Raw genomic sequence first — 53,697 nt, 5'->3', positions numbered from 1 at the left:
GGGACCCTGTGGGAGAGTAGGACGCCGCCGAACAATCATTGACGGGAATGCCCCGCACCTCTGGTGCGGGGCATTTCTGCGTTCCAGACCCGTTTAGGCCCCCTTGCATGCGCCCCCCGTTCATTCCGGGCTCACCAGGCGGCTGTCGTACGCCAGGATCACCGCCTGGACGCGGTCCCGTGCACCCGTCTTGGCGAGGATGCGGGAGATATGCGTCTTCACCGTCGATTCCGCGAGGTGGAAGCGCTCCGCGATTTCCTGGTTCGTCCAGCCCCGGCCGATGGCGGTGAGGATCTCCTGCTCGCGGTCGGTGAGCCGGGCGAGCCTGGGATGGGTGTCGGCCGGCTCCTGGTGGGCCGGGGGAGTGCGCGCCGTCGGCAGGCGGTGGGCGTACGCGTCCAGGAGGCGGCGCGTCAGGCTCGGGGCCACCACCGCGTCGCCGCTCGCGACGGCACGTATCCCGGAGAGCAGTTCCTCCGGGAGCGCGTCCTTGACCAGGAAGCCGCTGGCGCCCGCCCGCAGCCCGGCGTACGCGTACTCGTCCAGGTCGAACGTCGTCATGATGAGGATCCTGCTCCGGCTGCCGGACGCCACGATTCTGCGGGTGGCCTCGATGCCGTCCAGGCCCGGCATGCGGATGTCCATCAGGACGACGTCCGGGTGGAGTTCGGCCGCGAGCCGTACCGCCTCCGTGCCGTTGCCCGCCTCGCCCAGGAGCGTCATGTCGTCCTGGCTCTCCAGAAGCATGCGGAAGCCGAAGCGCTGCATCGGCTGGTCGTCGACGACGAGCACGGTGGTCACTGGTCTGCGGTGTCCTTCTGGATGCTGGGCAGGTGGAGGCGGACGCGCCAGCCGTGCGCCGGGTGCGGCAGCGGGCCGGCCTCCAGTGTGCCGTCGTACAGGGCCGCCCGCTCACGCATTCCGGGGATGCCCCGGCCCGTGGCGGGCTCGCCCCGGTCGCGGGAGGCCGTTGCCCCGGAGTCGGTGATCGTCACCGTCACACCGTCCGCTGCGTATGACAGGTTCATGTCTGTTTCTGGCGGCTTCCCGTCCTCCCGGCGCGCGTGCTTGAGCGTGTTGGTGAGAGCCTCCTGCACCACCCGGTAGACCGTGAGCTGCTGCCCGGCCGGCAGCGAGTACGCCGGTCCGGCCACGGTCAGGTGGACGGGCAGCCCGGCGGCCCGTACACCGTCGAGCAGATGGTCCAGGTCGGCCAGCGCGGGCTGCGGTGCCAGTTCGGCGGTCGGGGTCTCGCGCAGGACGTCGAGCAGGCGGCGCAGTTCGGCGAGGGCCTGGCGGCTGGTCGTGCCGATGGCCTCCAGCGCCTCCGAAGCGCGCTGCGGGTTCTTCTTCGCCGCGTAGGAGCCGCCGTCCGCGAGGCCCGTGATGACGGAGAGGTTGTGGCCGATGATGTCGTGCATCTCGCGGGCGATACGGGCGCGTTCGGCGGCGGCGGCGAGCTGGGTCTGCTGGTCGCGCTCGACCTCCAGCCGCCGCGCGCGCTCCACCAGCGAGGCCGTGTACTCCTGGCGGCTGCGTACGGCCAGCCCCAGCAGCGCGCCGATCATGAGGATGTTCGCCCCCGGCACGATGTAGTAGTTCCAACTGTCGGCCGTGTAGCGGGCGAGGGCCAGGGCGAAGGGCGCCAGGCCCACGGCGACGGAGGCGGTGAGCGTACGGAGCGGGAGCCGCAGCGCGATGTTGTAAAGGGCGACGGTTGGGAGGAAGTACGCCTGAAGGTGGGCGCCGCTCCATGTGTTGACCAGGGCGAACGGCAGCATCACCAGCATCGCGGTGACCGGGTGACTGCGGCGCCACAGCAGCGGTACGCAGAAGCCGAGGCTCATCACCACCACCAGCCACGTCGGCGCATCCGGGGTGAGCGCGGTGCTCCGCCAGCCGCCCGAGGCGTCGATGAGCGCCGCCACCAGGAAGAAGGCGGTGACGTGGATGTCCCAGGTCAGGGGGTGCCGGCGGTCGAAGCGCCGGACCCGGCCCGCGAGCCGGTTCAGCCGGCCCGTGAGCGGCTGGGCACCGGCCGACCAGCCCTCGCCGGGCGCCGTCCCGGCGTCCGTGACGCGCTCCTCGGCTGTCGTGCGCACCCCCGTATTCTCGTCGTCCCCGTGGTGTCGCGGGGAGGGGGCGTACGCCGCAGTGCTTGAGCAGGGTGCTCCCAGAACCATGGTGTCGACGGTAGGCAGCGGGCGGGCGCGGATCGTCGTACCGGGGGCGGGTGACGGGGCGCCGCGTAGTACCGGGGGAGTACGGAGGCCGGGGGCGGGGAAAAACGGCGTTGCGGGCGGGGTTGTGCGCGCGGAGGATCGGCGCATGAACCACGTGATACGGCCGGTACGCCCCGACGAATGGCCCAGGACCAGGGAGCTCCGGCTCGACGCGCTCCGGGACCCGGCGGCCGGCTGGGCGTGGGCGCCGGAGCTGGCGGTCGAGCGCCCGTGAGCCGGGCCGTGGAAGAGACCAACCGCCGGATGCTCCGTGCGCGGGACGCGATGGACCGGGCCTACGCGCAGCCGCTGGACGTCCCGGCCCTGGCCCGGATCGCCCATGTGTCGCCGGCGCACTTCACCCGCACGTTCCGGGCGACGTTCGGTGAGACGCCGCACCGTTACTTGCAGCGTCGCCGTGTCGAGCGGGCGATGTTCCTGCTGCGGGAGAGCGATCACAGCGTGACGGACATCTGCTTCGAGGTCGGCTTCGGCAGCCCGGGAACCTTCAGCCGTACGTTCCACGACATCGTCGGCCGGTCGCCGAGGACGTACCGGAAGGAAGCCGTGGCCGAGCAGGCCGCGGCCAAGGAGGTGGCTACGGAGACGGCGGTCACGGGCGTACCGAACTGCTTCACCATGGCGTGGAAGCGGCCGAGCAGTTTTGGATAAGTTTTCGCCCGGCCCGCCCAGTAGCGTGATGAACATGTTCAACGCCATCACGCACTCGCAGATATACGTCCTCGATCAGGACGAGGCCCTCGACTTCTACGTCGGCAAGCTCGGCCTGGAGGTCAACACCGATGTCGACCTGGGCTTCATGCGCTGGCTGACCGTCAACGTTCCCGGTCACCCGGAGCGCCAGGTCCTGCTGGAGAAGCCGGGCCCTCCCGCGATGTCCGAGGAGACGGCGCAGCAGGTCCGCGAGCTGGTCACCAAGGGCGCCACGGGCGGCTCGCTCTTCTTCAGCACGGACGACTGCCGCAAGACGTACGAGACGCTGCTGGCCCGGGGCGTCGAGTTCACCGACGAGCCCACCGAACGTCCGTACGGAACCGACTGCGGTCTCCGCGACCCCTTCGGCAACAGCATCCGCTTCACCCAGCCCGCCGGCTGAGGGACGTCCGGCCTCTGCGGAGCGTCCGGCAGTTCCCTACGGAGCGTCCGGCAGTTCCTCGTGGGGCCAGCGGTCCTTGCCCTGCTGCCGGGAGCGGAGCAGGGCGAGCGTCGGCATGCCTCGGTCCTGGCCGGTGGTCAGCAGCTCCGGGACGCGGGGGAACGGCGCCACCGCCGCCACGTCGTCCAGGACGAGGGACATTGGTGGGTCGAGCCGACCGTCAGATGACCGTGCGGCCATGCGGCGGCCGTGCTCGACCACGCTTGAGGTGAGTGCGGTGAGCAGCGGCATCGCACCCGGGCGGGCGCGGGGATCTTCGATCGACTCGCCCACCACATAAAGCGTGCCCCCCTCGCTCACAAAAGAATCCAGCGCGAGGGCATCGGTTCTGTTCGGCGTGCAGGCGTTCCGGATATGGACCGACGAGAGGGCGGAGAGCGCGCGCGCCGTCAACTGCTGGGCGACCTCCCGGCGTTCGGGGTGTCCGGTGAGGGCGGACTCCAGCAGCCCGGCGAGGCCGGAGGCCGCCTTGGGGTGCGTACGGAGTATCCGTACGGCCTCCTGCGCGCCCCCGCCCTGCGCCCAGCGCAGCACCTGCTTCACCGGCCGCGCGTCCACCGCCGCGGCATGCAGCCAGCAGCGCAGGAGCGTCTCCGCCGTGTCGGCCATGGCGGCGTCGAGCAGGGCGTGCGGGCGTACGGGGGAGAGCAGCGCGGTCGCGCGGGCGGCGGCGGTGACGGGGTCCTCGCACCCCGCGGTGGGGGACCAGTGGAGCCGGTCGGGGGTGTCGCAGAGGTGGCCCGGGTCGTACACGAGGACGGGGCCGAGCTTGGCCCGCGCGTCCTTGGTCTCGGCCCAGACGGCGGGGGCGGAGGTGACGACGAGGGCGGGGCCCACGGCGTCCAGGACGGCCTGGACGGCGACGGGGCGTCGGGTGGCCGGGTCGCCGTACCGTACGCGCGGGGCGGGGACGGGCAGAGGGGCGGGGGCCGGTACGGGGGTTGGTACCGCCGTTGGTACCGCCGTTGGTACAGGGATCGGGTCCGGGGCAGAGGCCGGGGCAGGGACCGGGCTCGGTCTCTGGGGTGGGTTCTTGCCGAGGGTGTCGTGCGCCGGCGGCGCGTGCTCCAGCGTGTGTTCCAGCGCGGGCTCGTGGACCGGTGCGGGGGCCTGCCGGGGTACGGCGTCCCGGGCGTCCCGGGTGTCTCGCGCGTCCCCCTCGTACCCCTCGTACCGCTCCTGCTCCTTGCGTCTCGCCCGTACCACCCGGTAGCGCGCCACCACCCCGAGCACGAAAACCGTCAGGACGGTCAGCACCATGAGCTGGCTGATCAGCAGGCCCCAGAACAGCCCGTACCCCGACAGCTCCCCCGGCGGGGTCTCCGGCCAGGCGCCCGGCAGGTCGTGCGGTGCCGAGGCGAGTTCGCGCATGGCCATCGGCGTACGGACGAAGGTCACGCCCCGCGGCCAGCCGCCGTGGGCGAAGAGTCCCGCCAGCCCGGTGGCCGTCCAGACCAGCAGCGTCAGCCCGAGCAGGAAGCCCAGCAGGCCCAGCAGCAGCCCGTCCGGGATGCCGCCCTGGCCGCCGTGTCCGGGGCGCCGCTCCTCCTGGTGGTGGCGCGGCATGTCACGCCACCGTCGACTCGGAGGACTCGTCGAACTCCCGTTGCCGTTCCAGCAGGGCCGCCCGCTGCTCCGCCTCCCACTCCGCGGCCCGCATGTCCTCGTGCGGCTCGTGCGGTTCCGGTGGCAGCAGTCCGGCGCGCCGGGCCTCGGCCGCGTCGGCGGCGTCCGATGCCTCGGAGTTCTCGGTCATCGCCCGGTCGGTGAAGACCAGTGGCCGTTCCGCCTCCGTGACCAGGTGTTTGACGACCTGGACATTGCCGTTGACGTCCCAGACGGCGATCCCGGGGGTGAGCGTCGGAATGATCTCCACCGCCCAGCGGGGCAGGCCGAGGACCCGGCCCGTCGCTCTGGCCTCGTCGGCCTTCTGGGCGTAGATCGTGCGGGTCGAGGCCATCTTGAGGATGGCCGCGGCCTCCCGGGCCGCCGCCCCGTCGACCACGTCGGAGAGGTGGTGGACCACCGCCACGAAGGAGAGGCCGAGCCGCCGGCCGAACTTCAGCAGCCGCTGGAAGAGCTGGGCGACGAAGGGCGAGTTGATGATGTGCCAGGCTTCCTCGACCAGGAAGATGCGCTTCTTGCGGTCGGGGCGGATCCAGGTGTGCTCCAGCCAGACGCCCACGATCGCCATCAGGATCGGCATCGCGATCGAGTTGCGGTCGATGTGCGAGAGGTCGAAGACGATCAGCGGGGCGTCCAGGTCGATCCCGACCGTGGTCGGCCCGTCGAACATGCCCCGCAGGTCACCGTCGACCAGCCGGTCCAGGACCAGGGCGACGTCCAGGCCCCAGGCGCGTACGTCGTCCAGGTCGACGTTCATGGCCTCGGCCGACTCGGGTTCGGGATGGCGCAGTTGCTCGACGATGTCCATCAGCACGGGCTGCCGGTCGCTGCTCGTCGCGTTGACGTAGGCGTGCGCCACCTTGAGCGCGAAACCGGAGCGCTCGTCGAGGCCGTGGCCCATCGCGACTTCGATGATCGTACGGAGCAGGGCGAGCTGCCCGGTCGTGGTGATCGCCGGATCGAGCGGGTTGAGCCGGATCCCGTGGTCGAGCGCCGCCATCGCGTCCAGCCGGATGGGGGTTATGCCCAGCTCCTGGGCGATGAGGTTCCACTCGCCGGCGCCGTCCTCGCCCTGCGCGTCCAGGACGACGACCTGGCGGTCGCGGAAGCGGAGCTGGCGCAGGACGTACGTCTTCTCCAGCGCCGACTTGCCGTTGCCGGACTCGCCGAGGACCAGCCAGTGCGGGGCGGGGAGCTGCTGTCCGTACAACTGGAAGGGGTCGTAGATGTAGCCCTTGCCGCTGTAGACCTCACGGCCGATGATCACGCCCGAGTCGCCGAGGCCGGGGGCCGCGGTGGGCAGGTAGACGGCCTGGGCCTGGCCCGTCGACGTACGGACGGGCAGCCGGGTCGTCTCCACCTTCCCGAAGAGGAAGCTGGTGAAGGCTTCCGTGAGGACGGACAGCGGATCTCGCACCACAAGCCCCTTTCGGCTCTTCGGCTACGGCGGGTCGGGCAGCTACGGCGGGTCGGGCGGCAGCGGACCGCGTGGGTGGGGGCCGCCGGGTCAGCGGCGGATACCGGTCGCGAACGGCAGGGTGTTCACGAAGGCCCGGTGGTGCTCGCGGTCGCACCACTCCAGCTTCAGGTACGACTTGCCGGCCGACGCCCTGATCGTCCGCTTGTCCCTGGCCAGGGCCTCGGGGGACCGGGACGACACGGTGATGTACCCGACGAGGTTCACCCCCGCGGCCCCGCTGGCGAGATCCTCACCCCGCTGGTCCAGCCGGCCGTGCGCGGCGATGTCGCGCGGGTCGACCGTGCGGTTCATCTTGGCGGCGCGGCTGGCTTCCGCGTCGTCGTTGGTCTTCTCCGTCAGCATCCGCTCGATGGCGATCTCGGTCGGTTCGAGATCCATCGTGACCGAGACCGTACGGATCACATCGGGGGTGTGGACGAGCAGCGGCGCCAGGAAGTTGACGCCCACGGGCGTCATGGGCCACTCCTTGACCCAGGCGGTGGAGTGGCACCAGGGCGCGCGCGTCGAGGACTCGCGCGTCTTGGCCTGGAGATACGTCGGCTCCATGGCGTCCAGCTCGGCCGGCCAGGCGTTTCGTTTCGTCATGGCCTGGATGTGGTCGATCGGGTGGTCCGGGTCGTACATCGAGTGCACGAGCGAGGCCAGCCGCCCCTGGCCGAGGGGCTGCCGTACACGGATGTCCGCCTCGGCGAGCCGGGCGCAGATGTCGGTCAGCTCACGGGCCATGACGACGGCGAGGCCCGCGTCCCGGTCGAGCTTCTTCGTACCGGCGGCCTGCCGGGCCGCGCGGGCCATGGCCTGGCCCTCGGCGGCCAGTTCGCGCGTGTAGTGCATGCAGGCGACGAGGTAGGCGCGGTGCTGCTCGCTGGAGGTGGAGACCATCGACTGGAGCTGGTCGTACGAGTCCTGGAGCCAGCCGGGCGAGGAGGCGTCGCCGCGCTGGGCCACGTCCTTCTCGTGCGCGTCCGGGTCGGCGGGCAGCGTACGGGCGAGCATCTGGAGCCGGGTGACGAAGCCGTCGCCGTTGGCGACATGCTTGAGGAGCGTGCCGAAGCGGTCGACCAGGGCCTCCTGGTCCTCGCTGTCGCGCAGGCCGACGCCGGGGCCCTCGATCTCGATGGCGGCGGTGACGGTACGGCGGTCGGCGTGGAGCAGTACGGCGATCTCGTCCGGGCCGAACGGCGCGGCCAGCCAGTTGATCCGGCCGATGCCGGGGGGCGGGCCGACCTCGACCTCGCGCCCGTCGGTCCGGGTGCCGGCCTCCATGGCGCCGGAGCGGTAGACGGTGCCGTTGCGCAGGGTGCGCTTGAAGCTGCGGTTGATCTCGAACCACTTGTAGAGCGTGCGCTGCTTGTACGGCACGTACACGGCGCCGAGCGCGAGCAGCGGGAAGCCGGTCAGCGTCACGATCCGCAGGGACAGGACGGGCACCAGCAGGCCGCACATCATGCCGACGAACGCGCCGGCGATGATCAGGGCGATCTCGCCGGTCTCGCGGTTCTTGCCGACGATCGCGTTGGGCCTGGCGCGGCCGATGAGATACGTACGGCGGGGCGCCATCGGTTGGATCTGAGTCGTCAACGCCCTCCACCTCCAGTGCTGTTGTTGCCGTTACCGGTGCCGCGTGAGCCGCGTGCGCTGTGCGGGGTGGAGCTGGTGGGGCTGCTGCTGCGGGGCGGGGGCGTGGCGGAGGGGATGTGTCCGCCGCCTCCGCCTCCGCCGCCTCCGCCCGTGCCGCCGGAGGCGCTGCGCGCGCTGTGCGCGGCGACGCCGCCGGAGATCGGGTTGGCGGGCCGCGCGCCCCCGCCTCCGCCGCCTCCGCCGTCGCCCTGGCCGCCGCGTCCGCTGTGGGTCTTGATGCCCTGCGAGACGAGGGCGGCGGGCGAGCTGATGAGGGCGGCGGCCTGGGAACCGTCCGTGGCCTGCTTGCGGTTGGTACGGGCGGAGGCGATCTCGTCGCCGAAGCCGGGCACGAAGCGGTAGATCATCGCCGAGGCGAAGATCGCGAGGATGATGATGGCGAGGCCCGAGACGACGGCGGAGAGCGCGTCGGGGCCGCTGTCGGCGGAGAGCGCGCCGGCCAGGGCGAGGACGACCACGATCACCGGTTTCACCATGATGACGGCGATCATGATCCCGGCCCAGCGGCGGACGTGCCCCCACATGTTCTTGTCGACCAGCCCGGCGTAGACGACGGTGCCGAGCAGCGCGCCCACGTAGAGGAGGGCCGCCCGGATGACCAGTTCCAGCCAGAGGACACCGGCGGCGAGGATCGACACGAGCGAGACGACGATCAGCATGATCGGTCCGCCGCCGATGCTGTCGCCCTTCTTGAGGGCTTCGGAGAAGCCGCCGAAGAAGACGTCGGTCTGGCCGCCGCTGGAGGTGGAGATGACCTCGGTGACGCCGTCGGTGGCGGAGACGACGGTGTAGAGGATCAGCGGGGTGAAGGCGGAGGCCAGGACGGTCAGCCAGAGGAAGCCGATGGCCTCGGAGAGCGCGGTGGTGAGGGGAACGCCCCGGATGGCGCGCTTGGCGACGGCGAGGAGCCAGAGGACGAGCGTGAGGATCGTGGAGGCCGCGAAGACGACGGCGTACTGGCGGAGGAAGGCGGCGTTGGTGAAGTCGACGTTGGCGGTCTCCTTCACGGCGGCGCTGAGCTTCCCGACGATCCAGGCGGCGGCGTCGGCGCAGCCGCGGGCCAGGGAGGCGAGGGGGTCGAGGGCGTCGGTGGTGGTGGGCGGGCCGGACCTGCCGGTGCCGCTCTCGCCCCGCTCGCAGTACTCCTTGACCTGGCCGGACAGCAGATCGCAGTCGCCGCTCGACGAGGGGGACGGGGTGGGCGAGGGCGTCGGCGCCGCCGCGGCGCGCGTGGCGAGCAGGAGGAGCGTGGCCTGGAGGCCCGCCAGTACGGCGACGACGGAGCGGGCCCGGGGGCGGACGGAGGTCCCTGCGAGGGACCGGACGCGGACGCGGGTCCCTACGAGGGAGCGGGTCCCTGCGAGGGGGCGGACGAGGGACCGGACGCGGACGCGGGACCGGACGGGGCGCCGGGAGCTACCTGGCATAGGTGAAGCCTCCGTACTGCTCGACAGCCTTGCTGATCTCGTCCGCGGTGGAGGCCGCGACGTCCCCGGGCACCGGCGCCGGGCCGTTCTTCTGCGCGTCGGTGACGATCTTCCAGTCGTCACCGGTCCAGCTCAGCTCGAAGGTCCAGGTCTTCCACGTGGTGCTCACCGGGTCGGTGGAGTCGGGCCCTGACATCCCGAGCAGGCCCGTGTACCAGACCGACACCTTCGCGGTGTCCCCCGCCAGGCTCTCCACCTTCGTCCCGACCGGGATCGTCCGGGAGATGAAGTCGCTGCCCTGCGGGGGGTTGCCGTCGGCGTCCAGGCCCAGTTTCCGCAGGAACTCGGGGGAGTACGCCTGGTCCTGCGGCCCCTTCAGCCGGGCCGCCGCCTCGGGGGTGTAGACGCTGTCGACGACGGTGTGGCGGCTGTCCTGGTGGAACATGCCGTCCGAGCCCAGGACCACCGCGTAGTTCGCCGCCGCGCTGGCCGCGCCCTGTTCGTTCCTGGCGAAGCCCGACGGGATCGTTCCGTTCTTGCCCGTCACCGGTTTCACGCCCGTCGCCGCCGTCGGGTCGGCGCCCGCGCCCGATGCGCCCTTGGTGGTGTCGCCGGCCGTGTCGCCGCCGCCTCCGCGGTTCACGAACGCGATGGCGGCGATGAGCAGGACCACCACGCCCACCACGGTGACGAGGGAGCGCGAGCTGCGGCCCGGACGGCGCGGACCGTCGCCGTAGGGGTCGGTGCCTCTGGCGTCGGGCAGGCGGGTACGGGTCTGGCCCGAGCCGCCGAAGCCGTCGTCCTTACGGCCCGAGTCGCCGCCGTAGCCGTGCTCGTCGCCGAAGCTCATGCCGCGTACGCTCCCTCAGCCGTGTGCGATTCCGCGTAGTACGACGGTAGCCGTGCTGGTTCCCGCGCGGGCGCGGTGTGGTGACTCGACATCAGGGTGACGCAACCTCAGCGGGTGGATGCGAGGGACAGGTGGGGTCGAGGGGTGGGCGGGGGATAGGAGGGGACGGAGGGAGAGGAGGGAGGAGGCGGGCCGGCGGGGCCGGTCCGCGTCAGACGGCCATGCCGTACACGATGGTGAACAGCGTGCCCAGCGAGCCGATGATGAAGACGCCGGTCAGCCCGGCGACGATCAGCCCCTTGCCCTGCTCCGCGCTGAAGGTGTCCCGGAGCGCCGTCGCCCCGATCCGTTGCTTCGCCGCGCCCCAGATCGCGATACCGAGGCAGAGGAGGATGGCCACCGCCATCACGACCTCGATCATGACTCGGGCCTCGTTCCCCAGTGTCCCGAAGGGCCCCCAGTTGGGCGCGATGCCACCGATGATGGTGGTGATGTCGCCCTTTTCGGCCGCCAGGTACATGTAACTCACCGCCCCTGTTGGGTCATTCACGCCCGTGCCCCATGACACGGGTCACGCTCTATCTTCGCTGATGGAACTGGCCTCGTGGGCCGCTTGGCGGCTCTCTTTACCCGATCCCCGCACAGATGACCGACCCGGGGCTCTGACCAGCCACGGATCGGGTGGTGCGCGTTCACGTATGGTTACTCTGTGTATCACGAGGCGTGACTCCGGGCAATGACTGTCGTTGTTACACCTTTATGGTCCCGCTCGCCCGGTCTGCGGGTTCCGTGCGCCCCCTGTGTCCTCATGTCCTCGAAGTGCACCCCCTGATCCGGGGGCCTCCCGCCTACACTGGCCAATCGACAGAGGCCCTGAGGCGGAGGGTGGGTGACGGTGCGTAAGGCATGGCTGGCCGTGGCCGGCGCGGGGGGACTGTCGATGTCCTTCGTCGCCCTGCTCGTCGTGGGTACGTACTCCGCCGCCGCCGGACTCGTCGGCGGTACGGCGGGGGGCGGCAGGGCCGTGGGGCTGGCCAAGGGGGCCGTTCCCGCCGCCTACCAGAATCTCGTGTCGACCTGGGGCAATCTCTGCCCCGCCATCAACCCCGCCCTGCTCGCCGCGCAGTTGTACCAGGAGAGCGGGTGGAACCCGAGCGCGCAGAGCCCGGCCGACGCCAAGGGCATCGGGCAGTTCATCCCCGGTACGTGGGAGGCCCACGGGATCGACGGGAACAAGGACGGCGTCCGGGACATCTGGGACCCGGCCGACGCGATCCCCTCCGCGGCCTCGTACGACTGTGAACTCGCCGGATATGTGAAGGACGTGCCCGGCGACCCGACCAGCAACATGCTCGCGGCGTACAACGCCGGGGCGTACGCGGTCATCAAGTACGGGGGCGTCCCGCCGTACCGGGAGACCCAGAACTACGTCAAGATCATCCGGACGCTGGAGGAGAGCTTCGCCCGGCCCGTCGGACGGGTCGACCCGTCGCGGCAGGCCGCGGCGGCCCTCTACTTCGCGCAGCAGAAGCTCGGCACGCCCTACCTCTGGGGCGGGAACGGGACCGCCGACCAGGGAGGGCGGTTCGACTGCTCCGGGCTGACCCAGGCCGCGTACCGGACCGTGGGGATCGAGCTGCCCCGGGTGGCCAACGACCAGTACAACGCGGGCAAGCACCCCTCGCGGGAGGAACTGCTCCCCGGGGACCTCGTCTTCTTCTCGGACGATCTCACCGATTCGCGGGCCATCCGGCACGTCGGGCTCTACGTGGGGGGCGGGTACATGATCAACGCGCCGTACACCGGTGCCGTGATCCGGTTCGACAAGATCGACACCCCGGACTACTTCGGGGCGACCAGAGTCACCGAGGACGGCGCGAAATCGCTGCCGACCGGGCTGCCGGGGAGCCGTCCCGAAGCCTGAACCGGGCGGACGAGTGGCCGGCCCGTGGTGGTCGGGTGGCCGGAAGTCTCCGTCCTTCGGCCCTCCTGAGCTGCGACTTTGTGTCACTCTTCGATAACGTCATGGTGATCGTTCGGTAGAGACTGGAACGGGGGCGGCGTGTAGGCCGTTCCCTGGACGGGAGCTGCGGTACTGATCACTGATCACGCGGCATGTCGCGCGGATGTTCCGTACCGACCACGGGGGTTGGTGGAAGCGGCGCACACGGAGGTGTGCCGCGGCGGGCTTACAAGGCAAGGGGCCGCAGCAGATGGCTGGACTCGTACTGGACGGTTCGAACCCCGACGTCGGCCTGCTCTACGACATCAACGGACTGGCCAAGGACGCCCCGTCCTGGTCCGACCGCGTCATGGCGTTCACCGGCGAGTACGGGATCCTGCTCGCCCTGGTCCTCGTCGCGCTCTGGTGCTGGTGGAGCGTGCGCCGCCGCGGCTCGGCCGAGGACTCGGTCACGGCCGTCGCCGGGCTGGTCTGGGCGCCGCTCGCCGCCGGGATCGCGCTGCTGGTCAACATTCCGATCCGCGGGTTCGTGGAACGGCCGCGGCCGTTCGTCGACCACAAGGACCTCGAAGTCCTCGTCACGGGCAAGACGGACTTCTCGTTCGTCAGCGACCACGCCACGATGGCGATGGCCGTGGGCGTCGGGATCTTCATCGCCCACCGGAAGTTCGGGCTGGCCGCCATCGGTCTGGCCCTCCTCGAAGGCTTCTGCCGCGTCTACATGGGCGTCCACTACCCGACCGACGTGATCGGCGGCTTCGCCCTCGGCACGGCCGTCGCCCTGCTCCTCACGCCCCTGGCGCTCGCCCTGCTGACGCCGCTGGTCTCGGCGGTCTCCCGCTCGGCGCGGCTCGGCCCGCTCGTCCGGTCGCGGCGGGCGCGGGAGGCGGACGGTACGGCGGGTGCCGAAGCGGTCGGCGGTACGCGGCCCCTGGGCATCCCCGAGCCGCGCCCGGACGACAACAACCTGGCCGCCTGAGCCGACCTGGGCGACGGGGGTACGTGGCCGACGGGGGTACGTGACCGACGGGGTTACGCGGCTACGGCGCCGCCGCTGCCGCGCTGACGACCACGTTCGCGTCCCAGTGGCCCTCCGCGTCGATGACCCCGCCGCAGGTGATCAGCCGTAGCTGCGGGTCGGGCACCGGACCGTAGACCAGCTCGGTGGGGAAGCGCTTCGTCGGGTACGTGTCGACCGCCGTCACCCGGAACGGCCGCCGCGTGCCGTCGCCCGACTCCGTCTCGATCACCTCGCCCACCCGCAGCCGGCCCAGCCTGGCGAAGACCGCGTTCTTGATGTTGTCCCGGCCGTTGCGGACCGGGACGGTGCCCGGGTTGGCCGGGGCGTCCCGGTGGCCGACCAGCACGGCGGGGCCGGGCTCGCCGGGGCGCGGGCCCGCCGCGTACCAGCCGACCTTCATCGCGTGCCGGAAGCTCGGCGCGTCCAGCGTGCCGGCCGGGTCGAGCGCCAGCGGCTGGATCGCGGCGTCGACGCCGAGCGCCGGGATCCGCAGCCGTACGGGGGCGGAGGGCGGGTCCGTGACACGGACGAGGCGGGGCTCGCGGGCGGCGGCGGTCGCGGCGGGTGCGGCGGGCGGCGCGGCCGTCAGATGCAGCGTCACGGCGGTGGCCCCGCCCAGGACCGCGACGGCGAGCAGCACCCGTATCGCCCAGACCGAGGCCGAAGCCGAGGCCGAAGTCGAAGCCGAGGCCGGCGCCCGGTCAGGGGCGGGCGCGCCGTCCGTCCGCCCCGCGTGTCCGGTCAGGGCTCGCCGCCCGTCGCGCGGCGCTGGAGGCGGCGTACCACCAGGATCGTGCCCGCGGAGGCCGCGGCGGTGGTGCCGATGGCGAGGGCGAGCCGGGCCACGCGGTCGCGGTCGGCGGGGCCCGTCGCTTCGGCGGCGGCGACCGGGTGGTCGGCGCCGCCCCGCGCCGCGCCGGACGGGGTGACCCGCAGCGCCCCGACGGACGGACTGCTCACGGCGGAGGACCTCCGGGGGGTGACCGAGGCCCTGGGCGTGACGGCCGGCTTCGGGACGGCCGAGGTCTTCGGGACGGACGGGGCCTTCGGGAGGGACGGGGCCTTCCGCGTGGCGGTGGCGGTGGCCGGGGGCCTGGCTCTCGACGTGGCCGAGATCGTTCCGGAGGCGGAGGGCCTCGGTGACGCCGCCGGCCCCGGCGACCTGGACGCGCCCGCCCCCGCGCCCGCGCCCGTCGTCAGCGCCGTGCCGTTCGGGGCCACCAGGCTGAAGCCCGGCACATGCTGGCCCTGGGGGCGGTTCGGCCGGTCGTTCTTGTAGTAGTACAGCGGGTGCCCGTTGTAGACGACCTGCGGCCGGCCGCTGTTCGCCGCGCGCAGCACGGTCCGTGAGGTCAGGGCCGTCACGCCCCGCCCCTTGGCCGGAAAGCCCGTCGCCGCGGGCCAGGTCCTGGCGCACTCGCCGGTGCACCGGAGGCCCGCCGACCGGTCCGCCGTCCGCAGATAGAGCGGGTTGCCCGCCCGGTCGGCCAGCGCCGGGCCCGCCGCGGTGTCGATGAGCGTCAGCTCACCCGGATCGGTCGGCCGGTCGACGGCCGAGGCGGCGCCGGCGCCCGGCGCGAGGAGGAGCAGGGTGGCGGCGGTGACGGGTACGGCTATCCGGAGTCCGGTTCCGGGGCGGTTTCCGGGTCGGTGCATGAGTACGCCCTTGCGGTCGGTGGCCTGGCGGTGCGGGTCTGCTACCAGGTCATCGCCGGGCGCCCGGCGCGGCCACCTCGGTGGGCCGTACGGCCTAGACACGTACGTCCTCCAGCGCCTGTGACTCCTCCAGCGCCCGCGACTCCTACAGCGCCTGCGGGAAGTCGAAGAGCCGCTCCGGGTCGTACCGCCCCTTCAGCCGGGCCAGCCGGTCCGCCGCCGTTCCGTAGTACGCCGCGCGCCAGTCGGTCAGCGCCGGGTCGGCGTAGTTCTGGTAGGCCGCGCCCGACGCGTACCTGCGCATCGCCCCATGGGCGTTTTTCAGCCAGGCCCGCTGCTCCGTTCCCGGGTGACCGGGGCGCCACGCGCCGATGTACTGCGCCAGCATCCGCGAGCGCCGGTGGACGAAGGCCGTCGCCGCCGGGTCGACGCGGTTGACCGCCCCGCCGAGCGCGGTGAGCGCGATCGAACCGGCGCCGCCCTGCGAGACCGGGAGCCGGGTGAACCCCTCGACCGCGGCGGTCAGGGCGCGCCGCCCGGCGGCGGAGAGGGAGCGGTCGAAGAAGTCGGAGGCCCCGGCGTACGTCTCGCGCCCGAGCGCGCCCCCGGGGTCGCGGCCCGGTGTCGTGCCGGGCAGCCTGCACTGTTCCTCGGCGTAGCCGGAGCAGCCCGCGTACAGGAGCATCGCCTCCTGGTAGCCGCGGCGGCGTACGGAGACGGAGCGCGCGGAGCCGGGGCCGCCGGGGCCGTCGGCGAGCCGGTCGACCGCGTTCTTGAGGTCCTGTTCGGTGCCGAGGGAGAGGACGGAGAGCGAGAGGGTGGGCGCCTGCCCGCCGGGGCCCGCCGTGAGATGGAGGGCGGACCAGATCTCGTCCGGCTGCTCGGGCCCCCACTTCTGCCAGGCGGCGAGCAGCGTGTCCGCCTTCGACCAGGGCCAGCTCGCGTTCGCGACGACGACGTCGGACGCCGGGTGCGTACGGAAGCGCAGCTCGGTGACGACGCCGAAGTTGCCGTTCCCGGCGCCGCGCAGCGCCCAGAAGAGGTCCGTGTTCCGCCGCGCGTCGGCGGTCAGGCGTTTGCCGTCGGCCGTGACGACGGTCGCGGAGAGGAGGCTGTCGCAGGTGAGGCCGTAGGCGCGGGAGGTGACGCCGTGGCCGCCGCCCAGGGTGAGCCCGGCGATGCCGACCGTGGGGCAGGACCCGGCGGGGATCGTCCGGCCGCGGTCCGCGAGCGCGCGGTAGACGTCGGAGAGCCGGGCGCCCGCGCCGATCGTGGTCTCCGTGGCCGCGTACGTGAGCGAGTCGAGCCGCGACACGTCGATGACGAGCCGGCCGTTGCCGCTGGACCAGCCCGCGTACGAGTGGCCGCCGCCGCGGATCGAGACGGGCGTACGGTGCGTGCGCGCGAAGGCGAGGCACTCCCTGATGTCGTCCTCGCCGGTGGCGTAGGCGACCGCGGCGGGTTTCAGGTCGTCGTAGCGGGTGTTGTAGAGCTGACGGGCCGTGGCGTACGCGGCGTCGCCGGGCCGTACGAGCTCGCCGTCGAGCCCCCGCGCGAGCGCGGCCCAGCTCGGTCCCGCCGCGGTGGCGGCCACGGAGGTGGACCGGGACGCGGACGGCTCGGGTCCTGTGCCCGGGGCCTTGCCGGAGTCGCCCGTACCGCTTCCCGTATCCCTGTCCGTGCCGCCCGAGCAGGCCGTCGCGGTGGCCGCCAGGCCGACCGCGGCGGTGAGCAGTGTGCGCCGTTCCATGTACGCCCCTCCCGATGACCGCGTCCCCTCGGCGATGCCGTTGGAGTACAGGACGGGTCACGGGGCGGGGCGGGTTCCACCGGGTGGCGGGAGTCTCAGCGGAGGGAGGTCGTGGCGCCGAGGGTGTTCCCGGCGTCCACGGCACGGTCCACCGCACGGTCGGCGGCGTGGTCCACGGCGTGTTCGGTGGCGTGTTCGGTGGCGTCCGTACGGGCGCGGTCGCGGGCTCTTCGGGCCGGGCCCGACCAGCCGCAGGTACAGCGGGCCAGGCAGAACGACCCGCGTTCGAGGGTCGAGGCCGTGTGCGCCGCGGTGGGGGACGCGGCGGATGCGGGGGAGAGGGCGGTGGGGGGTTCGGAGACGTGATGCTCGCTCACCTCTCCACCGTACCGGTGAGTCCGCGCGCCGTGACCGGGTGCGGCGTGACGGGGAACGGCGGGCGTCGTTATGCGGAACGGGTGGGCTTCGGACAAACGGCGGTCACGCGTGTTGGGGGTTGGCAGGCGATGGTGGTGCGGCAGCACGGACACAGAGGAGCGGCGTTCGCCGCCCTGGCCGTGGCGGGGGTCGTGGCCGCCGCGGGCGGCTGTTCCGCGAGCGGCGGCGCGGTGGCCGACGACCGGCCGGGCAGCGATCCGGGGGCGGTGCGGAAGGCGGCCGACGTGCTGCGTGCGGCGGGCAGCTCCAAGGCCCGTACGTCGATGGAGATGGCGGCCGGCGGGACCAGGGTGACCATCAGGGGCGAGGGCGGCTACGACTTCGGCCGGCGGATCGGGCGGCTCCAGGTCGTCCTGCCCAGGGATCCCGCGGGCGCGAGCGAGCACCGGCCGATCACCGAGCTGCTCGCGCCGGGCGTCCTCTACATGAAGAACCGCGGCGCCGGGGTGCCCGCCGACAAGTGGGTCAGGGTCGACTCGACGGCCCTGGAGGACGGGAATCTGGTCACCGGCGGGGTGACGGATCCGCTCACCTCCGCGGAGCTGCTGCGCGCCGCCCGGAACGTGACCTTCGTGGGTGAGCAGGATCTGGCCGGTGTACGGGTCTGGCACTACCGGGGGGTCACCGATCTGGGCCGGGCGGCGAAGGTGGCGTCGGCGGAGGCGCGCGGGGCGCTGGCCGCGGCGGCGAAAGGGTTCGGCGCGGACGCGGTGCCGTTCGACGCGTATCTGGACGAGGCGGGGCGGCTGCGCAAGGTCAGGCACCGGTTCAGCTATCTCAACCAGGGGCAGCCGGTCGAGGTCGCCTCGACGACGCTGCTGTACGCGTTCGGGGAGCGGGTCACGGTGACGCTGCCCCCGGAGGACGACATCTTCAGCGGAGAGATCAAGACCTGAGCGCTCCGGGAGCGGCAAGATCAGATCAAGCCGTAACCGAGGAGGACCAAGACGGAAATGGTCCGGACGTGCCATGCGCGGTGTGTATCACCCTCCCTACGCTAGGAAGCCGAGACCGGCGGGACCGGACGGACCGGCAGGAAGAGGTGAGGGCACGTGGCTCTGGTGCGTACGCCGCCCGTTCACGACCATGTGGCCCTGGCCGAGATCGAGTGGTGCGGCGAGCTGATGATCGCGGCGTCCGCGACGGACGGGGAGCGGCTCAGCCCGGACCGTATCGACGAGGTGCTGAACGTACGGGTGGAGCGCCCCGCGCCCCCGCGCCACCCGCAGCCGTCCCGGGGCCCTCGCCGGCGGGAGCCCTGCTCCGAGTGACATCGCCGCCGGCGCCGCTGGCGGCGGCCGTACGGCAGGTCAGGTGCGGAGGAGCCGGGCGATCGCTTTCGTCGCCTCCTCCACCTTCGCGTCGATCTCGTCGCCGCCCTTGACCGCGGCGTCGGCCACGCAGTGCCGCAGATGCTCCTCCAGGAGCTGGAGCGCGAAGGACTGGAGCGCCTTCGTCGACGCGGAGACCTGGGTGAGTATGTCGATGCAGTAGACGTCCTCGTCGACCAGGCGCTGGAGGCCGCGGATCTGGCCCTCGATCCGGCGCAGCCGTTTGAGGTGCTCGGCCTTCTGGTGGTGGTAGCCGTGCACCCCGCGGTCGTGATCGGTCTCCGCCACCCCGGATGTGGCGTTGGTCGCGTCCGTCACGGAGGGCGCGCCGCCCGTCGCCGCGCCGGCCGCCTCTGTGGTCGTCATCGCGTCCTCCTGCTGGTGTTCCGTGCGCTCCGCGCGCGCTGTCCGAAAAGGGGGATATACCCCACGTGGGTATATGGTACCCGTCTGTGAGCCTTGGGGCAGGGCCCTGTGCTCATCTCCCCGCCCCATGAGTGACACTGGGGTGCCGGTTAGCTGTGGCCGGATGATGCGCCTAGCATCACCCCTGACCGAATCCATGTAACCCGAGGACCCCACGTGCGATTTCGTCTGACCCCCAGGGAGACGAGCTTCTACGACATGTTTGCCGCGTCCGCGGACAACATCGTCACGGGCTCCAAGCTCCTGATGGAACTCCTCGGTGCGGATTCCTCCGCCCGGGCCGAGATCGCGGAGCGGATGAGGGCAGCGGAGCACGCGGGCGACGACGCCACTCACGCGATCTTCCATCAGCTCAACTCCTCCTTCATCACGCCGTTCGACCGCGAGGACATCTACAACCTGGCGTCCCAGCTCGACGACATCATGGATTACATGGAGGAGGCCGTCGACCTGGTCGTCCTCTACAACGTCGAAGAGCTCCCCAAGGGCGTCGAGCAGCAGATCGAGGTCCTCGCGCGCGCCGCCGAGCTGACCGCCGAGGCCATGCCGCACCTGCGGACGATGAACAACCTCACCGAGTACTGGATCGAGGTCAACCGGCTGGAGAACCAGGCCGACCAGATCCACCGCAAGCTGCTGGCCCATCTCTTCAACGGCAAGTACGACGCGATGGAAGTACTCAAGCTCAAGCAGATCGTCGACGTGCTCGAAGAGGCCGCCGACGCGTTCGAGCACGTCGCGAACACGGTGGAGACCATCGCCGTCAAGGAGTCCTGAACCACGTGGACACCTTTGCGCTGATCGTGACCATCGGTGTCGCGCTCGGCTTCACGTACACCAACGGCTTCCACGACTCCGCGAACGCGATCGCGACCTCGGTCTCCACCCGGGCCCTGACGCCGCGCGCCGCCCTCGCGATGGCCGCCGTCATGAACCTCGCGGGCGCGTTCCTGGGGCAGGGCGTCGCCAAGACCGTCAGCGAAGGGCTGATCGCCACCCCGCACGGTTCGCGGGGCATGGGCATCCTCTTCGCCGCGCTGGTCGGGGCGATCGTCTGGAATCTGGTCACCTGGTACTACGGACTGCCGTCCTCCTCCTCGCACGCGCTGTTCGGCGGCATGGTGGGCGCGGCGCTCGCCGGCGGTACGGAGGTGATCTGGTCCGGGGTCCTGGAGAAGATCGTCATCCCGATGTTCGTCTCGCCGGTCATCGGACTGGTCGTGGGCTATCTGGTGATGGTCGCGATCATGTGGATGTTCCGCAGGTCCAACCCGCACAAGGCCAAGCGCGGCTTCCGGATAGCCCAGACCGTCTCGGCGGCGGGCATGGCGCTGGGACACGGTCTCCAGGACGCGCAGAAGACGATGGGCATCGTGGTGATGGCCCTGGTCATCGCCGATGTCGAGGGCTCCGGCGACGAGATCCCGGTCTGGGTGAAGATCGTCTGCGCGCTGATGCTCTCCCTCGGTACGTACGCGGGCGGCTGGCGCATCATGCGGACGCTCGGCCGGAAGATCATCGAGCTGGACCCGCCGCAGGGCTTCGCGGCGGAGACGACCGGGGCGTCGATCATGTTCGGCTCGGCGTTCCTGTTCCACGCGCCGATCTCGACGACGCATGTCATCACCTCGGCGATCATGGGCGTGGGGGCGACGAAGCGGGTGAACGCGGTCCGCTGGGGTGTCGCCAAGAACATCATCCTGGGCTGGTTCATCACGATGCCCGCGGCGGCGCTGGTGGCGGCCGTCAGCTTCTGGATGGTCAACCTCGCCTTCGGCTGACGCCGGCCGGTCCGTACGGTCGGTGCGCGGCCCGGTTCCGTACCACGTGATGGGGCCCGCCCCCCCTGGGAGAGGGGGCGGGCCCTTCGTCTTGCGGTGGCACCGCCATGCAGCACCGCAGGACGTCTGTGTCGCCAGGTCCCGACTGTCCGGGGACGGCCGTCCGTCCGAAGACGGTCGGTCGGCCGTCCGAGGACGGTCAGCCGTCCGGGCTGTCGGACGGGGACCTATCCGAAGCGGCCGGAGATGTAGTCCTCCGTCGCCTGCACGGACGGGTTGGCGAAGATCCGCTCGGTCTCGTCGATCTCGATGAGCTTGCCGGGCTGGCCGACGGCCGCCAGGTTGAAGAAGGCCGTACGGTCCGAGACCCGCGCCGCCTGCTGCATGTTGTGCGTCACGATGACGATCGTGAAGCGCTCCTTCAACTCCCCGATCAGGTCCTCGATCGCGAGCGTGGAGATCGGGTCCAGCGCCGAGCACGGCTCGTCCATCAGCAGCACCTCCGGCTCGACCGCGATCGCGCGGGCGATGCACAGCCGCTGCTGCTGGCCACCGGAGAGCCCGGAGCCGGGCTTGTTCAGGCGGTCCTTGACCTCGTTCCAGAGGTTGGCGCCCTTGAGGGACTTCTCGACGACGTCCGCGAGCTCGTTCTTGCGGGCCGCGCCGTTCAGCCGCAGCCCCGCCGCGACATTGTCGAAGATCGACATGGTCGGGAACGGGTTCGGGCGCTGGAAGACCATGCCGACGGTACGGCGTACCGCGACCGGGTCGACGTTCGCCCCGTACAGGTTCTCGTCGTCCAGGAGCACCTTGCCCTCGACGCGGCCACCGGGGGTGACCTCGTGCATCCGGTTCAGGGTGCGAAGGAAAGTGGACTTGCCGCAGCCGGACGGGCCGATGAAGGCCGTCACGGAGCGGGGCTCGACGGTCATCGAGATGTCGTCGATGGCCCGGTGGGAGCCGTAGAAGGCGGTCAGTCCGCTGACGTCGATGCGCTTGGCCATTACAACCACTGCTTCTTTCGTGGCTCCGCGCGGCGGAGCCGGGATTCGGGCCTCAGCGGCCGGTCTTCGGGGCCTTCCAGCGGGCGATGCCGCGCGCCACCAGGTTCAGGATCATCACGAACGCGATCAGCACCAGCGCTGCCGCCCACGCACGGTCGACCGACGCCACTTCACCGAGCTTGTACTGCTCGTAGATGTAGAAGGGGAGCGACGACTGGGCACCCTCGAAGGGGTTGTTGTTGATGAGCTGGCTGCCGAAGACGAGAAGGATGATCGGCGCGGTCTCACCCGCGATACGCGCGATCGCGAGCATCACACCGGTGGTGATGCCGCCGATCGCGGTCGGCAGGACCACCTTGAGGATCATGCGCCACTTCGGTACGCCCAGGGCGAGCGCGGCCTCGCGCAGCTCGTTCGGTACGAGCTTGAGCATCTCCTCGGTGGAACGGACCACGACGGGGAGCATCAGGATCGTCAGCGCGAGCGAGCCCATCAGGCCGGACGGCTCGGTACCGGTCATCAGCATCAGCGAGAGGATGAACAGACCGGCGACGATCGACGGGATGCCGGTCATGACGTCCACGAAGAACGTCACCGCCTTGGCGAGCCCGCCCTTGCCGTACTCCACCAGGTAGACGGCGGTCAGCAGACCGAGCGGGGTGGCGATCACCGTGGCGATGCCGACCTGCTCCAGCGTGCCGATCAGCGCGTGGTAGACGCCGCCGTTCGCCTCGGAGCCCAGGACCCCGGCCATGGAGTGCGTCAGGAAGTTGACGTCGAGGACCTTCACGCCGCGCACGATCGTGGTCCACAGCAGCGAGAACAGCGGGATGACCGCGAGGACGAAGCACACCCAGACGACGCTGGTGGCGAGCCGGTCCTTGGCCTGGCGCTGGTTCTCGACGGCCGTCGTGACGGTGTACGAGATGGCGAGGAAGGCGACGACGGCGATCAGGCCCCACTGGACCTTGCTGTGCAGGCCCGCGCCCGCGCCGATGCCGACACCGACGAGAACGCCGAGCGCGGCGAAGCCGGCCGGGGCCCAGCGCGGCAGGCTCCGCTGGCTGAGGCTGCCGCGCCGGCCGCCGGACGGCGGTACGGGGGTCGGCGTGTCCTGTATGGCTGCGTGGCTCATGCGTTGGCCCCCGAGTACTCCTTGCGGCGCGCGATGATCAGCCGGGCCGCACCGTTCACCAGCAGGGTGAGGACGAAGAGGACCAGACCGGAGGCGATCAGGGCGTCGCGCCCCAGCTCGTCGGCCTCGTCGAACTTCGCCGCGATGTTCTGGGCGAACGTGCCGCCGCCCGGGTCGAGCAGGTGGAGCGAGATCAGGTAGTTCGGGGAGAGGACCGTGGCGACGGCCATCGTCTCGCCGAGCGCGCGGCCGAGGCCCAGCATCGAGGCGGAGATGACACCCGAGCGTCCGAAGGGGAGCACGGAGAGCCGGATGACCTCCCAGCGGGTGGCGCCGAGCGCGAGCGCGGCCTCCTCGTTCATCCGCGGAACCTGGAGGAAGACCTCCCGGCTGACGCTCGTCACGATCGGCAGGATCATGATCGCCAGCAGGATGCCGACGGTCAGCATGTTCCTGGCCACGCCGGGCTGCGTCTGGTCGAAGATGTACGTCCACGCGAAGTACTCGTCGAGCCAACTGTTGAGACCGCCGAGATACGGCACGAGCACCACGGCACCCCAGATGCCGTAGATGATGCTCGGCACGGCGGCCAGCAGGTCCACCACGTACGCGAGGGGCGCGGCCAGCCGGCGCGGCGCGTAGTGCGAGATGAACAGGGCGATGCCGACGGCGATCGGAACCGCGATGAACATCGCGATGATCGAGCTGATGATCGTGCCGAAGAGCAGGACCGCGATGCCGAAGACCGGCGGGCTCGCGGAGGGGTTCCAGTCGAAGGTGGTGAGGAAGTTGCCCTGGTCCTTCGAGATGGCGATGGCGGCGCGGTAGGTGAGGAACCCCGCGATCGACGCCATGAGGACGAGCAGCAGAATGCCCGAGCCCCTGGAGAGGCCCGAGAAGATCTTGTCGCCCGCGCGGCCCGTGGAGGGCCGGGACGGGGGGTCGGCCGGCGGGGCCGGCGGAATGTCTATCGGTGTGGTGGAAGCCATGTCTTTCCGGTCTGTGTGGGGGAGTGCTGGCTCCCCTGGCGGCGGTGCACCGGATGGGATGGGGGACGGCCACCGGCCCGGAGGGGTGCGCCGGGCCGGCTGCCGTCACCGTGGAGCGTGTGGCCCTCCCGTGCGGGAGGGCCGGGGTGGCCCGTCGGGCCGGTGGGGCTAGGAGAGCGAGGCGACCGTCTCGCGGACCTTGGCGTTGATCTCGGCCGGGATCGGGGCGTAACCCGCCTCGGAGAGAAGCTTCTGGCCCTCCTCGCTGGAGGTGTAGGTCAGGAAGGACTTCATCGTGGCGAGCGTGGCCGGCTTGTTGCCCTTGTCGCAGGCGATCTCGTACGTCACCAGGACGATCGGGTAGGCGCCGTCGGCCTTGGTGGCGTAGTCGAGTTCGAGCGCCAGGTCCTTGCCGGTGCCCTTGACCTTGGCGGCGGCGATGGCCTTGGAGGCGTTCTCCGAGCTCGCCTCGACGGGGGCGCTGGCGCCCGTGTCGATCTTGACCGTGGAGATCTTCTGCGAGGTGGCGTACGAGAGCTCGAAGTAACCGATCGAGCCGTCCACCTGCTTCACCTGCGTGGCGACACCGGCGGAGCCGGAAGCGGCCTGGCCACCGGGGGCGGGCCACTTCTTCTCGGCCTCGTACTTCCAGTCCGAGGAGGCCGTGGCGCCCAGGTACTTGCCGAGGTTCTGCGTGGTGCCGGAGTCCTCGGAGCGGTGGAACGCCTGGATCGGCTTGCTCGGCAGCTTGGCGTCCGGGTTGAGCGCCTTGATCGCCGGGTCGTTCCAGGTCTTTATCTTGCTGTCGAAGATCTTGGCGAGCGTGGGCGCGTCGAGGACGAGGTTGTCCACACCCTCCAGGTGGTAACCGATCGCGATCGGTCCGCCGACCATGGGCAGGTTGATGCCCTGGCCGCCACCCGTGCACGTCTTCTTCGAGTCGGCGACCTCTTCGGGCTTGAGCGCCGAGTCGGAGCCGGCGAAGCCGACCGTGCCCTGGTTGAACGCGACGATGCCCTCGCCGGAGGAGGAGGACTTGTAGTTGACCTCCACACCGGTGCAGGTGGACATGTAGTTCTTCACCCACAGGTCCATGGCGTTCTTCTGCGCGCTGGAGCCGGACGCGAGCAACTGGCCCTTGGCGTCCTTGCAGACCGCGCTGGAGGCGGCGCTGGACTTCGTGCCGGTGCTGCCCTCGTTGTTGTTGTCCGAACCGCACGCCGTGAGAACCAGGGCGCCGGAGACGGCGAGGGCACCGAGCGCGGTGGCGCGCAGCCCGTTCTTGCGCTGAAGCTTCACTTTTGGAGTGTTCCTTCCAGGAGCCGCCGGTCTGACCTGTTGTACGGCGGCGTGCGTCGACGTGGCCGGTGCGGCGCTTTAACCGTCACCGTGTAAGGCCGAAATTAGGCAGATCAGGTGAAGCCGCCGACGGAAGGGGGTGAACGGAAGGTGAACCTCGTCGGACACCCTGGGGTTCGATTTCAGGCCGAGCTGTGTGGGGCTCCGGGCGGACGGGGTGCGTCGTCCGAATACCGCCAGCACGCAGGGGGAGGGGCCGCGAAGACTGGGCGTATGACCACATACGCCTCCGTGACCGCGCACACCCCCGTGACCGCGCACACCCCCGGGACCGCGCACACCCCCGTGGCCGCGTTCACCTCCGGGACCGCGTACACACCTTTGCCTATCGCTCCCGACGCCCTCCAGGAGCTCCGTGACACGGACGACGCCGGGCAGGGCCTGCGGCCGTTCACCGCGCGTGAGGACGGCGTGCCCCTCGCCTGCGTGGGCAGTCCGCTGCGCTGCTGCCTGCGCAACGTCGTCGCCGGCGACCGGATCGCCCTCGTCTCGTACGCACCCCTGCGGCGCTGGGCGGCGGCGCACGGGGCCGAGCCGGGGGCGTACGACGAGACGGGGCCGGTGTTCATCCACGCCCGGGAGTGCGCGGGGCCGCAGGGCGCCCCGGGGTATCCCTTCGCGCGGCCGGGGGCGCTCCGTACCCTCCGCCGTTACGACGCCCGGGGACGTATCGCCGGCGGACGCCTCTTCGAGGTCCCCGAGGACTCCACGGCCGGTTTCGACCAGGCGCTCGCCGACGCCTTCGCGGAGCCGGGGGTGGCGCTGGTGCACGTACGGGCCGTGGAGTACGGCTGCTTCCAGTTCGAGGTGCGGCGGCCGTAGGGGCGGCGGTGGGGCGGCCGTGGGGGTGGCCGTGGGGGTGGCCGTGGGGCGCGGGGCTACTTGGTGGTGAAGAGGTCGGAGAGCCTCTCGTCCATGTCCTCCATGGTGACGTCCCCGTCGGGGTCCGCGCCCTTGCCGGGCTCGCCGCTGCCTCCGCCCACCTTGCCGCCCGATGCCGATCCCGAGCCGCCTCCGCCGCCCCCGCCCGGGTTGTAGTTGGGGTTCCGGAGATAGGCGCCACGTGAGCCGTCCGGGTTGGACTGCCACACGCCCTTGATGAACTTCGGGTCGACCCCGCCGGGGAAGGCGATCTCCTGCTGGTACGGGTAAGGAGAGGGGCTTCCGTAATTCGCGTAGGTGGCGTTGATGTCGATCCCGCCGGGCGCCTGGACGTCGTAGACGTACGCGCCCTTCCATTCGAGGTTGAGGCTGTCCGAGGTCGTGGTGGAGACGTACATCGCCGGCTCGTTGGTCAGCACGTAGTTGTGCAGATCGGCGTTGCTGGGCTTGATCGGCCGGAAGCCCTCGTTGAAGATCACCGACGGGGGGCGGTTGTCGGAGCGGTAGAGCGGCTCGTTCGAGTTGCGGTAGGCGACGTTGTCCGGAATGCCGGCCCAGTTGATGTCGGGGTTGGCGGCGACGTCGCGCGGGTCGGGCCGGTCGCCGGTGGTGCCGGTGGTGCCGCTGGGGGTGGAGCAGTTGTCGCCCTCCGGGTTCTTCCCCTTGTCGCCGCTGTCGGGGTCGGACCCGGTGGTGTCGTGGGAGCCGTCCCCCATCTCCGTGTCGCCTTCGCCGTCGAGCTTGTCACGCGCCTCGGCGTCGGCCTCCTGGTAGGTGTCGAAGCCGGAGAGGGAGAGCCCGGCCATCGAGTCGATCAGGCTGCCCATCCCTCCGTCCCCGTCGGACGCGGGCTCCAGCGCGAGCGGGCGGCTGTCGGTGACGGTGGTGGTGCGCTGTACGAGGGCGACGGTGCGGGTGCCGGCGCCTGTGCCGGTGCCTGAGTAGGACGCCGTTGTGGCGATGGGGTGCTGGCCCAGCATCTGCGATCCGATGGGCTGGCCCTCACTGCAGTCGTCCTTCTTCTCCTTGTCCTTGTCCTTGTCCTTGTCTTCGTCCTTGTCTTCGTCCTCGTCCGTGTCTTCCTTGTCTTCCTTGTCGTTCTTGTCGTCTTTTCCGCCGGTGGTCTGCCCGCCGCTGCTGCTGCTTCCGCCGCTCGCGCCGCCGGAGCTGCTGCTACCGCCGCTGCTTCCCCCGCTGGAGCTGCTGCCCCCGCTGCTGCCGCCGCCGGAGCTGCCGCCCCCGCCGATGCTGCCGCCCGAGATGCCCCCGATGCTGGGGCCCCCGATTCCGCCGCCCGAGGAGCTGCCGCCGCCACTGCTGCCGCCGCTGGAGCTGCCGCCCCCGGAGCTTCCTCCGCTGGAGCTTCCTCCGCCGCTGGAGTTGCTTCCGCCTGAGCTGCTTCCTCCGCTGGAACTGCCCCCGCCGCTGGAGTTGCTTCCGCCCGAGCTGCTGCCGCCGGAACTGCTGCTTCCTCCGGAGCTGCTGCCCCCAGAGCTGCTGCTGCCGCCGCTGGAGCTGCTGCCCCCGCTGCTACTGCCGCCTCCGCTGGAGCTTCCGCCGCCGGAGCTGTTTCCGCCGCTGTCGCTGCCGCCCGAGCTGTTGCTGCCGCCGGAGCTGCTGCTGTTTCCTCCGCTGGTTCCGCCGGAGCTTGTGCCGCCGCCCGAGCTGTTGTTTCCGCCGGAGTTGTTGCCTCCGGTGGAACCGCCTACGACGGCGAACGGGCCGTCGTCGTCGTCGTCATCGTTGGTGCCGCCGGAAGAGCTGCCGCCGGAAGAGCTTCCGCCCGAGGAACTGCCCCCTGAGGAGCTTCCCCCGCTGCTGCTTCCTCCGCTGGAGCTGCCGCCCCCGGAGCTGTTGGTGCCGCCGCTCGCGCCGCCGGTGCTGCTTCCTCCGCTGCTGCCGCCGGTGCTCGTACCGCCGCTCGTACCGCCGCTCGCGCCGCCGCTGTCGCTGCCGCCCGAACCGTTGCTGCCGCCTGAGTTGCCGCTGTTTCCGCCGGAGCTGCCGCCGCCGGAACTGCCGCCCCCGACGGTGAACGGGTTGTCGTCGTCATCGTCGTTGCCGCCACTGGAGGAGCCTCCCCCCGAGGAATTGCCCCCCGAGGAGCTACCGCCCGAGGCGCTGCTTCCGCCGTCGGACTCCCCGCCCGTACCGCCCGTACCACCTGAACCGCCCGTACCGCCCGCGCTGCCCGATCCTCCGTCGGACCCGCCCGTACCACCGGAGCCACCGGAGCCACCGGAGCCACCGGAGCCACCCGACCCACCCGAAGCGCCCGAGCCGCCGCCGATGCTGCCGACGCCGCCGTTACCGCCTCCGCCTGCGCCCCCGCCACCTCCGCCGCCCCCGGCCACGACCGTCGTGCACGAGTCGCCCGTCAGGCTGCAGATCGCGGAGTGCAGGCCGTCCGAGATCCGCGCCCCGACGCCGCCGAGGGCGATCGACCCGATGAGCGCCACGACCACGGTCAGGAGCCCCAGGTACTCGACGGCCGTCTGGCCGCGGTCCCGGCGCCACCTGATGAGGTGCGGCAGTGACGGGACCGTGAGGCGGCCCAGTCGTTCCCGGTTCCAGCGTGGCCTCGACGGCCTGATGTCCTGCGGGAGTTCGAACCAGGCGCGGCTGTCCTTGACGCATATCAGCGCCAGCAGCGCGCTGGGCAGCAGCATTTGGCTGAAGCCGTGCTCGGAACCGTCGTACAGGTTGATCAGGCTGCCGAGCAGCAGCCACGCCTGTACGGCGACCAGCCCGATCCACACGGTCCTCCCGCCCGTCCACAGGCGCTGCGCGAGCACCAGGGCCGCGATGCCGGGGGCGACGGCGTACAGCGCCAGGAGAACCAGCGTGGGGGAGAAGACATCGAGGCCGGCCAGCGAGACGAACGCGCTGACACCGCCCAGCACCGTGACGCCGAACATCAGGTGCAGCAGGATCCGTACGCCGACGAGCGGTTTCGGCAGCTCGCGCTGCTCACCGCGGGCGAGCGCCACGCCCCGCACGGTCGAACTCTCTGACTCGGACATAGGTAGACGTCCCAACGAAGCTGGTTCCGGCGTGCGACCGCCGGCATCGAGGCGGTGTTCAACCGCCGCTTCCCCCGAGAGCGTTGGGCAGCTTAGGTACAGACCTGGTCGCCGAGGTAGGGCCCAGGGGCCTATTCAGGGGCCCAACGGCGAGGCGGCGCAGGGAAGAAGAAGTCCGGTGCGGGCGGGGTCAGTTCAGGCCCGGCGCGCCGAATGAGCCGAGCCAGCGCTCGTACGCCTCTTTCTGCGCGTCCGCGGTGGAGACCGCCGAGGGCGGGGCGTCGTCGAAGAGGTTCACCATGTCCTCGGGCCTGGCCGGCGTTCCCGGGCGCAGTACGTACGCGCGGTCGCTCCCGGAGCCGCGGAGCATGCCGCTCTGGGCGACGTCGGGGCGCGCCGCGTTGATGGCCAGCAGCCAGCCCTCGCGTTCCAGGGTCCGCCGTACGGTGTCCAGCGCCGTGACGAGGTCGTGCCCGTGGCCCTCGGCGGTGCCCCAGGGGCCGTCCGCGCTGATGCGGTACGACTCCCCGCGCGCGTCGACCGTCCACGTCAGCGCACACGTCACGCGGTCGTCGCGGCCCTCGACGGCCTTGCCGCGGAAGGCGGTTACGTCGTCCCGGTGTCCGAGCGCACGCGCGTCACTCATCTCGTCGTCTCCTTCGCGGCCCGTCGGCGGCGCCCAGTCTGGCACGTCCGGAGGACCGCCAGGGAAGCCGCCCGGGGGTCAGGTCGCGTGCAGGGCGTCGAGCAGCGCGTCCACCAGGACGCGGTCGCGGGGCTGGGTCAGGCGGGTGCGGGCGGCCTCCGGTGTCAGCCAGAGGATCTGGTCGACCTCGCTGTTGGGGACGAAGACGCCGGCCGTCGCCTCGGCCGCCCAGTACGTGACTTCCTTGGGGCGGCCCTGGGCCAGGTAGTGGACGGTGTCCAGGCGGGCGCCCGGCGCGCAGTGGTGGCCCGTCTCCTCCAGGACCTCGCGGACCGCGCCCGCCAGGGCGCTCTCGCCGCGCTTCAGCTTGCCCTTGGGGTGTGACCAGTCGTCGTACTTGGGCCGGTGGACGAGGCAGATCGCGATGCCGTCGTCCCCGGACGGCGCCCGGCGCCACAGCACGCATCCCGCCGCCAGGACCGTGCCCTGCCCTCGTGTCCCGTTCGGCGCTTCGGTCATCGTGTCCCCTCCGTCATCGCGTCCCCTCCGTCACCGCGCCACCGCCGCCTTCTGCCAGAGCTGCTGGAACGCGAAGCGCGCCGCCTCGACCTCGTGGCGCTGGTCGGCGTGGAGCACGCCCAGCGCGTACGCCGTCGTCGGGGCGATCCTGGGCGTACGGGCCGCGTTCGCCGCCGCCGCTGCCGCCTCCGCGGCGTCCCGGTGCCGGTCCAGGGACTGGCCCGCCGCGAGCAGCTCCGGGTCGGGGCTGCCGCCCGCGCACCACACCTCCTGGGTGTAGCGGTGCAGCCGCAGCAGCCGCCGTACCTGGTGCCAGGGCGCGTCCTGTGTCTCCCCGTCGGACGTGGTGGCCAGGCCGTGCACCAGGGCCTCCGCGTTGTACGGATGGGCCGCGCGCGCCAGGGGCAGTGCGGCCACTGCGTCCAGGAGCTGGGCCTCCGTCGCCTCGCCCGGTCCCGCCAGCACCTCGACCGCGGGTGCGCCCGCCATCGGCGCGAGCGGCACCTCGGAGGCGAGTACGGCCACCGCGTCCGCCACCGCGTGGAAGCGGGACGAGCCGAGCGCCTGGAGCGCCGACGAGTGGGCGCGCGTCCTGGCCAGGGTGAGCTGGCGCTCCAGCAGCGCGCCCGCCCGGGACGCCCCGACCGTCAGCGTGCCCACGGGCAGGGCGCCGGTCCGGGGCCCCGGAGCCTCGGTTCCGGCCCGCGCGCCCGCCCCGGAGAGCCGGCCCAGCGCCCCCAGCAGCCGGTGCAGCCGACTCGTGCAGGCGTGCTCCTGGGCGAGGGTGCCGCAGAGCCAGGCCAGTTCCGTACGGAGCTGGTCGGCCCAGACCGGGTCGAGCAGCGGCCGGTACGTGTGCAGCGTGCCGCCGATCCGGCGCGCCGCGCCGCGCAGCGTACGGGCCGCCTCGTCGGCGGCGGCCGTGTCCGCGCCGCTCTCGCCGTACAGCCGCAGCCCGCGCAGGAAGTCGCCCGCGCGGGCGTGCAGATACCCGGCCAGGATCTCGCCGGCCGTCAGCCGCCCGGCGACAGGATCGACGGGACTGGCGGGGCCGGTGGGGCTGACAGGACCGACGGGTCCGGCAGGGCCGACGGGTCCGGCGGGTGCGACCGGACCGGCGGGTGCCGGTGGTGCGGTCGATCCGGTCGGCATCGTTCCGGATGCCGTGACCCGGTCGGTGTCCACTTCATGGTGCTGCACGCCGGCGCCTCCGGGCGTCTATGAGCATTTCCTGTACGTGCCGCAGCGGCTGGCCCTCCGCGTCCGTGGAGTGCCGGGTCCAGTTGCCGTCCGCGCCCAGGTGCCAGGAGGACGTGTTGTCGGACATCCCGGTCTCCAGGAGCCGGGTGATCGCCGCGCGGTGGGCCGGGTCGGTGATCCGGACCAGCGCCTCGATGCGGCGGTCGAGGTTGCGGTGCATCATGTCGGCGCTGCCGAGCCAGACCTCCGGCTCGCCGCCGTTGCCGAACGCGAAGATCCGGGAGTGCTCCAGGAAGCGCCCCAGGACCGACCGCACCCGGATGTTCTCCGACAGGCCCGCCACGCCGGGCCGTACGGCACAGATCCCGCGCACCCAGATGTCCACCGGGACACCCGCCTGCGCCGCCCGGTAACAGGCGTCGATGGTCGCTTCGTCCACCATCGAGTTGACCTTGATACGGACATAGGCGGGGCGTCCGGCGCGGTGGTGCGCCACTTCCTTGTTGATCCGGGAGACGAGCCCGTCCCGCAGGGACTTCGGGGCGACCAGGAGGCGCCGGTAGGTCTCCCGGCGCGAGTAGCCGGACAGCCGGTTGAAGAGGTCGGAGAGGTCCGCGCCGACCTGCGGGTCCGCGGTGAGCAGCCCCAGGTCCTCGTAGAGGCGGGCCGTCTTCGGGTGGTAGTTGCCCGTGCCGACATGGCTGTAGCGGCGCAGGGTCTCGCCCTCCTGCCGTACCACCAGCGAGAGCTTGCAGTGCGTCTTCAGCCCGACCAGCCCGTACACCACATGGCAGCCGGACTCCTCCAGCTTGCGCGCCCACTTGATGTTGGCCTGCTCGTCGAAGCGCGCCTTGATCTCGACGAGGACGAGGACCTGCTTGCCCGACTCCGCCGCGTCTATCAGCGCGTCCACGATCGGGGAGTCCCCGGACGTCCGGTACAGCGTCTGCTTGATCGCCAGCACGTCCGGGTCGGCCGCCGCCTGCTCCAGGAACGCCTGGACGGAGGTGGAGAACGAGTCGTACGGGTGGTGCAGCAGGACGTCGCGCTCGCGCAGCGCGGCGAATATGTCGGGCGCGGAGGCGGACTCCACCTCGGCGAGATCGCGGTGCGTGCCCGCGATGAACTTGGGGAACTTCAGCTCGGGCCGGTCCAGCGACGAGATACGGAAGAGCGCCGTCAGATCCAGCGGCCCCGGCAGCGGATAGACCTCGGCGTCGGACACCTTCAGCTCGCGGACCAGCAGGTCGAGGACGTACGGGTCGATGGACTCCTCGACCTCCAGGCGCACCGGCGGCCCGAAGCGGCGCCGCATCAGCTCCTTCTCCAGCGCCTTGAGGAGGTTCTCGGCGTCGTCCTCCTCGACCTCCAGGTCCTCGTTGCGCGTGACCCGGAACATGTGGTGCGCGAGCACCTCCATGCCGGGGAACAGCTCCTCCAGGTGCGCGGCTATCACGTCTTCGAGGGGTACGTAGCGCTGCGGCGACGCCTCCAGGAAGCGGGCCAGCAGCGGCGGCACCTTCACCCGTGCGAAGTGGCGGTGGCCGCTGACGGGGTTGCGTACGACGACCGCGAGGTTGAGGGAGAGCCCCGAGATGTACGGGAAGGGGTGGGCCGGGTCCACCGCGAGCGGGGTGAGGACCGGGAAGATCTGCTGGCGGAAGAGGGTGAAGAGGCGCGCCTGCTCCTTCTCGGTCAGCTCGGGCCAGCGGATGATGTGGATGCCCTCGTCGGCCAGCGCGGGGGCGATGTCCTGCTGGTAGCAGGCGGCGTGCCGGGCCATGAGCTCGCGCGAGCGGGTCCAGATCAGGTCCAGCACCTCGCGCGGCTGGAGGCCGGAGGCGGAGCGGGTGGCGACGCCGGTCGCGATGCGCCGTTTCAGGCCCGCGACCCTGACCATGAAGAACTCGTCCAGGTTGGACGCGAAGATGGCGAGGAAGTTCGCCCGTTCGAGGAGCGGTGTCGTCGGGTCCTCGGCCAGCTCCAGCACCCGCTCGTTGAACGCGAGCCAGCTCCGCTCCCGGTCCAGGAACCGGCCCTGGGGCAGCTCGGCGCCGCCGTGGTCGCGGTCCTCCTCGTACGCGTCGAGGTCGGAGTCGAGATCGGGTTCGAGATCGCCTGCCGACCCGGTCGCGGCGACCGTATGGGGCCGGTGCGCGGCTATGAAGCCGACGGACGGCTGCTGAGGGGGCTGGGACTGCTGGACCGGAACCTCGGCGGGCTGGTGGCTCATGTCCCTATTCTTCCGCGCGGAGGGTACGACAGGCGCGTCGGAGAGGGCGGGGGTCAGACGGATCCTGCCGTTCGGAGCGGTCCTGCCGTTCGGTGTGCCGTTGGTCGTGCCGTCCGGGGTGGGGGGTACAGCGGGCTCGGGCTGCATTCACCGAGGGTCGCAAGGGCTTCTGAATGGCCGGTAACGGCGACATGACATGCAGGGAAGCGGGGCGGGTCTCCCCGGGGCCGGATCCGGGGCCTGGGGAGGCCCGGGAGGGGGTCGGGGGACCCGGGAGGGGGCCGGGGGACGGCCGGCTCGCGGGTGCGGCTCGGGTGGCGGCTCGGAGGGGTGGCTCGGAGGGGTGGCTCGGGTGGCGGCCCCGGGCCGACCGTACGGTACGCCGTTCGGGTGGCCCGGGGCCGGGGCCACCCGGCCCTGGGTGGCCCCGTACGGTCCCGGCCCCGCTCCGTACGTACGCGGCTCAGGTCTCCGTGCGGTACATCAGGTCCACCTCGTGCGTGACGAAGCCCAGCCGCTCGTACACCGTCACCGCCGCCGTGTTGTCCGCGTCCACGTACAGCATCGCCGTCGGCAGCGCCTGCGCCGCGAGATGGCGCAGCCCGATCGCCGTGAGCGCCTTGCCGAGGCCGCCGCCCTGCGCGTCCGGCCTGATGCCGACGACGTACACCTCACCGAGCTGCTCCTCGGCGTGCACCTTCGTCCAGTGGAACCCGATCAGCTCCCCGTCCCGCTCGGCGAGGAAGAACCCCTTCGGGTCGAACCAGGGCTCGGCGATCCGGTCGTCCAGGTCCCGCTGGGTCAGCGCGCCCTGTTCCGGGTGGTGGGCGAAGGCGGCGGCGTTGACCGCGAGCCAGGCCGCGTCGTCCTGCCCGGGGACGAAGGTGCGGACGGTGACCCCGGGCGGCAGCACCGGCTCCGCGATCCCCAGCGGGGCCAACGGGCGTCGGAGCTGGCGCAGTTCGCGGAAGAGCGTCAGCCCGAGCACCTGCGCGAGATGGCGGGCCGCCGACTTCCCGCCGTGCGCCCAGGCCCGCAGCCGCTTCCCTGAGGCGCCCAGCAGCGCGTGGCCCAGCGCCCGGCCGTGGCCCCGGCCGCGCCGCCCGGGGTGCACGACCAGCTCGACGGTGGGCGCCTCGATGGGGTCGGTGTCCTCCAACTGCCCGTAGCCGACCAGCTCCCGCGTCCCGCCGTCCCCCTCGCCGCCTCCCGTGTCGCCACCCTCCCGGTCCGCGGTGACCAGGAAGTGCCGTACGCCCTCGCGGTGTCCGCCGCGCAACTGGAGCCGCCCCTGCTCGGAGACGGCCTGCACCCCGTCCGTGGCGGCTGCTTCCGCGAGCAGGCCGAGGACGTCCTCGGCCTGCTCGGGGGTGAGCGCGTCGAGGGTCTGGATCTGCCGGCCGGACTCGCGGGCTACTGCGTCTGTCATGCGTCGAGGGTACGGCGGCGGCGCGGCCCGGGAGGGGCACGGGAGGGGTACGGGCCGGAGTGGTGCACGCGGTACCGACCGGCCACCGACCGGCACCGACCGGTGACGTACGCACGTAGCCGTACGCGTAAAGGCAACCCACTCGTAACCCGCCGCCCCTGTCCGAGCTACGCGCGTTGACTCTAGGCTGCCGCTCGCAGGCTCCAGACTTTTGAGTTCATAAGGGGATCGATGTCAGCGACACCGCAGAAGAACCGCGCGGCACGGCGGGTGCTCGCCGCTGCCGCCGGTCTGGCCACCGCAGGCGCCCTCGTCGCCGCGATGCCGGCCACCGCGCAGACCCCCGCACACGGCGGCGGGCAGGGCTTCGGCCACTCCAAGCCGAAGCCCAAGACGGTCGATGTGCAACTCCTCTCCTTCAACGACCTGCACGGCAACCTGGAGGCGCCGGCCGGCTCCGCGGGTACCGTCACCGAGAAGCAGGCCGACGGTACGACCAAGGCGATCCCCGCCGGTGGTGTCGAGTACCTGGCGACCTCGCTGCGCACCGCCCGTAAGGGCAACCCGTACTCCATCACCGCCGCCGGCGGCGACATGGTCGGCGCGAGCCCGCTGCTGTCCGGCCTCTTCCACGACGAGCCGACCATCGAGGCGCTCAACAAGATCGACCTCGATGTGACGACCGTCGGCAACCACGAGTTCGACGAGGGCGCCACCGAGCTGGCCCGTCTCCAGAACGGCGGCTGTCACCCGACAGGCGGCTGTTACGAGAAGGGCAAGAAGTTCAAGGGCGCCGACTTCCCGTACCTCGCCGCCAACGTGACGTCGGAGAAGACCGGCAAGCCGGTCCTCAAGCCGTACACGGTGTGGAAGAAGAACGGCGTCAAGATCGGCTTCATCGGGGTGACCCTGGAGGGCACGCCGAACATCGTGACCGCCGAGGGCGTCAAGGGCCTCAAGTTCCACGACGAGATCGAGACGGTCAACAAGTACGCCAAGGAACTGGACCGGCAGGGCGTCAAGTCGATCGTCACGCTGATCCACGAGGGCGGCGCGCCGGCCTCCACCGCGTACAACTACGACTGCGACAGCCCCGGCGCCGGTGACGGCATCTCCGGGCCGATCGTCGACATAGCCAAGGGCATCTCGCCGAAGGTCGACGCGCTGGTGACGGGCCACACGCACCAGGCGTACGCGTGCACGATCCCGGACCCGTCCGGCAACCCGCGCCTGGTCACGTCCGCCTCGTCGTTCGGCAAGCTCTACACGGACACCACGCTCACCTACGACCTCCGTACGAAGGACATCGTGCGGGCGGGCGTGAAGTCGGCCAACCACATCGTCAGCCGTGACCAGGCCAAGGCCCAGGACATGACCGACCTGATCACGCGCTGGAACAAGCTGGCCGCGCCGATAGCCAATGCCCCGCAGGGCTACATCTCGGCGGACATCAACGGGCGCGGCGCCACGACGCCCGAGACCCCGCTCGGCGACGTGATCGCGGACGCGCAGCTCGCGGGCATGGCCCCGGCGGACAAGGGCGGCGCGCAGATCGCCTTCATGAACCCCGGCGGGATCCGCTCGGACCTGGTGCACAAGGCGTCGGGCGGTGAGGGCGACGGGGTCGTCACGTACGGCGAGGCGTTCACCGTGCAGCCGTTCACCAACATGATGAACGCCGTCGACCTGACCGGCACGCAGCTCATCACCGCGCTCCAGCAGCAGGTCAGCGGCTCGAACGAGGCGTCGCCGAAGATCCTTCAGGTCTCGAAGGGCCTCACGTACACCCTGGACATGACGAAGTCGGGCGCGGCCCGCGTCGTCACGGACTCGGTGAAGCTGAACGGCGCGGCGATCGACCCGGCGAAGACGTACCGCGTCGCGATGAACGAGTTCCTCGCGGGCGGCGGCGACGGCTTCGCGGTCCTGGGCCAGGGCACGAACAAGCTGGTCGGCGCGTCGGACCTGGACATGTTCAACGCGTACCTGGCGGCGAACTCCACGGCGCAGGCGCCGCTGGCGCCCCCGGCGGCGGACCGCATCACGATCATCAAGTAGCGGTAGCGGTAGCGGTAGCGGTACCGGTACCGGTCGGTTCCGCTCGGTACTGCCCGAAGGGCGGTGGGCTCCTGGCCCGCCGCCCTTCGGCGTGTACGGAGACGGGGTTACGGCGGCGGGGTACGGCGGCGGGTCAGGCGTCCCGGAAGATCCGGTCCAGGTGATGGTTGAGTACGGCGGTGGCGGACTCCGGAGTCCGGTGGCCGACCAGGATGCTCGTGCCGAGCCCGGCGGTCAGGGCGAGCAGGGCGATCGCCTCCGTGCGCGGCTCCGTACCGGGGAGCGTGCGCCCCTCCTCCCGCGCCTGCTGGAGCAGTCCGGCCACGGCGTCCTCGGCGGCGGCGGGGTTGGCGGTGAAGGGCTGGGCGGCGAGCGCCTTGTCGGTCACGGCCAGCACGGCGTACGAGGTGTAGACGAGGTGGAAGGTACGGCTCTCCTCGTCGGTCGGCAGCGACACCAGCAGGACCGCCTCGATCATCGCGCGCGGCCCCGGATCGTCCCCCACGGTGGCGAGCCGGGCGGTGACCCGCTCGGTGAAGCGCCGGGCCAGGTGCTCCAGCCCGTAGAGCAGCAGCTTCTCCTTGGTCTGGAAGTAGTACTGCACCAGCCGCAGCGACACCCCCGCCTCCGCAGCGACATCACGCATCCCCACGGCGTGCAGGCCCTGCCGCCCCGCCACCCGGACGAGCGCCTCGGCGATCTCGGTACGCCGTTCCTCGTGATCCACCCGCTTGGGCATCGGCCGCGTTCTCCGCTCGTCGGTCACGTCGCCCGCTCGCCGGCGGGACGGTTTCATGGTACAGCCGTACCATCATCATGATACGGTCGTACCATAAAGAACGGATGCCTCCGGAGGTGGCCCGCCATGCCCGAGACAACGACCCGCACCCGGCCCGACGTCGGCCGCTACACGAACGACGCCCTGCGGGACCGCTACTTCGCGGCCTGCGACGCGCTGTACGCGCTGGGAGCGCCGGCCGTCGCCGAGTCCGACGTGGAGACCACCTTCGGCACCACCCACGTCTACCGGTACGGCCCCATGGACCCCGCCGCCGCGTCCCGCACCCCGATCGTCCTGGTGCACGGGGCGGGCAGTTGCTCGGCCATGTGGTATCCCAACACCCCCGCGCTCAGCGCCGAACGCCCCGTCTATGCCATCGACACCCCGGGCGACCCCGGACGCAGCGTGCAGCGCGAACCGATCCACCAGCCCGAACGAGCCGCACAGTGGCTGGACGAGGCGCTCGCGGGCCTCGGCCTCGACCGCGTGCACCTCGTCGGCAGTTCGTACGGGGGGTGGCTCACCCTCAACCAGGCGCACCGCAGACCCGGTCGCCTCGCCTCGGTCACGCTCCTCGACCCCGGCGGGCTGGAGAAGGTGGGCCTGCGCTTCTTCGCCTGGATCTTCATCGGCCTCCTCGCCACCTCGGCCCCCCAGCGGTTCCGCCCCCGTCTGGCCGCCTGGCTGGAACAGCCGGTGCTCGTCGTGCCGGAGCTGCGCGCCATGATCAGGGCGAGTGTCCGCGCGTACCGCATCCGCCGCCCGGCCCCGCTCCCGCTGACCGAGGACGAACTGCGCACGATCCGCACCCCGCTCTACCTGGTACTCGGCGAGCGAAGCCTCCTGGTCCACCCGAAGCGCCAGGTGGAACGCGTCCCACGCCTGATCCCGGGCGCCCGCGCCGAGATCGTCCAGGCCACGGGCCACGGCCCCCAGATCGACCACGCGGACGAGGTCAACGCCCGGATCCTGGAGTTCATGACCTCGGCCGAGTGACGGCGGTGTTGGTTGCTGGTGGTGGGGTGCGGGCGCGGCCTGGTGGGGCGGGCTGCGGCGCCCAACTCACCCCCGGCCCAACCCCACAGGCCGGCCGGCACCCGCACCCGAACCCGCACCCGAACCACCGCCGCCCGGATTGCCCTTGCCCCATGGAAAGATGCGGCCATGCGGTCATCCATGCCCATAGGGGAGAAGCTCAGGGCCGAGCTGGGGTCGCCCCGGCGGGCCCGCAGGTTGGGCAGTAGCCCGCGCTCACGCGTGTGGCGAGCCGAGCTGTCGGGCACGCCTGTGGTGGTCAAGCAGCTTGTCGAAGGCCCGGAAGCATCTGAGAGGTATGCGCGCGAGGTGACCGGGCTGCGGCTCGCGTCCAGGGTCGACCCGCCTGTGGTGCCGGCGCTCCTGGGTACCGATCCGGCCGAACGGGTGCTGGTCCTGGAATACGTGGAGCATCAGGAGCCCCGCGAAGACTGGATGGTGGATTACGCGGCGGCGCTGGCCCGGCTCCACGCCGCCACCGGGGCCGACGCCGTGGGCAGTCTTCCGGCCTGGTCGGGCCCGACCCAGGACGATGTCGGCTCCTTCCTCAGGCTTGCCCGGACGCTCGGTGTGGTGGTGCCGGCCGGTGCTCGAACCGAGGCTGAGGCCCTGGTGGACCGCCTGGCCCGGGCGGAGGGCCATGCCCTGCTGCACGGTGATCCCTGTCCCGGCAACGACATGCACACCAGTACCGGTGTGCGGTTCATCGACTTCGAACAGGCCGCGTTGGGCAACGGGCTGGTGGAACTCGCGTACCTGCGCATCGGCTTTCCGACCTGCTGGTGTGTCACCGATCCCGGCCCGGACATCCTGGTCGCGGCGGAGACCGCCTACCGCACGGCATGGCGCGACGCGACCGGCACGGAGGTCCAGGGGGATCTCGCGGACGCGTGTGCCGGCTGGCTGCTACGGGGTGACGCCTTGGTCCAGCGTGCCCAGCGCGGGACCGTCGACCACCTGGGCGACATCCCCGACCGCGACTGGAAGTGGGGCACCGCGACCGCCCGCCAGAGGCTGGCACACCGTCTCCGGGTCGTCAGCCAAATGGCCGAGGGGGGCGGTGAGCTGAAGGATCTCGGAATGCTCGCTGCGGCCATGCGGGAGAGCGTGCTCACCCGTTGGCCCACGCTTCAGCCGCTGCCCTCGCAACGGCCGTAAAGAACCTTCTGTCCGGCGGCCCGGTACGGGAGTGAAGATCAGCCCTCCTGCCACCAGCGCCAGCGCGCCCCCGGCCACCACGACGTCCCACAGCGGAGCGCCGGTCGCGGGCTGCGTCACGCCTCCGCGACCTCGCTTCTGGCGAGCATGAACCAGACCGCTTTCGCCCGGGGCGAGCAGGCTCCGTAGATCGTCGTGCCCCACGCGCGGGCGAGGGTGTCCACGAGGTGCAGACCCTGGCCGTCCTCGAACTCCTGGGCCTGGCCACGGTTCTGGGGCATCGGCAGGGCCCATGGTTTGTCGTCCGTGACGGAGACGGTGACCTGCTTCCGGTTGATGGTCACGTCGATGCGGATCTGCCGCGTACGGGTGTGCCGATGGGCGTTGGTGACGATCTCGGTGATGCACAGACGCGCGTCGTCCACGAGGGCGGAATGCCTGCCGACACGCAGAAGTGATCCGACGAAATCCCTTGCGATTCTCGGGGCGTTCGCCGTGTTCGGCACGGCGAGCCGATAGCTCTCACCGCCCTGCGGGGGCGGTGGTGGTGCCGGAAGTGCGGAAGGTGCGGGAAAGGCGGTAACGGTGGTCATGTCGTCGTCTCCCAACGCGGTCTGAGCTGGTTGCGCTGCTCGCCATGCGTGGCATAGGCCGCACCTGCGCAGGGTTCAGGGCGCGCTGGGGCGGCTGCACTTCGGTCTTACTGACGTGCGACGCGGTGCAGTGAGTACGTTAGCGGCTAAGTATCAGTTTTGGTACTTGAATGGATACGCTCTGCGACCATGAGCTGTTGATGGCGCACGAGTCATACCGAGATCTGACGAAGGAGAAGGCGATGCCACCCAGGAAGACACCCACGGCACGGCAGCGCAGGCTGGGCACCGAACTGCGCAAGATGCGTGAGCATGCCGGCCTCACGCCCGCCGCAGCCGCAGACTTGCTCGGCACGGACCGCACCACCATCAGCAACACCGAATCAGGGCGGTTCGGTGTGAGTGGCGAGCGAGTACGCACGTGGGCCGGACACTACGAGTGTCCCGACGCGGCATACATCGAAGCGCTCGCAGGAATGGCTTCGGAGCGCATAAACGGGTGGTGGGAGGACTATCGGGGCGACCTCTCCACTGACGCGATCGACCTGGCCGAACTGGAACACCATGCCGCAGGTTTCCGGTCGGTGCAGATCATGTATATGCCGGGCCTGTTGCAGACCGAGGACTATGCGCGTGCGGTCTTCGCGGAGAGCGTCCCGCCGCCCCGGCCCGCGCGGCAGCGCCGCCAACTCTCCCATCGGCTACGGCGCCGGGATGTGCTCGACCGGGCGGATCCGCCTGCCTGCACCTTCCTGATCCATGAAGCGGCGCTACGGATGGCGTACGGCGGCGCTGCTGTCGCCCGTAACCAGCTTGAACACCTGCTGAAGCAGTCGGACCGTGACAACGTCACGATCCGGGCGATCCCGTTCGCGGCGGGCGGTTTCCCGTTTGCCAGTAGTTCGGCACACTACGTCTACGGTCCTGTTCCGCAGCTCGACACCGTACAGACGGACACCGCGACCGGTTCCGGTTTTCTGGATTCCGAAACGAGTCTTGAGAACTGGAGAGTCGCGCTGGATCGGACGGAGGAGAAGTCGCTCGACCCTGAGGGCTCGCGGGACTTCATCCGCAAGATCGCAAAACAGGTATGAGTATGAAGGCGTGAAAATCATGGAAGTTCAGTGGCGTAAGTCCTCCAAGTCTTCGAACGCCGAGGGCTCCGACTGCCTGGAACTGGCCGAGCACGAAGGCGAGATCCTGATGCGTGAGAGCGACAATCCGAACGTCGTCATCCGTACGAGCCGTGCCAAGCTCCGTGCCTTCCTCGGTGGCGCCAAGGAGGGGGAGTTCGACGACCTGGCCTGAGGTGCCAAGTGGTTGACGCGGGCGGTTCCCACCGGCGCAGGTGGGGGCCGCCCGTTCTGTTTTCGTAGCACGTGCGGCAATGCTTCGACTCACACGTTAGACGTCAAACACTTGATACGCGCCTCTGGGTGACGCTAGGGTCGCTCTGTGTCGCCGATCGGGTACCGTCCGTCGATCGGCGTAACTCTCCCTGCGACTGCGCCAGTGGGGAGAGCACCGATGGCCCGCCCCCGCTCGCCGCTCGTCACGCCGGCCAAGAGCGAGGGCGGGCGGTCGCGTTACTCCATCCGGCCATCAGTGGGTACGAGTGCTCAAGCCGCCCCGCCCGCGTGGACGAAAGAAAGGTGTTCGGACATCGCGGACGTGCCCCGGCCGGGACATGTCCGGCGATCAGCCACCTTCAAGGAGTACATCTATGCGCCTGCGCGCACGCTGGGCATCGGCCGCCCTACTGCTGCTCGTTCCCCTGCTCGCCGGTACCGGTACCGATGCCATGGCGGCGGACCCCGACCGGGGGCTGGCACCACTGGAGCGGTCCGCCCAGGCTGTTCCGGGGCAGTACATCGTCTCCCTCAAGCCCCTGTTCTCGCCGTCCACCGTTCTGCGGCAGCTCCGGGTCAACCCCCTGCATACGTACGAGACCGCCCTCTCCGGGTTCGCCGCCAAGCTGAGCCCCTCCGAGCTGGATCTGGTGCGCCGCTTCCCGGCGGTCGCCGCCGTCGAGGAGAACGCGGTGGTCACGGCCAATTCGGCGACGACGAAGGCGGGGGCCAAGGCCGGGGCCGGGGCAAGGGCCCTGGCCGGCCGTCAGGCGCGGGTGCCGGCGCTGAGCTGGGGGCTGGACCGGATCGACCAGCGGAACCTGCCGCTCGACGGGCAGTACGACGTGAAGGGCACCGGCAAGGGCGTCACCGCCTACATCGTCGACTCGGGGATCGAGACGGCGCACCCCGAGTTCGCCGGCCGGGCGAGTGTCGGGTTCGACTCGGTCGGTGACGGACAGAACGGGCAGGACTGCCACTTCCACGGCACCCACGTCGCGGGCACCGTCGGCGGTTCGAACTACGGCGTGGCCCGTGACGTCTCGCTCGTCTCCGTCCGGGTGCTCGGCTGCGACGGCAGTGGTACGTGGGCCGGGGTCCTCGCCGGGTTCGACTGGGTGGCCAAGAACGCCAAGCAGCCGGCGGTCATGAACGCGTCCATCGGCGGACCCAGGTCCACGGCCGTCAACGCGGCGGTCAACGCCGTGGCCGACAGCGGTGTCGTGTCGGTCGTGGCGGCCGGCAACGAGAACCAGAACGCCTGTGACGTCTCGCCCGCCAGCGCGTCCAAGGTGGTCACGGTCGGGGCCACCGACAAGGAGGACCGGCAGGCCACCTTCAGCAACTGGGGGACGTGTCTGGAACTGTACGCGCCCGGGGTCGGCATCATCTCCGCCAAGCTCGGCGGCGGATACAACGCGCTCAACGGCACCTCGATGGCCAGCCCGCATGTCGCCGGGGTCGCCGCGCTGCTCAAGGAGAAGTACCCGACGGCCTCCCCCGCGGCCGTCTCCAACTGGCTCATCCAGGAGTCCGACAAGGACCTGGTGACGTCGATCGGGGCGGGCTCGCCCAACCGGCTCCTCTACACCGACGGTCTCTGACCCACCGGGTCCATCGGTTCCACCGGTTCCGCCGGTTCCATCGGTTCCATCCGTTCCACCGGTTTCCGACCGGCGTCGGCCTCCCGCCCGTACTTTCCTACGGGCGGGAGGCCGACGCCGTGGAACGGGACGGCGGCGAGCGGGCGGGCCCGGGGCAACGACTCTGCCCCCATGGACGCCCCCGGGGCCCTCCACCGGCGAGTTCCGGCACTGTTCACTACCGGGTGATCTGTGCTGGTGCAGTCTGAAGGAGACGTTCTGTTGCCTGCCCTCGAAGAGAAGTCGGCCCCGGGGGTCGCACGGGTAGGGGTGAAGCACGCGACGCCGGTCGCGCCCGTACCGGCCTCGGCGGCGCCGGACGCCGCGTACGCCGGGAGAGCGGGCGACCCGAGCCGGGCGTCGATGCTGGCGTGGCAGGGCTCCGCGGGCAACATGGCCGTCGTGCAGAGGATGGAGGCCGGTCCGCACCGTCACGAGCCGTCGAGCAGGCCGTCGGCCGGCGCGGGCAGGGGCGGTACGGGGACGGTGCAGCGCGCCCCGGTACCGATCCAGTTGGCGCGGCTGTCCAGCGGGAAGATCGCGTTCACCAACCTGAACCAGGAGAACGAGAAGTACCGCGAGAAGGCCACGCGGGTGCTCCAGCTCCTGTCGTCGCACGAGGCGATCCAGCAGTTCCTCGGCAACCGCAAGTGCGACATCGTCATCGAGCAGCGGACGACGGAGACCCCGGCGGACGTGGTGGACCGCGGTGAGGACGGCGTCACCGTCACCCTCGCCGCCTATTACTTCGAGAGCTACGACCTCGGCTATATCGCGGGCATGCTCGCCCATGAGTTCGCCATTCACCCCATGGCGGACAAGAAGCCTCATCTCGCCCAGGAGGAGGAGGGCTTCAAGGGGCTCCCCTTCCCCGTGCCCGGTCTTGAGGAGAGCCGTGGCGGCCCCAAGATGATGAACTCCGAGGACGCCAAGCAGTCGGACCACGTCCTCGGCGCGATTCCGGGCAGTCCCCGTTACGAGGTCTACAAGTCCGTCGCCCTCGAAATGGCGAATCTGCTCGCGCAGGACGTGGAGAACAAGGAGCCGAACGCCACGTCGAAGGATGTCACCGATCTCCTCGACTGCTTCCTGATGGATGTCGCGAGCATCGCGGCGACCAACGACGACCGCCTCAAGGGCACGCCGGAGAAGTCGGGTGCGATGCAGGTCCGCAAGGACATCGCGACGGTCTACAACAAGTACAAGGCGCTGGTGAGCGCGGGTCTCCCGGAGAACTCCCCGATCAAGCCGTTCCTTCCGCAGGACAAGACCCACTGGGGTGTTCTGAAGGACTTCGCCACCATCGCGGCCAGGGTCGCGGGCGGGGCGATGGGCGCGCCGAGCATCGACAAGGGTGACAACGGCTGAGGCGGACCGAGGCGGACACGAGGCGGACGCGAGGCGGACCGACACGGACCGAGGGCGGGAGGGCACCGGGCGTGCCTCCGACGGTGTCCTCAGGGGCCTTCAGTCCGTAGCCTGTTCCGAGGTTTGATGGCAGGTCAGCTCTTGCCCCGGCGTTCTGTGAAGGAGACGGTCCCTTGCACGGCCACGAAGAGAAGTTGAACAGGGGCGCCCGGCCGGGCGGTGCCGCGGGACGGCAGCCGGCCCCGCCCGTCCGGTCGGCCGACTCTCCCCTCATGGCGCCCCACACCGCGGCCGGCGCGGGAGCGGAGAGCCGGAGCCCGGGGTCGATGATGGCGTTGCAGCGTTCCATGGGCAATGCCGCGGTCGTGCAGTTGCTGGCGGCGGAGAAGCACGAGCACGGTCCGTCGTGCGGCCATGAGGCGGCGGCGGGAGCGGGAGCCGCGGCGGGTTCGGCCGTGCAGCGCCGGGTGCGCCCGGCCACGTACGAGGACGAGATGCAGGGTGGTTCGCTCGTCCACGACGTGCTGGGGAAGACGGGACAGCCGATCCCCAAGCCGCTCCGCCAGGAGATGGAGGCGCGGCACAAGGGCGCCGACTTCTCGACCGTACGTCTGCACGACGACGTGGTGGCGCAGCGTTCGGCGGCGGAGATCGGGGCGCGCGCGTACACCTCCGGGGAGCACATCGTGCGGGGGAAGGGCGGCTTCGACAACAAGACGCTGGCCCATGAGCTCAAGCACGTCCTCCAGCAGCGCGAGGGCGAGGTCGAGGGCACGCCGACCGGGGACGGGCTGAAGATGAGCAGCAAGAACGACCGCGACGAGCGGGAGGCGGAGGACTCCGCGGACGAGGTCATGCAGGGGCCTGCGCCCGTGCAGCGGGCCGCCGCGGGGCACAACTGCTCGGGTGGCGGGCACCACCACGAGGAGGAGGACCAGTAGGCGCGGAGGCGGGACGAGACGGAGGCGACCCGAGACGGGGGCGGGACCGTGCGGAGGCGGGACCGTGCGGAGGCGGGACCGTGCGGAGGTGGTGACCGGTGATGGGTTCTCCTGGCGATGCCTGGTGACATGTTCCCCTGATGACGTGTACCCGTCATAATCCGAGGGCTGTTTCCCCTGCTCTTCACGGACGACGGAGGCACCCCCACATGAGCGCATCTCCCGGTACCCGCCGCGGCTTTCTCGCCGGCGCCCTCGCCGTATCCGCCACCGCCCTGGTGGGCGCGGGCGCCGCCGGCGGGACCGCCTTCGCCGCCGCGCCGGGCGCCACGGCGGGCGCGCCCCCGCGCGTCCTCGCCACCCACGACTGGATGGGCGGCTTCGCCGACTCCACCCCCGTGCAGCGCCTGACCATCCCCGGTACGCACAACTCCGGCGCCCGCTCCGGCGGGCTCTACGTGGCCTGCCAGAACACCTCCATAGCCGACCAGTTGACCAGTGGCGTCCGCTTCCTGGACATCCGCTGCCGGCTGTTCGAGGGCGCGTTCACCATTCACCACGCCGCGTTCTACCAGAACCTGAACTTCGACGACGTCCTCAACGCCTGCCGCGACTTCCTCCGGGCCAACCCCTCCGAGACCGTCCTCATGCGGGTCAAGCAGGAGTACTCCAGCGAGAGCGACGCGGAGTTCCGGCGGATCTTCGACACGTATCTCGACGGCAAGGGCTGGCGCTCCCTCTTCCGGCTCGACGGCGGACTGCCGACGCTCGGCCAGGCGCGCGGGCGCGTCGTGCTGCTCGGGGACAACGGGGGACTGCCCGGACTGCGGTACGGGGACGGCGGGCTCTTCGACATCCAGGACGACTACGAGGCGGAGCCGGGCGCCAAGTACCCCAAGATCGAAGCCCAGTTCCGCAAGGCCGCGACGCAGCCGGGCAAGCTGTTCGTCAACTACGTCAGTACGGCGGCCCTGTTGCCGCCCCGGTGGAACTCCGACCGGCTCAACCCGCAGGTGCACACCTTCCTGGACGGGGCGGAGGCGAGCGGCTGGCGCGGGCTCGGGATCGTACCGCTGGACTTCCCCGCCACCCGGGCCGGGCTGGTGGAGTCGCTGATACGGCACAACGGCTGAGGGCGCCGGGGCGAGGGGCGGCGGAGGGTGCGGGCGAGGCGCGTCGGGTCGCCGCCCCTTCGTTCCGTCGCGGAATCGCGAGATCCCCCACATGAATAGCCGGATAATCCTGGATAAAAGGGCCGATACCGATGGTGCAACAGGTGTGCTGAACCGGCGGGGCGTGTTGGGATGAACCGATGCGACCCCCCACCCGCATGCCCGAGCATCTGTCCGCCCCCGAGCCCGGCGCCGACCCCGCCCCCACGCCTCCCACCGCGCCCGGCCCCCACCCCGCCCCCTATCCCAACCCTTACGACGAACTGGCCCAACTCGCCACGCCTGAGGACGAGTTCGTCCATGCCCCGCGCGATCCGCAGACTCTCGGTCTGACGTCCGACCGGGACGACGAGGACTGGACCCCGCCCGACCACCGGAAGCGCGGGAAGAGCGGACGGAGAGGGAACTGGGGCCGCCGCTTCGGCTCCCTCTCCTCCGCGCTGAAACTGAGCGTCACGCTCGTCGCCTGCACGGCGTTCCTGCTGCTCGCCGACCGCGCCGCCCTGCTCTACGCGCAGGACAAGGCCGAGGAGAAGCTGCAGGAGTCGCTCGGTCTGGCGACCCCTCCGGCCGTCGACATCCACGGCTTCCCGTTCCTCACCCAGGTCCTCGGCAAGCGGCTCGACCGTGTCGACGTCACCGTCCCCCATGTCGCCGCCGACCGGGTCTCGCTCGCCGAGGTACGGGCCAGCGCCAACGACATCCGGGTCGTCGGCGATCTGCCCACCGCCGTCAAGGGCGCGGTCGTCAGCCGGATGGACGGCGACGTGCTGCTCAGCTTCGACGACCTCAACCGCGAACTGGGCGCCTCCCAGGTCAAGTTCACCGACAACGGCGCGGGCTCCGTACGGATGGCGGGATCGCTGCCGGTGGCCGGCTACGACCTGCGGGTACGGGCCGACGCGCACATCAGGAACGAGGGCGGCAAGGCGGTGTCCACCACCGTCGACGGGATGCGGCTCGACATCCCCGGGGTGGCCACGTACCGGCCGGGCAAGGACCGCGCCCACTCCGGGCTGCGGCTGGCGCCCGAGGCCGCCGCCCTGATCGCGAAGGAGAAGAACCGGGCCCGCGAACTGCTGGAGGTGCCCGCCGTCGTGAAGGCGCTCGGGGTGCCACAGACGGACGTGGACCGGGCGCTGCGCAGCGAGGAGGCGCTGAGCCGGTTCACCGGGCGGCCCCGCTTCGTCCAGGAACTCCTGCGGCTCAACCTGGTCGACGTCGTCGCCGAGAACCCCGGGCTGCTGAAGCGGGCCGGGATCGATCCGGCGCTGGTCGACGCGCTGCTCAACCTCCGCCCGCCGGAGCTGTCCGACCGGCTCTCGCTCTCCTTCAAGCTGCCGAAGACCCCGGGCGACGTGCGGTTGCAGCACATCACCGTGGAGCCGGAGGGGATCAGGGCGCGGCTGGTGGGGTCGGCGGTACGGCTGGGCGGGGCGACGTAACGGGCGACGTAACGGGTCCGGGGTACGAGACGGGGTACGTGACGGGGATGTGAGGGTGCGGGCCCGTCACATCCCGTCCGGCGGCGGTGTCGGCGCGCCCGGGATACGGATCGCCGCGACCGTCCCGCCGCCCGCCGCCTGGCGCAGCGCGATCTCGCCGCCCGCCTGCTGGACCGTACGGGCCACGATCGACAGACCGAGCCCCGAGCCGGGCAGCGCGCGCGCCGACGGGGAGCGCCAGAAGCGTTCGAAGACGTGCGGCAGCTCCTCGGCGGGGATGCCGGGGCCGTGGTCGCGTACGGTCAGCTCGCCGTTCCCGCCCTGGCCGCCGTTGAGCGTGACCTCGATCGAGCCGCCGGACGGGCTGAACTTCACCGCGTTGTCCAGCACGTTGACCAGCGCACGCTCCAGACTGGCCGGCTCGGCCCGTACGTACCAGGGCCGCAGGTCCGTGGTGATCGTCAGATCGGGGCCGCGCAGCCGCGCCCGCTCCAGCGCGCTCCCCATGATCTCGTGGAGCGCGACGACCTGGAGGGGCCCGGGGTCGGTGCCGTCCGGCCGCGACAGCTCCTGGAGGTCCCCGATCAGCGAGGCCAGCTCGGTCATCTGCGCCTTGACGGACGCCATGAGGGCCCTGCGGTCGGCCGGCGGGATGGCGCGGCCCGTCTCCTCGCTGCGCGCGAGCAGCTCGACGTTGGTACGGAGCGAGGTGAGCGGCGTCCGCAGCTCGTGCCCGGCGTCCGCGATGAGCTGCGACTGCCGGTCCCGGGAGGAGGCGAGGGCGGCGGTCATGGAGTTGAAGGAGCGCGACAGCCGGGCGATCTCGTCCTCGCCCTCGACGGGGATACGGACGGTGAGGTCCTCCGTACGCGCGACGTGCTCGACGGCCCGGGTCAGCCCGTCGACCGGCCGCAGCCCCGACCTGGCGACCCAGAGGCCCGCCAGGCCCGCGCCGATCACCCCGACACCGGCGACGAGCGCGAGCAGCAGGGCCAGCTCGTTGAGGGAGGCGTCGATCTCGGCGAGGGGGCGCGAGAGGGAGACGGTGATCGGCGGTCCCGCGTCGTAGTCGACGCGCCGGGTGAAGACGCGGACCTTGGCGCCGTCCTCGGTCACGCTGTCGTGCAGCGAGCTGTGGCTGGTGCCGTTCGCGACGTCGAGGTCCTCCTGCTGGACCTTCACGGGCTCGGAGCCCGGGGCCACGCAGCGCTGCCCGCCCGGCAGGACCACCTGGATGTAGACGAAGCCGGGGGTGGTGCCGGTGTCCGGGTTGGCGCCCGCGTTGCAGACGGCGAGCGCGCCCTGCACCGAGCTGCGGGGCGCGGTGGAGTTCTCCAGGGACGAGTCCAGCTCGCTCGGGAGCTGGGTACGGGTCAGCAGCCAGCAGGCGACGGCGACGGCGGTGACGGCGATCGCCACGGCCGAGGCGACCAGCAGCGCGAGGCGGGAGCGCAGCGGGAGCGTACGGAACCGCTGGACGGGACCGGTCACGCCGGGCCGCCGTCGCGGTACCCGTAACGACTGCCGCTTCCGCTTCCGCCTCCGCTTCCGTGGCCACCGTCGAAGCTCGTACCGAAGCCACCGACGGGAGCGATCCCCCCGGCCGGTCCGCCGCCCGCGTCGGAGCGCAGCGCGTACCCCACCCCCCGCACCGTGTGCACCAGCCGGGGTTCGCCGCCGCTCTCGGTCTTCCGGCGCAGATACATCACGTACACGTCGAGCGAGTTGGAGCTGGGCTCGAAGTCGAAGCCCCACACCGCCTTGAGGATCTGCTCCCGGGTCAGCACCTGGCGCGGGTGCGCGAGGAACATCTCCAGCAGCGTGAACTCGGTACGGGTCAGCTCGACGCGGCGGTTGCCGCGCACGACCTCGCGCGTCGTCAGGTCCATCCGCAGATCGGCGAAGGACAGCACGTCGTCGTCGGGCACCTCGCCGGAGGCGGCCCCGTACGAGCTGCGCCGCAGCAGCGCGCGGATCCGGGCGAACAGCTCGTCCAGCTCGAACGGCTTGACCAGGTAGTCGTCCGCGCCCGCGTCCAGGCCGGTGACGCGGTCGCCGACCGTGTCGCGGGCGGTCAGCATCAGGATCGGCACCTTCGAGCCGCCCCCGCGCAGCCGGCGGGCGGCGGTCAGGCCGTCCATGCGCGGCATCTGGATGTCCAGGACGATCAGGTCCGGCGCGTAGGCGGCGGCCTTGGCGAGGGCGTCGATCCCGTCGACGGCGACCTCGGTCCCGTATCCGTCGAAGGCGAGACTCCGCTGCAGGGCCTCCCGTACGGCGGGCTCGTCGTCGACGATCAGGATGCGCTGCGGATCGCGATCGCCTTCGGCGGGACTCATGTGGCGTCTACCTCGTCAGTGGTCGGTATCGGACAGTTCGGCTTTCAGCCTCGCACGGCGGCCTTACGGCGGCGGCCCGCTCCACGCCTCTTCGAAGCGGCGGCGGTACGGACCTCGTCGGCGCGGCGCGTGGGCGCCGTGGCCTGGGCAAGATCATGGACGAGGGCGAGCGGAAGCGCCAGATCGCTCGGTCCCGCCGGACGGGTGAGGGGGGCGCCGGAGCCGGTTCCTGTGCCGCTCATGACTGCGTACCGCCGGAGCGCAGCGCCGAGAGGTCCGCCTTGACGGTGTTGATCGGGATGGCGAAGCCCAGGCCGACGCTGCCGGCGCTGGAGTCGCTGGAGGCGGAGGACGAACTCGGCGCGTACATCGCGGAGTTGATGCCGATGATCTCGCCGTTCATGTTGATCAGGGCGCCGCCGGAGTTGCCCGGGTTGAGCGAGGCGTCGGTCTGGAGCGCCTTGTACGTGGTCTTCGAGGTGCCGGTGTCGCCGTTGAACTGCTGGCCACCGAACTCGAAGGGCCAGTTGCCACCGCCCTGCTGCCCCTGCCCCTGCTGTTGCTGCTGCTGTCCCTGATCCTGGTCCTTGGCGACGGTGACATCGCGGTTCAGGGCCGAGATGATCCCGCTGGTGACGGTGCCGGTCAGGCCCTCGGGGGAGCCGATCGCCACGACCTCGTCGCCGACCTTCACCTGGCCGGAGTCGCCGAGCGAGGCCGTCTTCAGACCGCTCGCGCCCTCCAGCTTGATCAGCGCGAGGTCCTTGTCGGCGTCGGTGCCGACGATCTTGGCGGTGTATGTCTTGCCGGTGCTGAGCTGGACCTTCACGGACGAGGCCCCGGAGATGACGTGGTTGTTGGTGACGATCTCGCCGTCGGACGTGATGATCACGCCGGAGCCGGTGGCCTCACCGCTCGTCGAGGTCGCGTTGATCTCGACGATCGTCGGCGACACGGACTGCGCGACCCCCGCGACGGTGCCCGCGCTGCTCTGCGAGACGGTCGTCCCGTGGATGGCGGTGTCCCCGCTGCCGACACCCCCGCTGTTCCCCGTGTACGCGCCGACCAACGCGGCCGACCCACCCCCGACCACGGCCGCGGCCAGCGCGACGGCGGCCAGCAACGCGACGGGCCCCCTGGCCCGCCGAGCGGTCGCCGTGGACCCGTGCGCACCGTGGGCGCCCGCGGGAGCGGCGGAAAACACCGGACCGTACGAGGGCGGCGGCGGATAGGCCGGGCCCTGGAACCCCTGGGTGGGGTGCTGCTGCGTGCTGTCTGCGTCGCCGCTGCCGCGGTAGTTGTCGGTCATGTCAACGACTCTGGGCGCCGTACATGAGAGCAGGCTGAGGAGGCGCTGAGAAGGGCAACAAAACCGCGTATGCCCCATATAAAGGCGGCCGGGGGCCGGGGCTGCGCCCCCGCACGGCACGCGGCGTCTGCTCAGGCATCACGGCTGCTGTCACCGTCCTTCGCGCTGTCAGGGTCGTCGGAGCCGCCGGAACCTGGGGCTCAGCCGACGCCAGGAGACCGCCACGACGCCCACACCAGTTTGCCGACGCCGCCCCGGTCGGTGACGCCCCACTCGTCGGCCAGCGCGTCCACGATGACGAGGCCACGCCCGCCGCACGCGTCCGGCGGCTCCGCCCACCGGAACGGCCGCAGGGCGGACGCGTCATGCACCTCGATCCGTAGGCCGTCGGGGACTGGGAGGCGCACCGGAACGAAACGCGTCTCGATCTCCCGCCCCGACGGCACACGGGCATGTCGCACCGCGTTCGTGACCAACTCCGACAGCACCAGAACCGCGGAGTCCTCCAGCGCCGACATCCCCCAACCGGCCAGCGCCTTCCGCAGTTCCGCGCGCGCTGCCGCCACCGAGCTCGGATGACGCCGCCACCGCAGCACCACCACGCCGCCTTCGGCACATCCCATCAGCCGACCTCCACCGTCCTGAGCTGTACGATCCCGAGGAGCGTATCGCTATTCGCGAAAAGCGGCAAGGTTGCTCTGTGGTGCGAGCCGCGAGCAGCGGAACCGACTCGCTTACCGTGTAAAGCAGCAAGGTCAGGTTCCGGGCATCAGCACAGGAGGACGTCATGGGCGTCGGCGCGTGGGTCAGTACCTCGATGCCGTATCTGACACCGCAGGGCCAGGGCCACCCCGACGCGTGGGGAGCGGAGCTGGCGGCGCGAGGGCGGCGGGGCGGTCAGCGGATCGTCGGGGCCGGTGAGGTGGCGGCGTCGGAGGAGGTGGCGGAGTTGCTGGGTGTCGCCCCGGGGGAGGCGGTCGTGGTGCGCAGGCGCGTGATGTTCCTGGAGGACGTGCCCTGCGAGCTGACGGACACGTACTACCCCGCGTCGATCGCGCGCGGCACGCGTCTCGCCGGGACGGCGAAGATCCCCGGCGGGGCCGTCACCCTGCTCGCGGAGCTGGGGTACGTCGGCGTACGCGTCCGGGAGGACGTGTCGGCCCGGATGCCCGACGCCCAGGAGCGCGAAGCCCTGCGCACCGAGCCGGGTGAGCCGGTGCTCCGGCTGGTCCGCGTGACCTTCGACGCCGGGGACCGTCCTGTCCAGGCCGATGTGATGACCATGCCCGCTCACCGGC

General features: G+C 71.2%; 50 protein-coding genes and 1 pseudogene (1 of these 51 running past the window's edge). 21 read left to right on the top strand and 30 right to left on the bottom strand.

Annotation, left to right across the window (positions count from 1 at the left end):
• Positions 1-120 precede the first annotated feature (120 nt).
• Together ACIO3P_RS22835 and ACIO3P_RS22830 are read right to left on the bottom strand one after the other, a co-directional pair.
• Positions 121-801 carry a response regulator transcription factor gene (locus ACIO3P_RS22835; RefSeq protein WP_329824677.1) on the bottom strand — a complete coding sequence of 227 codons (681 nt, stop codon included), beginning with the start codon at positions 799-801 and terminating at the stop codon, positions 121-123.
• Positions 798-2,102: a histidine kinase gene (locus ACIO3P_RS22830; RefSeq protein WP_401855458.1), complete on the bottom strand. Its 1,305-nt coding sequence runs from the start codon at positions 2,100-2,102 to the stop codon at positions 798-800. The genes ACIO3P_RS22835 and ACIO3P_RS22830 overlap by 4 nt, the downstream gene beginning before the upstream one ends.
• Positions 2,103-2,328: 226 nt before the next feature.
• Between ACIO3P_RS22830 and ACIO3P_RS22825 the strand changes: the two genes are divergently transcribed.
• From ACIO3P_RS22825 to ACIO3P_RS22815, 3 genes are read left to right on the top strand one after another with little or no spacing between them, the layout of a single operon-like run.
• Entirely contained in the window at positions 2,329-2,457 is a 129-nt protein-coding gene (locus ACIO3P_RS22825; RefSeq protein ID WP_401855461.1) for a hypothetical protein, read from the top strand.
• Positions 2,454-2,894 carry a helix-turn-helix domain-containing protein gene (locus ACIO3P_RS22820; RefSeq protein WP_401855462.1) on the top strand — a complete coding sequence of 147 codons (441 nt, stop codon included), beginning with the start codon at positions 2,454-2,456 and terminating at the stop codon, positions 2,892-2,894. Before ACIO3P_RS22825 ends, ACIO3P_RS22820 begins: the two co-directional genes overlap by 4 nt.
• Positions 2,895-2,928: 34 nt before the next feature.
• Positions 2,929-3,339 (top strand): VOC family protein, encoded by a 411-nt coding sequence (locus ACIO3P_RS22815; RefSeq protein WP_329824681.1) that lies wholly within the window; start codon positions 2,929-2,931, stop codon positions 3,337-3,339.
• Between the two features lie 36 nt (positions 3,340-3,375).
• Here ACIO3P_RS22815 and ACIO3P_RS22810 read toward each other — a convergent pair whose 3' ends face one another.
• From ACIO3P_RS22810 to ACIO3P_RS22785, 6 genes are all read right to left on the bottom strand, one after another.
• Positions 3,376-4,965 carry a type IV secretory system conjugative DNA transfer family protein gene (locus tag ACIO3P_RS22810; protein WP_401855465.1) on the bottom strand — a complete coding sequence of 530 codons (1,590 nt, stop codon included), beginning with the start codon at positions 4,963-4,965 and terminating at the stop codon, positions 3,376-3,378.
• Between the two features lies 1 nt (position 4,966).
• Positions 4,967-6,442, bottom strand: coding sequence for an ATP-binding protein (locus tag ACIO3P_RS22805; RefSeq protein WP_401789616.1), 1,476 nt, complete (start codon positions 6,440-6,442; stop codon positions 4,967-4,969).
• 90 nt (positions 6,443-6,532) lie between these two features.
• Positions 6,533-8,086, bottom strand: a complete 1,554-nt coding sequence (locus ACIO3P_RS22800) for an SCO6880 family protein (RefSeq protein ID WP_329824685.1) — start codon at positions 8,084-8,086, stop codon at positions 6,533-6,535.
• Positions 8,083-9,573: a hypothetical protein gene (locus tag ACIO3P_RS22795; protein WP_401855468.1), complete on the bottom strand. Its 1,491-nt coding sequence runs from the start codon at positions 9,571-9,573 to the stop codon at positions 8,083-8,085. The genes ACIO3P_RS22800 and ACIO3P_RS22795 overlap by 4 nt, the downstream gene beginning before the upstream one ends.
• Positions 9,563-10,423 (bottom strand): hypothetical protein, encoded by an 861-nt coding sequence (locus tag ACIO3P_RS22790; protein ID WP_329824686.1) that lies wholly within the window; start codon positions 10,421-10,423, stop codon positions 9,563-9,565. The genes ACIO3P_RS22795 and ACIO3P_RS22790 overlap by 11 nt, the downstream gene beginning before the upstream one ends.
• A 211-nt stretch (positions 10,424-10,634) precedes the next feature.
• On the bottom strand, positions 10,635-10,943 hold the full coding sequence (locus ACIO3P_RS22785; RefSeq protein WP_003985768.1) for a hypothetical protein: 309 nt from the start codon (positions 10,941-10,943) through the stop codon (positions 10,635-10,637).
• A gap of 420 nt (positions 10,944-11,363) precedes the next feature.
• Here ACIO3P_RS22785 and ACIO3P_RS22780 point away from each other — a divergent pair, with 420 nt between their 5' ends.
• Together ACIO3P_RS22780 and ACIO3P_RS22775 are read left to right on the top strand one after the other, a co-directional pair.
• Entirely contained in the window at positions 11,364-12,347 is a 984-nt protein-coding gene (locus tag ACIO3P_RS22780; RefSeq protein WP_329825099.1) for a bifunctional lytic transglycosylase/C40 family peptidase, read from the top strand.
• A 289-nt stretch (positions 12,348-12,636) separates the two neighbouring features.
• Entirely contained in the window at positions 12,637-13,365 is a 729-nt protein-coding gene (locus tag ACIO3P_RS22775; protein WP_329824687.1) for a phosphatase PAP2 family protein, read from the top strand.
• A gap of 61 nt (positions 13,366-13,426) precedes the next feature.
• Here the strand turns inward: ACIO3P_RS22775 and ACIO3P_RS22770 are convergent, their stop codons facing one another.
• The 4 genes and pseudogenes from ACIO3P_RS22770 to ACIO3P_RS22755 all read right to left on the bottom strand — a co-directional run.
• Positions 13,427-14,047 carry a sortase domain-bontaining protein gene (locus tag ACIO3P_RS22770; RefSeq protein WP_401855472.1) on the bottom strand — a complete coding sequence of 207 codons (621 nt, stop codon included), beginning with the start codon at positions 14,045-14,047 and terminating at the stop codon, positions 13,427-13,429.
• A 101-nt stretch (positions 14,048-14,148) separates the two neighbouring features.
• Positions 14,149-15,063 carry a hypothetical protein gene (locus ACIO3P_RS22765; protein ID WP_401855474.1) on the bottom strand — a complete coding sequence of 305 codons (915 nt, stop codon included), beginning with the start codon at positions 15,061-15,063 and terminating at the stop codon, positions 14,149-14,151.
• A 145-nt stretch (positions 15,064-15,208) separates the two neighbouring features.
• Positions 15,209-16,813 (bottom strand): FAD-binding oxidoreductase, encoded by a 1,605-nt coding sequence (locus ACIO3P_RS22760; protein ID WP_401855477.1) that lies wholly within the window; start codon positions 16,811-16,813, stop codon positions 15,209-15,211.
• Positions 16,814-16,992: 179 nt separating this feature from the next.
• Positions 16,993-17,190: pseudogene (locus ACIO3P_RS22755) on the bottom strand (hypothetical protein); the annotation flags it as partial.
• Positions 17,191-17,319: 129 nt separating this feature from the next.
• On the opposite strand from ACIO3P_RS22755, the gene ACIO3P_RS22750 reads away from it, so the two are divergent.
• Entirely contained in the window at positions 17,320-18,147 is an 828-nt protein-coding gene (locus ACIO3P_RS22750; RefSeq protein ID WP_401855479.1) for a hypothetical protein, read from the top strand.
• A gap of 156 nt (positions 18,148-18,303) precedes the next feature.
• Positions 18,304-18,522, top strand: a complete 219-nt coding sequence (locus tag ACIO3P_RS22745; protein WP_401855482.1) for a hypothetical protein — start codon at positions 18,304-18,306, stop codon at positions 18,520-18,522.
• 39 nt (positions 18,523-18,561) lie between these two features.
• On the opposite strand, the gene ACIO3P_RS22740 is transcribed toward ACIO3P_RS22745, so the two are convergent.
• On the bottom strand, positions 18,562-18,948 hold the full coding sequence (locus ACIO3P_RS22740; protein WP_329824693.1) for a metal-sensitive transcriptional regulator: 387 nt from the start codon (positions 18,946-18,948) through the stop codon (positions 18,562-18,564).
• 216 nt (positions 18,949-19,164) lie between these two features.
• Here ACIO3P_RS22740 and ACIO3P_RS22735 point away from each other — a divergent pair, with 216 nt between their 5' ends.
• A complete protein-coding gene (locus ACIO3P_RS22735; protein ID WP_329824694.1) occupies positions 19,165-19,785 on the top strand; it encodes a DUF47 family protein in 621 nt (206 codons plus the stop codon).
• Between the two features lie 5 nt (positions 19,786-19,790).
• A complete protein-coding gene (locus tag ACIO3P_RS22730; RefSeq protein ID WP_329824695.1) occupies positions 19,791-20,789 on the top strand; it encodes an inorganic phosphate transporter in 999 nt (332 codons plus the stop codon).
• A 227-nt stretch (positions 20,790-21,016) separates the two neighbouring features.
• Here ACIO3P_RS22730 and pstB read toward each other — a convergent pair whose 3' ends face one another.
• From pstB to pstS, 4 genes are all read right to left on the bottom strand, one after another.
• Positions 21,017-21,793 carry a phosphate ABC transporter ATP-binding protein PstB gene (gene pstB, locus ACIO3P_RS22725; protein ID WP_329824696.1) on the bottom strand — a complete coding sequence of 259 codons (777 nt, stop codon included), beginning with the start codon at positions 21,791-21,793 and terminating at the stop codon, positions 21,017-21,019.
• 52 nt (positions 21,794-21,845) lie between these two features.
• On the bottom strand, positions 21,846-22,928 hold the full coding sequence (gene pstA, locus ACIO3P_RS22720) for a phosphate ABC transporter permease PstA (RefSeq protein ID WP_329824698.1): 1,083 nt from the start codon (positions 22,926-22,928) through the stop codon (positions 21,846-21,848).
• Positions 22,925-23,917 carry a phosphate ABC transporter permease subunit PstC gene (gene pstC, locus ACIO3P_RS22715; RefSeq protein ID WP_329824699.1) on the bottom strand — a complete coding sequence of 331 codons (993 nt, stop codon included), beginning with the start codon at positions 23,915-23,917 and terminating at the stop codon, positions 22,925-22,927. The genes pstA and pstC overlap by 4 nt, the downstream gene beginning before the upstream one ends.
• A gap of 168 nt (positions 23,918-24,085) precedes the next feature.
• A complete protein-coding gene (gene pstS, locus ACIO3P_RS22710; RefSeq protein WP_329824700.1) occupies positions 24,086-25,216 on the bottom strand; it encodes a phosphate ABC transporter substrate-binding protein PstS in 1,131 nt (376 codons plus the stop codon).
• A gap of 273 nt (positions 25,217-25,489) precedes the next feature.
• On the opposite strand from pstS, the gene ACIO3P_RS22705 reads away from it, so the two are divergent.
• Positions 25,490-26,098: a DUF1203 domain-containing protein gene (locus ACIO3P_RS22705; protein ID WP_401855483.1), complete on the top strand. Its 609-nt coding sequence runs from the start codon at positions 25,490-25,492 to the stop codon at positions 26,096-26,098.
• A gap of 56 nt (positions 26,099-26,154) precedes the next feature.
• Here ACIO3P_RS22705 and ACIO3P_RS22700 read toward each other — a convergent pair whose 3' ends face one another.
• The 6 genes from ACIO3P_RS22700 to mshD all read right to left on the bottom strand — a co-directional run bounded on the left by ACIO3P_RS22700 (position 26,155) and on the right by mshD (position 35,208).
• Positions 26,155-29,181 (bottom strand): hypothetical protein, encoded by a 3,027-nt coding sequence (locus ACIO3P_RS22700; protein ID WP_401855485.1) that lies wholly within the window; start codon positions 29,179-29,181, stop codon positions 26,155-26,157.
• Between the two features lie 190 nt (positions 29,182-29,371).
• Positions 29,372-29,827: a hypothetical protein gene (locus ACIO3P_RS22695; RefSeq protein WP_401789586.1), complete on the bottom strand. Its 456-nt coding sequence runs from the start codon at positions 29,825-29,827 to the stop codon at positions 29,372-29,374.
• Between the two features lie 78 nt (positions 29,828-29,905).
• A complete protein-coding gene (locus ACIO3P_RS22690) occupies positions 29,906-30,346 on the bottom strand; it encodes an NUDIX hydrolase (RefSeq protein WP_401855487.1) in 441 nt (146 codons plus the stop codon).
• Positions 30,347-30,376: 30 nt separating this feature from the next.
• The gene (locus ACIO3P_RS22685; RefSeq protein WP_401855489.1) at positions 30,377-31,546 is read right to left on the bottom strand and encodes a CHAD domain-containing protein; all 1,170 of its coding nucleotides are present in this window, start codon (positions 31,544-31,546) and stop codon (positions 30,377-30,379) included.
• Positions 31,533-33,779, bottom strand: coding sequence for an RNA degradosome polyphosphate kinase (locus ACIO3P_RS22680; RefSeq protein ID WP_329824706.1), 2,247 nt, complete (start codon positions 33,777-33,779; stop codon positions 31,533-31,535). Before ACIO3P_RS22680 ends, ACIO3P_RS22685 begins: the two co-directional genes overlap by 14 nt.
• Positions 33,780-34,242: 463 nt before the next feature.
• Positions 34,243-35,208, bottom strand: a complete 966-nt coding sequence (mshD, locus tag ACIO3P_RS22675) for a mycothiol synthase (RefSeq protein WP_329824707.1) — start codon at positions 35,206-35,208, stop codon at positions 34,243-34,245.
• A 231-nt stretch (positions 35,209-35,439) separates the two neighbouring features.
• Between mshD and ACIO3P_RS22670 the strand changes: the two genes are divergently transcribed.
• Positions 35,440-37,266: a bifunctional metallophosphatase/5'-nucleotidase gene (locus ACIO3P_RS22670; protein ID WP_401855492.1), complete on the top strand. Its 1,827-nt coding sequence runs from the start codon at positions 35,440-35,442 to the stop codon at positions 37,264-37,266.
• Between the two features lie 133 nt (positions 37,267-37,399).
• Here the strand turns inward: ACIO3P_RS22670 and ACIO3P_RS22665 are convergent, their stop codons facing one another.
• Positions 37,400-38,005: a TetR/AcrR family transcriptional regulator gene (locus ACIO3P_RS22665; RefSeq protein ID WP_401855494.1), complete on the bottom strand. Its 606-nt coding sequence runs from the start codon at positions 38,003-38,005 to the stop codon at positions 37,400-37,402.
• A 126-nt stretch (positions 38,006-38,131) separates the two neighbouring features.
• On the opposite strand from ACIO3P_RS22665, the gene ACIO3P_RS22660 reads away from it, so the two are divergent.
• Both ACIO3P_RS22660 and ACIO3P_RS22655 read left to right on the top strand, forming a co-directional pair.
• Complete coding sequence (locus tag ACIO3P_RS22660; protein WP_329824710.1) at positions 38,132-39,043, top strand: alpha/beta fold hydrolase; 912 nt, start codon at positions 38,132-38,134, stop codon at positions 39,041-39,043.
• A gap of 168 nt (positions 39,044-39,211) precedes the next feature.
• Positions 39,212-40,240 (top strand): phosphotransferase, encoded by a 1,029-nt coding sequence (locus tag ACIO3P_RS22655; RefSeq protein ID WP_329824711.1) that lies wholly within the window; start codon positions 39,212-39,214, stop codon positions 40,238-40,240.
• Between the two features lie 116 nt (positions 40,241-40,356).
• Here ACIO3P_RS22655 and ACIO3P_RS22650 read toward each other — a convergent pair whose 3' ends face one another.
• Entirely contained in the window at positions 40,357-40,833 is a 477-nt protein-coding gene (locus ACIO3P_RS22650; protein WP_329824712.1) for an ATP-binding protein, read from the bottom strand.
• A gap of 242 nt (positions 40,834-41,075) precedes the next feature.
• Here ACIO3P_RS22650 and ACIO3P_RS22645 point away from each other — a divergent pair, with 242 nt between their 5' ends.
• The 7 genes from ACIO3P_RS22645 (at position 41,076) to ACIO3P_RS22615 (ending at position 48,751) form a co-directional block, all read left to right on the top strand.
• Positions 41,076-41,927, top strand: coding sequence for a Scr1 family TA system antitoxin-like transcriptional regulator (locus ACIO3P_RS22645; protein ID WP_329825101.1), 852 nt, complete (start codon positions 41,076-41,078; stop codon positions 41,925-41,927).
• A 19-nt stretch (positions 41,928-41,946) separates the two neighbouring features.
• Positions 41,947-42,141 carry a DUF397 domain-containing protein gene (locus tag ACIO3P_RS22640; protein WP_329824713.1) on the top strand — a complete coding sequence of 65 codons (195 nt, stop codon included), beginning with the start codon at positions 41,947-41,949 and terminating at the stop codon, positions 42,139-42,141.
• 415 nt (positions 42,142-42,556) lie between these two features.
• Complete coding sequence (locus tag ACIO3P_RS22635) at positions 42,557-43,786, top strand: S8 family peptidase (protein ID WP_401855496.1); 1,230 nt, start codon at positions 42,557-42,559, stop codon at positions 43,784-43,786.
• A 261-nt stretch (positions 43,787-44,047) separates the two neighbouring features.
• Positions 44,048-45,193, top strand: coding sequence for a hypothetical protein (locus tag ACIO3P_RS22630; RefSeq protein ID WP_401855498.1), 1,146 nt, complete (start codon positions 44,048-44,050; stop codon positions 45,191-45,193).
• Between the two features lie 272 nt (positions 45,194-45,465).
• Positions 45,466-46,134: a DUF4157 domain-containing protein gene (locus tag ACIO3P_RS22625; RefSeq protein ID WP_329824716.1), complete on the top strand. Its 669-nt coding sequence runs from the start codon at positions 45,466-45,468 to the stop codon at positions 46,132-46,134.
• A gap of 209 nt (positions 46,135-46,343) precedes the next feature.
• Entirely contained in the window at positions 46,344-47,267 is a 924-nt protein-coding gene (locus ACIO3P_RS22620; protein ID WP_329824717.1) for a phosphatidylinositol-specific phospholipase C, read from the top strand.
• 179 nt (positions 47,268-47,446) lie between these two features.
• Entirely contained in the window at positions 47,447-48,751 is a 1,305-nt protein-coding gene (locus ACIO3P_RS22615) for a DUF2993 domain-containing protein (RefSeq protein ID WP_401855501.1), read from the top strand.
• Positions 48,752-48,817: 66 nt separating this feature from the next.
• Here the strand turns inward: ACIO3P_RS22615 and ACIO3P_RS22610 are convergent, their stop codons facing one another.
• From ACIO3P_RS22610 to ACIO3P_RS22590, 5 genes are all read right to left on the bottom strand, one after another.
• Positions 48,818-50,242 carry a sensor histidine kinase gene (locus ACIO3P_RS22610; protein WP_401855503.1) on the bottom strand — a complete coding sequence of 475 codons (1,425 nt, stop codon included), beginning with the start codon at positions 50,240-50,242 and terminating at the stop codon, positions 48,818-48,820.
• A complete protein-coding gene (locus ACIO3P_RS22605; RefSeq protein ID WP_401855506.1) occupies positions 50,239-51,090 on the bottom strand; it encodes a response regulator transcription factor in 852 nt (283 codons plus the stop codon). The genes ACIO3P_RS22610 and ACIO3P_RS22605 overlap by 4 nt, the downstream gene beginning before the upstream one ends.
• 44 nt (positions 51,091-51,134) lie before the next feature.
• Positions 51,135-51,332, bottom strand: a complete 198-nt coding sequence (locus tag ACIO3P_RS22600) for a hypothetical protein (RefSeq protein ID WP_329824721.1) — start codon at positions 51,330-51,332, stop codon at positions 51,135-51,137.
• A complete protein-coding gene (locus ACIO3P_RS22595; RefSeq protein ID WP_401855508.1) occupies positions 51,329-52,399 on the bottom strand; it encodes a S1C family serine protease in 1,071 nt (356 codons plus the stop codon). The genes ACIO3P_RS22600 and ACIO3P_RS22595 overlap by 4 nt, the downstream gene beginning before the upstream one ends.
• A gap of 200 nt (positions 52,400-52,599) precedes the next feature.
• Positions 52,600-53,022 (bottom strand): ATP-binding protein, encoded by a 423-nt coding sequence (locus ACIO3P_RS22590; RefSeq protein WP_401855510.1) that lies wholly within the window; start codon positions 53,020-53,022, stop codon positions 52,600-52,602.
• A gap of 164 nt (positions 53,023-53,186) precedes the next feature.
• Here ACIO3P_RS22590 and ACIO3P_RS22585 point away from each other — a divergent pair, with 164 nt between their 5' ends.
• Positions 53,187-53,697, top strand: the 5' portion of a protein-coding gene (locus ACIO3P_RS22585; RefSeq protein ID WP_401789543.1) for a GntR family transcriptional regulator. Its footprint extends 35 nt past the window's final position; only the first 511 of its 546 coding nucleotides appear in the window; the start codon lies at positions 53,187-53,189; its stop codon lies off the right edge, out of view.

Origin of the sequence: Streptomyces sp. NPDC087310, from assembly GCF_044744405.1 — a bacterium.
In the GTDB taxonomy this organism is placed as follows: Bacteria; Actinomycetota; Actinomycetes; order Streptomycetales; family Streptomycetaceae; genus Streptomyces.
This window is presented reverse-complemented; position numbering and strand designations above follow the sequence as displayed.

Excerpts from the sequence above, each read along its gene's own strand:
- ACIO3P_RS22670 (WP_401855492.1), top strand. The coding sequence starts at position 35,440 with ATGTCAGCGACACCGCAGAAGAACCGCGCGGCACGGCGGGTGCTCGCC.
- ACIO3P_RS22740 (WP_329824693.1), bottom strand. The coding sequence starts at position 18,948 with ATGACGACCACAGAGGCGGCCGGCGCGGCGACGGGCGGCGCGCCCTCC.
- ACIO3P_RS22590 (WP_401855510.1), bottom strand. The coding sequence starts at position 53,022 with ATGGGATGTGCCGAAGGCGGCGTGGTGGTGCTGCGGTGGCGGCGTCAT.
- ACIO3P_RS22760 (WP_401855477.1), bottom strand. The coding sequence starts at position 16,813 with ATGGAACGGCGCACACTGCTCACCGCCGCGGTCGGCCTGGCGGCCACC.
- ACIO3P_RS22660 (WP_329824710.1), top strand. The coding sequence starts at position 38,132 with ATGCCCGAGACAACGACCCGCACCCGGCCCGACGTCGGCCGCTACACG.
- ACIO3P_RS22615 (WP_401855501.1), top strand. The coding sequence starts at position 47,447 with ATGCGACCCCCCACCCGCATGCCCGAGCATCTGTCCGCCCCCGAGCCC.
- ACIO3P_RS22680 (WP_329824706.1), bottom strand. The coding sequence starts at position 33,779 with ATGAGCCACCAGCCCGCCGAGGTTCCGGTCCAGCAGTCCCAGCCCCCT.
- ACIO3P_RS22635 (WP_401855496.1), top strand. The coding sequence starts at position 42,557 with ATGCGCCTGCGCGCACGCTGGGCATCGGCCGCCCTACTGCTGCTCGTT.
- ACIO3P_RS22595 (WP_401855508.1), bottom strand. The coding sequence starts at position 52,399 with ATGACCGACAACTACCGCGGCAGCGGCGACGCAGACAGCACGCAGCAG.
- ACIO3P_RS22775 (WP_329824687.1), top strand. The coding sequence starts at position 12,637 with ATGGCTGGACTCGTACTGGACGGTTCGAACCCCGACGTCGGCCTGCTC.
- ACIO3P_RS22625 (WP_329824716.1), top strand. The coding sequence starts at position 45,466 with ATGGCGCCCCACACCGCGGCCGGCGCGGGAGCGGAGAGCCGGAGCCCG.
- ACIO3P_RS22605 (WP_401855506.1), bottom strand. The coding sequence starts at position 51,090 with ATGAGTCCCGCCGAAGGCGATCGCGATCCGCAGCGCATCCTGATCGTC.
- pstA (WP_329824698.1), bottom strand. The coding sequence starts at position 22,928 with ATGAGCCACGCAGCCATACAGGACACGCCGACCCCCGTACCGCCGTCC.
- mshD (WP_329824707.1), bottom strand. The coding sequence starts at position 35,208 with ATGACAGACGCAGTAGCCCGCGAGTCCGGCCGGCAGATCCAGACCCTC.
- ACIO3P_RS22700 (WP_401855485.1), bottom strand. The coding sequence starts at position 29,181 with ATGTCCGAGTCAGAGAGTTCGACCGTGCGGGGCGTGGCGCTCGCCCGC.
- ACIO3P_RS22780 (WP_329825099.1), top strand. The coding sequence starts at position 11,364 with ATGTCCTTCGTCGCCCTGCTCGTCGTGGGTACGTACTCCGCCGCCGCC.
- ACIO3P_RS22655 (WP_329824711.1), top strand. The coding sequence starts at position 39,212 with ATGCGGTCATCCATGCCCATAGGGGAGAAGCTCAGGGCCGAGCTGGGG.
- ACIO3P_RS22695 (WP_401789586.1), bottom strand. The coding sequence starts at position 29,827 with ATGAGTGACGCGCGTGCGCTCGGACACCGGGACGACGTAACCGCCTTC.
- ACIO3P_RS22815 (WP_329824681.1), top strand. The coding sequence starts at position 2,929 with ATGTTCAACGCCATCACGCACTCGCAGATATACGTCCTCGATCAGGAC.
- ACIO3P_RS22645 (WP_329825101.1), top strand. The coding sequence starts at position 41,076 with ATGCCACCCAGGAAGACACCCACGGCACGGCAGCGCAGGCTGGGCACC.
- ACIO3P_RS22665 (WP_401855494.1), bottom strand. The coding sequence starts at position 38,005 with ATGCCCAAGCGGGTGGATCACGAGGAACGGCGTACCGAGATCGCCGAG.
- ACIO3P_RS22690 (WP_401855487.1), bottom strand. The coding sequence starts at position 30,346 with ATGACCGAAGCGCCGAACGGGACACGAGGGCAGGGCACGGTCCTGGCG.
- ACIO3P_RS22705 (WP_401855483.1), top strand. The coding sequence starts at position 25,490 with ATGACCACATACGCCTCCGTGACCGCGCACACCCCCGTGACCGCGCAC.
- ACIO3P_RS22790 (WP_329824686.1), bottom strand. The coding sequence starts at position 10,423 with ATGAGCTTCGGCGACGAGCACGGCTACGGCGGCGACTCGGGCCGTAAG.
- ACIO3P_RS22640 (WP_329824713.1), top strand. The coding sequence starts at position 41,947 with ATGGAAGTTCAGTGGCGTAAGTCCTCCAAGTCTTCGAACGCCGAGGGC.
- ACIO3P_RS22650 (WP_329824712.1), bottom strand. The coding sequence starts at position 40,833 with ATGACCACCGTTACCGCCTTTCCCGCACCTTCCGCACTTCCGGCACCA.
- ACIO3P_RS22825 (WP_401855461.1), top strand. The coding sequence starts at position 2,329 with ATGAACCACGTGATACGGCCGGTACGCCCCGACGAATGGCCCAGGACC.
- ACIO3P_RS22785 (WP_003985768.1), bottom strand. The coding sequence starts at position 10,943 with ATGTACCTGGCGGCCGAAAAGGGCGACATCACCACCATCATCGGTGGC.
- ACIO3P_RS22600 (WP_329824721.1), bottom strand. The coding sequence starts at position 51,332 with ATGAGCGGCACAGGAACCGGCTCCGGCGCCCCCCTCACCCGTCCGGCG.
- pstC (WP_329824699.1), bottom strand. The coding sequence starts at position 23,917 with ATGGCTTCCACCACACCGATAGACATTCCGCCGGCCCCGCCGGCCGAC.
- ACIO3P_RS22810 (WP_401855465.1), bottom strand. The coding sequence starts at position 4,965 with ATGCCGCGCCACCACCAGGAGGAGCGGCGCCCCGGACACGGCGGCCAG.
- ACIO3P_RS22620 (WP_329824717.1), top strand. The coding sequence starts at position 46,344 with ATGAGCGCATCTCCCGGTACCCGCCGCGGCTTTCTCGCCGGCGCCCTC.
- ACIO3P_RS22795 (WP_401855468.1), bottom strand. The coding sequence starts at position 9,573 with ATGCCAGGTAGCTCCCGGCGCCCCGTCCGGTCCCGCGTCCGCGTCCGG.
- ACIO3P_RS22765 (WP_401855474.1), bottom strand. The coding sequence starts at position 15,063 with ATGCACCGACCCGGAAACCGCCCCGGAACCGGACTCCGGATAGCCGTA.
- ACIO3P_RS22750 (WP_401855479.1), top strand. The coding sequence starts at position 17,320 with ATGGTGGTGCGGCAGCACGGACACAGAGGAGCGGCGTTCGCCGCCCTG.
- pstB (WP_329824696.1), bottom strand. The coding sequence starts at position 21,793 with ATGGCCAAGCGCATCGACGTCAGCGGACTGACCGCCTTCTACGGCTCC.